This window comes from Panacibacter ginsenosidivorans (assembly GCF_007971225.1).
Classification (GTDB): Bacteria; Bacteroidota; Bacteroidia; order Chitinophagales; family Chitinophagaceae; genus Panacibacter; species Panacibacter ginsenosidivorans.
This window is the reverse complement of record NZ_CP042435.1, coordinates 1038084-1095754: the sequence shown is the minus strand read 5'-3', so window position 1 is coordinate 1095754 and position 57671 is coordinate 1038084. Positions and strand designations below refer to the sequence as shown.

Genomic DNA, 57671 nt, shown 5'->3' with positions numbered 1-57671 from the left:
AGAAAGATAAATGCTCAGGTCATTCGTTGGAAAATGAAAATTTACCAACATGCTGTATTAACCTTTTATTGCTATAGTAAATCTTTTGCCCCAAAAAAAATTTACAAACATTACAATCCAGAATACGATAAAAAATGAGAACAGTTGTTCAAATATACTGGTCTGTACAGGTATATCAAGTTTTAAAATAAGTGTATTTGGTTCTATAAAGAAAGCTATAATAATTAGCGCAACAGCTGCGGCAATAAATGTGGTGATTAGTGTACGTTGTAGTAAACGGCTTATTAAAGGTGTTATAGGTAACTGTATTTTTTTTGCGGCTGCTATACGTTGCATTACCATTTCTTCAAACCCTGTTGATGGCTCCTGCATTGCATATGTAGTAAGTAATGATCCTAATTTTTTATCCTCTTGCATTAATGTATTATATTAAGTTATTCATTTCTGTCTTTAGTAATTGTTCCAGTTGCCGGTACAAATTCTTGCGTCCTCTATAAAGCAGTACTTTAATATTGGCTGTCGAAATACCTGTTAGATCATGTATTTCACTTACCTGTAATTCATTAAGATAATACATGGTAATGCAGATACGTTCATCATCCTTAAGTTGTAGCATGGCAAGCTGCACAAACTTTTTTCGCTCTTTGATTTCATATTGATCAAGCAAAGGTTGTATGTTATCATCTGTTTCATTTTCAAAACTTTCCCCTATAGGTATTACATTAAATACTTTTATTTTCTTTTTATTCAACGCTGCATTAACAGCAATTCTGTATAGCCAGGTAGAAAACAACGCGCTGCCTTTGAAGGTTCTTAAGCCTGTATAGGCTTTTATAAAAACATCCTGCGCTATTTCTTCGGCATCTTCTCTGTTCAATATAATATTATTCACCAATGTAAAGATCATGTTCCTGTACCTGCTTACAAGTATATGATAGGCATTTGTATCACCTGCCAATACATCGCTTATAATTTCCTGCTCGGTTTTAATGTTCACATTATATGTCTGACAACTTTGTAGCTGCAGTGGTTACAAAATAATCATAATAAAAATTGTAACCATTTTCTTTATGCAACTGTCAAAATTTGAAAATACTTTTATGGATAATTCATTTTTAGGCTCGTTCTTTTTTATACTGCTGATTGTGCTGGTATTATTAACCATTTTCGGTATAGTATATATCTATATTTCGTCAAAAAGTAAGGAGCGGCTGGCCCTTATTGAAAAAGGTATGGATCCTAATCTTGCCAGTAGCGACTTCTGGTTACAAGTTGGCATTATTGGCGGTGGTGCTGCATTGGGTTTAATTACGGCGGGTATATTGGATAGCAACTATGGGCCGCTGGTTGCTATTTTATTTGCAGGTGGTGGATTGGTCATTTACAATATAATACGTAAGAACAAAGCAAGAAAAAACAAATAAGTGCATCTGTTTTATTAATGCATCTTTTCGAATATTATACAATTAATTCCTGAATACTATTTAATAAATGCTGTGGCTCGAATGGCTTGGTTAAAAATTTATCTGCGTTGCATTCTTTAGCCTTTTTTTCCAGGTCTATGTTTGCAGAAATAAGGATAACGGGAATGGTGCTGCTTTCTTCTTTTATCAGCCTGCAAAAATCGCAGCCATCTTTTCCAATTAAATTTATGTCAATAATGTAAAGATCTGGATAAGGCTTCCTGCTGACCATAATATTTTTACCGTTAAAATCTTTTATTACTTCGTAATCATTCTTCAAAAGCAAAGATTCCAGTACAAGAAGCATTACGTTGTCGTCTTCAATAACATAAATTCTTTTTTTCATACACCCGGCTACTTTTTTGATAAAGCGATAATGGATTTATTTTTTAGCGCCACAATGTACAGATTATTCCATCAATAGGTAAAACCAGCCGTAAGTATCATTTCACAAGCGGTAATAAAATTATTTAAACTAGCTGCAGATATCATTAGCCTGCATTGCAATATTTATGTTGCCGGCTTTTGAAATGCTATTAAGCTTTTGTTGTGTCACTCTCTTGTACGTTTATATCGTTGTTCATCAAATGTATGTACCCTATATTAAATGTATTGCTCACTTGCAGGAAACAAGGATATAGAAAAGGCGGCAATATTGCCGCCTTTTTACCTCGGGAAATTATTAGAAATTAGCCTCCTGTTTTAACCAGTCTGAGTGTTTTTCTCATACTCCCCTGTGTAATTTCTGCAATGTAAGTGCCCGGCTTATAATTGTTGCCTACCTGTAAAATGCCGCCGGGCGTAATATGACTTATTACTTCAATTTGTCTTCCATACATATCAAATATCCGCAAGCTGATCTGTTCTGTTGAATGATTGGAATTGACTTGTATACTGAAGTAAGTTGTGGCAGGATTTGGTGAGACCTTGATCTGAAGTAACTCAGCATTCAATGCCATTTTATTCTCAACAGATTCATTTATTTCACTTACGGTACCTGTACTTCCAAAAGAAGTGCATGGTCCCAACAGGTCTCCATGTTCCAGGTAATCGCGAACATTCCCGCGCTTAACACATAGTGTCTTCCACTGCTGTGTAGCACTATCCTTATGGCATACAAGAATCTTTTGTAAATCCTTACCACAGCGTACGTCTACTACATAAATAGTCACACTACAGGTTGACTGACATCCTGCATTATCAGTGATGGTAAGGTTATAAGTAGTTGTGATTGTAGGACTAACAGTAACGCAACGCCCTGTGTCAAAACCCCAGTCGTATTTATAGGGTTTATTACCTCCTTTAACAATGCCTGTAAGCGTTACACTTTGGGGGCCGATGCCTAAGTAAATAGTGTTGACTGCCAGGCCCGGGGCTACGGAGCTCGGTTTCACGAGAATGGTACAATTAGTATTTGAGCCAACCGGTATTACAAATGAGCCTGATGTTGTACAGCCGTTGCTGTCACTGGCAGAGTAGTTGTAAGTGCCAGCGTTTAAATCAGTAAAAATACCAGTACTATTGATACTTGTGTCTAATGTGTATTGATAAGGCGGCGTTCCCCCTTTAGCTGACACCTGTGCCGATCCCTTACTACCACCATCACAACCTGTACCGGTAATGACAGGCTGGTTAAGTGCAAGCACTGTTGGCTCATTAATTACAACAGGGCTCTTCAAAGTTGCAGTACAGCTTTTCTCATCCGTTACTGTTACATTATAAGAGCCTGGTGCGAGGTTACTGATATCTTCCGTAGTCGCCCCATTAGTCCAGGCAAATTGTGCTGTTCCGTTAGCGCCACTATAAAGTAAATTAATACTTCCATCATTTGCTCCGTTACAGGTAATATCTTTCTTAACGGCATGTAAATCCAATACACAGGAATCGCTGGTAATGCTGCCACCTTCTAAAAAAACTCCGGAGTCGTAAACAGCATCTTCAAAATCCTGGATTACCAGCGTGATGGTATATTTTGCACCCGGCACAACTGTAATCGCGGTTGTTGTAAGTACTGTAGTTAATCCATCATACTCCAGGTTTTGAAATTTAACCGGATCTACGAAGCCTGCAGAATCATTGTTGATGTAATATTGGGAGTTGAGCCCCAGGTTTACATTATTTATTGCAACAGGTGTATTTGTACCGGGAATTAAGGCAATATTTGTTCCTGCAGGAATACCCGGCCCGCTGATAAAAAATGCAAATTCGTCATTAAACGGAGATCCCACATATTCATTATACTCTTCTGATGCAAACACATATTTAAAAGATAGAAATGAGGTGGAAGATGTTACGTCAAAAGAAATAACAGCAGCATCATATCCTACAGTATCGCTAACAAGATAGCCGGGAAGTCCGTTATCCTGGCTTGTAAACTCTGAAATATTCGGCCCTAATGCATTGAAAACACTGCCGGTGGTCATGATTAATCCACTTTCCATTCCCAGCACACTGGTGCCACCGGAAAAAGAACCGTAAATATCCGATGTCTTTGGCAAGGTTGTTTGAATGTTGGATACGGTGATACCAGGCCCAACTAAAGATTGTATGATATTTAGTAATGGATTGGTAACAGAATCAGCCTGCTTAACTGATAAAAGCGTTGCAAGATTAGCATTGTTAATACCCGGCTGTTTGTTTTTTATTAGAGCTGCTTTATTAAAGCTGTTTTTTTGTCTTAATGTCTGCACATCAATAGCAGAGTGTTTAACTACCTGGGCCAGTAAAGAGCCGGAAAGAAATATTAGGAATAACGTGTAGGTCACCAACAAACGTAATCGTTTTGCTGTACCAACTGGCAGTAATGATAGGTATCTTTTTTTCATGGCATTTAATTTTGGGTAAAAATTTAATGCTTAAAATTAATTTCGGATGGGTTATCAACTGGTGACCTGTATTAGTTAAAGCGATGATGTTTATCATTAGCAATATTTTCTAAGTGAGGGGAAGTGAGTATCATAATGCACTAACAAAACAGTAGCCGGATAGTGAGGTTGTATAAAAAAGTTTTGTACAAGGCTGAAAAAATCTAAATGTACAAGTGTGCAACGCAACACCATGTACATACCATTTTAGCTGACTTTTAGTTTTATATTTACAAGCATAGACAATGCAGGAATAAAATAGATTCAATATTGTAATCGGAAACAAAATAATCAGATGATGAATGATCAAAATAAAAAAGTAGCCATTGTTACAGGGGGAGGCTCTGGAATCGGTTTTGCTATTGCAGAAAAATTTGCCAATGCCAATATCCAAACAATTATTGTGGGTAGAGATGAAAAGAAATTGCAATCAGCAAAAGAGAAAGCCGGGCCTAACTGTTTTATTATGCAATGTGATCTTAGCAACCTTACTGAAATACCAGTATTGATAGAGAACGTAGTAGCCGGCTTTGGCAGGATCGATATCCTCGTAAACAATGCCGGCATCAATATGAAAAAAGATTTTACAGAAGTAACAGATGCAGATTTTCAAAGTATTCTTACTACAAATCTTTGCTCGGTATTTGCAATAAGCCGTGAAGTAGTAAAGCAAATGTTGATACAGGGTGGCGGCAATATCATTAACATCAGTTCTATGGCTGCACAATATGGGTTGCCAAAGGTTATTGCATACAGTGCTACTAAAACTGCAATTGATGGCATGACAAGAGCTATGGCAACAGAACTATCTCCAAAGGGTATTCGTGTAAATGCTATTGCTCCTGGTTTTATTAAAACTGATATGACAGCAAAAGCGCTTGATTCAGATCCGGAACGTAAATCAAAAGTCTTTAGCCGCACACCAATGGGTTATATGGGCGAGCCTGCCGATATTGGTGATGCTGCTCTGTTTCTGGCAAGCGATGCAGCAAAATATATAACTGGTATAGTGCTGCCGGTAGATGGTGGTAACAGTATTGGTTTTTGATTTTTAGTGCACTACTCTTTTACATGAGTAACACATAGATTATTTTTTTGACAGCAGTACAAGTGTGCGACGCAACGGAAGCTTAATAGCAGCATTGCAGTTTGGCTCATAAAAATTACTTTCTTGCTGTATCAAAATAATGTTTCATATAGAGTAGCTGAAAGCTTATTGAGTTGGACCAGTAATCCCATGTATGAGCACCGGGGCGTACAATAAAATCATGCGGTATGCCATAATACAACAGCTTTTCGTGCAGAGCTACGTTTACTTTGTAAAAGAAATCATCGGTGCCGCAATCAAAGATTATTGCCAGAGAATTTGGTGTCAGCAAATGCACCAGATTGATATCTGCATTGGCTTCCCAGTTTTCAGGATGCTCTTTGTATGAACCTAATAATTTTGAAATTTCCCATTTAAGCGGGTAAGGGCGAATATCAACACCACCACTCATACTGCCTGCCACACCAAAAATATCCTGGTGTTTAAAAGCAAGATAAAATGCACCATGGCCACCCATACTTAAACCCGTAATACCACGACCTGCACGGTCTTTAATAGTTTTGTAATGTGCATCCATATAATTGACAAGTTCTTTACTTACAAAAGTCTCATAGCGCACCGTAGAATCCATAGGTGCATCAAAGTACCAGGAGTTGTAATTCCCGTCAGGGCAAACAATGATGATGCTATCCTGGTCTGCATATTGTTTTATGGCTGGTACTTCTGTGATCCAGTCTCTTTGGTTACCACTATATCCATGCAACAAGTACACTACAGGAACATCTTTTTTGCCATCATAAGAAGATGGTTTTATAACCACACATGCAATGTCTTTATGCATAACATCACTATGCGCAGCAATAGTATCAACGGTTGCTGCTTTGGTTATATAAGCGCCTGCACATAATAGAATGATGAACAATAGTTGCTTCATACTAAAATAAATTTTTGATAATGCTGCAAACCTATTAAAGCATTTTCAATGTTTACTAAAAACTATTTTGTTAAACTGATTTTGGTTGCCGGCTTTTGTATTACTACTAAGCTTTCGTTGTGTCACTCACTTGTACATTCTGTTCTTTTTGCAGCAGATAAGATTGAGCATACCGCATGTTTAGACTTGCGGTCTTTATATTTTGGCATAATTTGTAGGCTGATTAATGAAACCGGGATAGTCATGGATGTTACACTGTATATTTTTGTTTTTCTGGCATCGTTGCTTGTAGATGTTATTCCGCTAATTGGCCCGCCGGCATGGCTGGTGATGGTTTTTTTTCAGGTAAAATATGGGTTAAATATCTGGCTTGTATTAGTTGTTGGCGTTACTGGTTCTGCTATTGGCAGGTATTTATACAGTTGTTACGTTTTTTATTTTGCCAATCATTTTATCAAACCTCAAAAAAATGAGGATATGCAATTCATAGGTAAAAAGCTTACTGATAATGGATTAAAAGTTTATTTTTTTGTTTTTCTTTATACGCTTATGCCACTACCTTCCACTCCTTTATTTACAGCCGCAGGCATTGCACGAATGAAGATTGTATACCTGATACCTTCATTTTTTGCAGGTAAATTTATAAGTGATTCAATTATGGTTTTTGCCGGCGATTATGCCGCCCACAATGTTGGCCGCATAACACTGGGGCTTTTGTCATGGCAAAATATTGCAGGAGCAATTTTGGGATTGCTTATTATTTGTATTTTTTTATTTATAGACTGGCGTAAATTATTAGAAGAAAAAAAGTTCAGTTTGCATTTTAATATCTGGAAGTAATTTTATAGGCATGGTTTGTATTTGAAAAAAAGCAACATTACAGATAATAGAAAGAGCGTGTTTTCTAATGCAGCAGTTGTATTAAATCTGTTGGTCGCACTCATCATTCGCAGAGCCCTTTATAAAAGATTCTAAGCACACTGAACAAAAAATATTATTGTTTTTTATTTTACTTTACGAATTACATAGAAAAGAAAAATAACTGTTATCAAACAAGTAATTATCGGTATGAAAAAAATTTTACCAATCTTCCTGTTGTGCTTTTCATCGTTCATGTCATTTGCTTATATAACGCAAAGCAACTGGCGTTGGAAAAATAATAATGGTTCGGAATCTCTTGCTACATGGAGAGCAGGGCAAAATAAACCAATTACTCTTGGGTCAATTGATAGTGTATTACGGTTGCGCATTCAGTTCAATAACACTACAGGGGATGTTAAGAACATGAATACAAACCTTCAGTATGCATCGGCACCGGACGGGCCCTGGCACTATGTTACTTCATTAAAAGGAAATAACGCTTTTATGCTGGCAAATACCAATAATTATGTTCAGGACCTTACCGCAACAACACAACAAATATCGGGTTCAGCCAATGCGTTTATTGCGGGCAAGGTACTTGTAAGAACAACAACACTTAGTGTTTCCATGCCAAACTCTACCACCTCAGAACATGAATATTGCATAAAGCCTACAAATAATATTTCTGCCAATACTGTTTATTATTTTCGTGTTCCCAACAATGATTATCCCGTTGCTCTGCCATCATTAGCAACAACCGCAACTATAAACTCAAAACGAAAAAGTGTTACTAACGGAAGCTTTGAGAATAACCTGCAGGACTGGAGTTTTATGGTAAAGCCATCATCAACTGCTACTTACACCATTGTTGATTCTTTACAGAAAGATGGCATAAAAGCATTGTCAGTAAATGTAACAAAGGTTGGAGGTGCCACGGATGTAAGGCTTGCACATAAGGCACTTCCACTGAATATTGGCGCAACCTATATGGTGCGTTTCTGGGCGAAAGCAAAAAAGCGTTCTGCGGCTATGCAATTAGTGGTAAAAGGAAACAGAATACTTACCTATGATTATAAATTATATACCGGCTGGCAGGAATTTCAGTTCGCATTTAAAGCACAGTCAGCCTCAGTTAACTTAGGATTCTTATTTCAAACACCCACCCAGTATATTATTGATCACGTAGAAATATTGGATGAAAACAACACCGGCATTGATGTGCCCATGAATTATATGTGGCAAAATAAAAGAGCGGAAAACGAATATGCATGGCTTTCTGCTGACGGTGTATATTCAGAACCTCTCCCCGATGGAAGAACAGTTTGGACCTGCTCTGATGGATGGTATGGATATAATGATACTACCACTAATTCCATGAGTACCCACCAGTTGTTGAGAAATACATTGATAGTCCAGGATGCACCCAGGCCCGATGGAAATCTTGTTACGAACATTGGTGGAACAGTGAGTGAACCTATAGCTGTAATGAATCCACCCGACCCACAAGGTTGGGATGATTTTTTCTGGCCACGTGATATGACAGTTGAAAATGATTCGCTTAAAATACTCTTACCGGATACCCGTCAGCAAAATCAAAACGATCCTGTTACTTATGGTAACCGTGAAGCGATTGGCGTATTCTCACTCCCCGATCTTATGCTTCGCAGTATTGAATACATGCCCTATATTGATACAATTCAGTATGGCACATTGGTAAAAGCAGATGATGGCTATACTTACGCTTACAGTAAACATGAGATAAATCCCTATGAAGGCCGGGCAATAGTGGCACGTTTTCCTACCGGTCAGTTATCTGTGCATACCCCATGGCAATTCTTAACTGATACAGGATGGAGTTATGATTATCACAACAGTAAAGAGATTGCAGACGTAGAATTGTATTCCGTTTCAAGATTGGGGTCTAATCATTATGTCTCTGTATTTATGACTCCTGCAAGCGATAAGATGGAAGCCGAGTTTGCGCAGTCACCCATTGGTCCATGGGTTGGCCGCACTATCGTTGGTCAGATAGAAGGCCAGGATGATATCTTTACTTACTTTGGCGTCATCCATGAAGAAACTGCAAAGAACGGCGTGTACACTTTGTCTTATTCAAACATTGGAGACATTGGGCAAATGCTGGACGACAAAACAGTGTACTGGCCCACTTTTATAAAAGCTGATCTGAAAAGCCTTTCACCCTTTAATGATCTTCCGCAACCTGTACAACTGCAGGAATTTACGGCCAGTGCAGCAAAAGAAAAAGTACTGCTGAAATGGAAAACAGTTACTGAAACAAACAACGACCATTTTGAGATTGAACGCAGCAGTGACGGTAAAAATAACTGGGCAACAATAGCATCTGTAAAAAGTAAAGGCAATTCCCTGCAAAGGCAGAATTACAATACGTATGATGTAAGGCCATTAAATGGGCATAATTATTACAGGCTAAAGAAAGTAGATAAAAACAATAATGTAAGTTTCTCAAACGCACAATTGGTAATATTCGCTATTGCTAAACCAATCTTAAACGTTTTCCCTAATCCTGTTCAGGGTGGTATCATATTCCTGCAACTGGAAAACTATGCAGGTAATAAACTGAATATTCAGCTAAGCAACATGAGTGGTAAAGTAATCTTCAGCAAAGCAATAACTGTTCAATCAAATGGCCTGTATAAGCTGCCGCTTACTATAAAAATTGCAGCAGGTGTTTACACGCTGGTTGTTAATGGCGACGAACTTACAGAAACAACAAAATTGGTTATACAGTAATCAGTTCATTAGACATTTCTTTCCAGGCTTTATTGCTACTATTGAACCTTTGTTGTGTCACTCTCTTGTACGTTCTGAGCTTTATGCGGCAATGAGTTGCATACTTAAACGTTAAGTAATAAACATGATAATGGAGCATGAATGGATTGTTGGCAGGCTTGCCTGCTTACCTGCACCAATAATTTACATGTTTAGAACAACTGGACTTTTTTTGAAACATATATTTAGCACAATTAAACAGTACATTTTAAATTACTCATATGAAAAAGAAATTTAAGATCGGGGATCATGTAACCTGGAATTCAGAAGCAGGGCATGTAAGTGGCAGCATTATAAAAGTGCATACGAAAGATTTTAATTATAAAGGGTATACACATCATGCAACAGCAGATGATCCGCAATATGAAATTAAAAGCGATAAGACAGATCATATCGCCGCACATAAAGGTTCAGCACTTAGTTTGGTAAAGAAGTGATCACTTTTTTTGATGCGGATATCCTGCCTGTTTATGCGTTACCTGGTAGTAGCGGTCAGTTAATTGTAAAATCATTATTGAACCTTCTGACGTTTATTCGTGCGGTTTTATTTTCTAGAACAAATAAGCAGCAGTCACAAGCCGGAAAATCTGTATATGTACGGCAAGTATTAAATATTATAATGGGTGCACATATGCATGTATTAGGGTAAATTGTGCCCTGTAGGTACTGTGCCACTCGTTTATCGTTACCTATTCAGGAAGCGCCACAAAGCCAGCACACATAGTTATATGCTACTCGCCTGGGAACATAATTATATGGAGACTCGTGAAGAAAAGGAATCTTTTTAAAACTGATAACATTTTACAGTTCTTACCTCATACATTTGTTTTTAAAAAACTATAGCCATGGATCAGGTATCAGACTTTTTAAAAAGGCTCTTTGACTCAAATAATTGGCCTGCCAGATGGCACTGTGGAATCTGGACGCCCTTTCACGGTTGGCTTTATATAATTTCCAGTAGCCTTATTGCAATGGCCTACTTTTCAATTCCTGTAATATTATTCTATCTCATAAAAAAATCAAAAAATCATCTTCCGTTCCAGAAAATCTTTTGGTTGTTTATTTTATTTATCCTTTCATGTGGTGTAACCCATGTGTTCGATGCTTTAATGTTTTGGTTCCCTGTTTACAGAATGTCGGCGCTGGTACTTTTTGTTACTGCAATTACATCATGGATGGCTGTTTATGGATTATATAAAATTATTCCATCGGCCCTTGCATTAAAATCTCCTGCTGTACTGGAAAAAATAATACAGGAAAGAACCCTCGAATTACAAGTCTCAAATAACCACCTGCAGCAACTGAATAGCGAGCTAACTTTAGCTAAACTGGAAAGTGAAAAATTAATGAAACAAAAAGAAGAATTTTTGGGTATCGCCAGCCATGAATTGAAAACACCATTAACAATCTTAAAAGCCTACACGCAATTATTATCAGAAAAAACTGACGGCGAAAAAATTACTCAAACAGATATTCAAAATAAAATGCGTGTGCAAATAGACAGACTGGCCTTATTGATATATGATTTGTTGGATGTAACCAAAATCAAGGAAGGCATGCTGGTATATTACAAGAAAAGAGTTAATCTAAAACACATTATAACAGATGTAGTGCAGGATATACGTCATACCTCTTTATCAAATAATATTATTTTGGAAAATATAGTTGATATTGAAATAATAGCGGACAGGGAAAGAATTGCTCAGGTCTTTTTGAATTTACTTTCAAATGCCATGAAATATTCACCAGCAGGTTCACCGATCATAATCACAGTACAAAAAGAGGAGCATACTATAATATGTGCAGTAAAAGACCAGGGATTTGGAATACCACAGGATCAGCAGGATAAAATATTTGAAAAATTTTACAGGGCTACCGGGGGCCATCGTGACACTTACCCGGGGATGGGTCTTGGTCTTCATATTGCAGAGAATATTATTACCAATCACGAAGGAACAATATGGGTAGAAAGCGAAGAAGGTAAAGGCTCCACATTTTATTTTCAGTTGCCAATAGCTTCTGAAGATAGCTATTTAAATTAGTTCTGCTTCTTCTCCTCTGTCTCTATAGCGTGATTGCCACAAAACCAGCACACAAAGCTGTCTGATACTCTCGTGAGAACATAGTTATTTGTGAACTTGCCGGTTGAGCTATAACGTAGGAGAAAGTAATCTTGCCAATTTTTCGGGGAACTGCGTTAACAACGATCTTTCATACCAAAGCCTTGGATCTAATTTGGTAGCATATTTAATATCCTCAGCAAATACTTCTCTCATTTTTTTAGAAAAAGTTTCATCGTAAATAATGGCATTCACTTCAAAGTTTAATTCAAAACTGCGGTGATCCATATTAGCAGTTCCTATTATGGATAACTTACTATCTGTTACCAAAGTTTTTGCATGCACAAATCCCTTATTGTAAAGATATATTTCAACACCAGCCTGCAACAGCGGATCATAATTAGCTTTGGAAGCAGCATTTACTACCCTTGAGTCACATTTACCCGGAACCAGCAATTTTACCGTAACGCCGCCAAGTGCTGCTATCCTTAATGCATTTATGATACTGTCGCCGGGAATAAAATAGGGTGTTGTAATAAGTATCTCTTCTTTTGCAAGGCTGATGGCCTCGATTACTGAAAACATGATGGACGGCTCTGTTGAATCTGGCCCGCTGCTGGCTATCTGAATAAGTGTGCCATCTTTGATATCATCGCATTGTGCAAAAAAAACATCTTCAGGAATTAATTCTTTTCCGCAACAAAAATTCCAGTCAGTTATAAAAATATACTGCAGGTAATAGACGCCCGGCCCATCTATACGTAAATGTGTATCTCTCCAGTATAATTTTTGTTTTCCATTGTTTACGTACTTGTCACTTACGTTAATGCCACCAACAAAACCCGTGTGCCCATCTATTACTACTATTTTTCGATGATTGCGATAATTAATACGGTTTGCCAGTAAATAAAAGTGCACTTTGGAGAAAGGGAAAATCTCAATACCTGCATCCCGCATTTTTCTTTCTATTTTCTTTTTGATAGACGGGCTTCCAAAATCATCATAAATAAATTTTACCTGCACACCTTCTTTTGCTTTTGCTATCAGTAATTCAATTATGGCGATGCCTGTTTCATCCTGTTCAAAAATGTAATACTCTATATGTATATGATGTTTAGCCGATTGCAGGCACTTAATGAGTTCAGGGAATTTTTCTTCACCATTCAATAAAAGTTTTATCCTGTTATTGCGGGTAAGCGGGCTGCGCAGATCTTTCAATAACATAGAAACAAGCTCCGCATTATCATCTGAAATATCCTTAGGATCTACTGTGCAGTTCTTGTATTCGGGAATTTTTTTCTTTAACTGATCCAGCATTTTGTCATCCTCATTCATCTTTTTTGAATAGCGTTTCTTTTTCCAGTAGTTGATGCCGAATGCGAGATAAAAGAGTATGCCGAACACAGGAAAAAAAATGCAAACGAACAAGTATGCGATTGTTTTACTGCTGTTTTGTGTTTCATAAAGTATGCGCAGGCAAACAACAAGTAAAATAAGACAGTAAACAATTAATAAAATAAGTTTATAGTTCATTCCACGTTCCTGCTTTATTGGTTGAGGCAATATATTTGATAAAGCTACTTATAACATTTATATCATTTAAAAATTGCCATAAAGCAGGCGCTGGAATATTACTTTAATAAAAACAGAACGGTGGTTTCACATCCGTTCTGTTCCTTTAATTTGTGCTATTTCTTTTTACTATACACTTCTGCCACGAATAACTTGTAGAATTATTGAAATTACTGCTATAACAAGAAGTATATGTATAAGTCCGCCAGCCGCATATCCAAAAAAACCAATTGCCCAAATTATTACCAGGATTACAGCGACGATGTATAATATATTACTCATGATTATTTTTTTTGTTTTAATAAATACTTACATATAATTTTTTTCAATTGTCTCTTTTACAACGGGTACATATTCTTCGTATAATTTTTTACCCTTTTGCTTTAGGTTGTCGACTACATCTTTTTTTTCTTTTGGGCTTAATTTGCTATACCTATAATAGGCAAATGCAGCAAGGCCACCTACAATAAGAGCTCCGATTTTAATGTTCATAAAGTATGGTTTTAATTTGTAATAGAGTAGTTGATAATAAAACCATGCCAGATGTTGTGCACGTATACTTAGTTGTGCGTTGTTCTGTAGGCAGCAACAGGGAAGATCAAATTCCAAAAGTTAGTATCACATGCGCAACATTGTGTTCAGCGGACTCGCTGTGTTGTTATTATTATTTATGCGGCGAGTGCCAAAAACCAGCACATATAGCTGTCCGACACTTGTCTAAGAAATTAATTATTTGGAGACTGGCGGAGAAGGAAATTAATGCAATAAATCAATTGAATTTTTCAGCAATATATTCCAATAATTTTTCATCGCTGATCTTGTTGGAAGTGCTTTCTTCAGTCTTTGTGTTTTTAAACTGGGGTGTTTCTGCCATATAATGTATAAACTGTTCCTGTTCAGTTCCGGTACCTGTTATATGTACTTCTTCAGCATTCTGCATATGCGCAGTTATTTCTTTAAAGAATTTTTGCTGCAAGCCCTTCTGTGCATTGTGTGCTGTTTTCTCATTTGAGTTGCTGTCAGCACCATTATTTTCAACGTGCCCCATTACAATAAAATCTCCATTATCTACATTTGTTCTTCCTACTACGGTGGCATTACGTGAATCCATCCAAACGCCAAATTGTTTTTTGTTTTGCAGAGCCATAATTTATGTGTTTGCACCTATATGTCAAAAAGCATACCCTAAAAAATAATCAGGCAGAATGTAACAAATGATACCAGGATTAATATTTTAATCAAGCTGATATCTTTCATAGCGTCTTCGTTGTGTCACTCACTTGTACGCCTTGTTTTGTATGCAGCAGATGCACTATTATATCTATTGCTTTGTTGTAACTTTTGTTCTTTGAATACCGCAAAGTCCTCCGCCAACGCACAAGGCTATGGGAGAGACTGTGCGGAGAAAGAAGTAAGGAATGAACGATGAATTTATTTATTCCAATCTTTAATATCTAAACTTGTTTTGGTATACGTTACTATTTCATCAAAATAGCCCGTTGCTTTATCTGACTTTGTATTCTTATTGATCTTTGCCGGAAATTGTTCAATTATAAACATCTTTTCAAATGCTTCGTAAGCAACAGCTTTATTTTTTTCAGGTAAAAGTGCATATAATTCATAAAGTAAAGACGATAACTTTCTTTTTCTGAATTGTTCAAATACATAACAATTCTTGGAATTTACTTTTCTTATCGCATCTTCAATTTTTGACGGATAACTTTTTTTTGATGTATCTACTTTGGCTACTTCTGTAATCTCGCTATTAAAAATGAATAGCCTTCTGTTAATTTCTATTTCCAGGCTTTTAATTTCCTTATTCTTGTCTGTTTGTTCTTTATAAATCTGGCTAAAGTTCTGATAACTGAAAGTAATCAGCCCAATAAATATTGTTGAAAGAACCCAGATGCCAAGTGATGAGTTGCAGAATTCCCACAATCTTTTGCGTGTTTTCGATTTGGGTTTAGCTTTTGTGGTTTCAGTTATGTTTTCCATTTTGTTTTTTTAATGATGCTATAAGTATGTAACAGTTTACTTAAGAATATAATTACCATAATACAAAACAATAAAGCTTAGCATGCCCAAAAATAACCCACCAAAAAAAACTTTATAAGCTATAGACAGGTAAGTAAATTTCTTGGATAGAACTTTTCTAACATTGAAAGATTCTTTAAGAAGCTCTGCAAACACTTCTTTTTTTCTTCCTTTAAAGAATTGTTTCATATCATTGGAATACTTATCCCAGGAAACATTTTTAAAATTAGAGTCAAGCCGGTCAAAGCTTCCAAAGAAAAAAAATTCTTTATCCACTGCGTTTATATAGTTTAAATCATTTCTTCTTGGTTTACTTGCCAAAACACTAAAAAAAATAGTGATCAGCGATCCAACCATAATTATTGCCACAGGTAAATAATTTAAATAATTGTTTTCTGTTGTTTTAATAAAAAAGCCATACCCAATCGTAACGACTATCGAGTTAACCTGAATAAGCAAACCTGCCTTTTTATCTGCTACACTAACAAGGTCAATATAATTTCTAAAAGCAATTTTAAATAACTGCCCTCTTTGTTTTGATGATAAATTCTTCGGGTTTTTTACCTGAATTTTTCGCTCTGTTTCTTCCGGTAGTTCTTCGTCCATTAAACTGTAAATTTATTAGCATTGAAAGTTTTTGTGTTTGATCCGGTATATTTTTAGACTGGCAGCAAAGAATCTTATACACTTTAAATATAATTATCTTGTTTGTCATTTGCAAGACCTAATTTAAAGTAGTTAAAAACTAATTGCCAACAACTCACTGGATGATAATTGTTTATTTTTCCGCAACAAAGAAAGCCTCTCGGAGAAAGCAGGCAATTGTGTCAGGTAGAATATTTGTAGCGACAGATTTCTCCGCATTGCCTCTCCAAAGATTTGTGCATTAGCCGAGGATATTGCGGTATTGTTGGTAAAGATTATGCAGATAGTAACTACGGCAACCGAACCGCAACATCCCATAAACTACGCACAAAGTCACGCATGGAGACGTTCGCGGCGAAAGAGCATACCCTAAAACAGGTACTGATTTTTAGCCCACTTAATTGTTTTGCCAGGTGGTTATTTAACCGGCAGTTGTTGTACAATTAAGCTTTTGTTGTGTCACTCACTTGTACGTTTTTTTCTTTATGCAGCAATGAAAAGCATGTGTAGTACTAAGTAAAACGATAATGGCGCATAAACAGAGTTGGTAATGTGTATCGTTTCTCAGGCGAGTCTCATGTGTATAGAATCGTGTGCAGCGGACTCTCCTTGTTGTTATTGTTATCTATACGGCAAGTGCCACAAAGCCAGTACACATAGCTGTAGACACTCGCCTGAGAAGGTAGTTATTTGGAGACTCGTGGAGTAAAGAGACTCGCAGAGTAAGAAAGAAAAAATAAATAAAAATTTAAGGGCGTTATTTATCTTCGGGTATCAAATCAAGAAACTATTTAACCCTACATTTAGTTATGAAGAAAATTGTTGTTGTTTTCACCCTTTCACTCTGCTCATTATCTATTTTTTTTTCCTGTTCAAAAGCAAAAGATTCAATTACTCCACAAGACCCTGACCCAACAGATTCAGTACCTGTTATACACAAAGATACTCCCTTTGTAAGAGCAAATTTTTCTATTCAGGGACACTGCAATGCATCTTCCGTTACAGATACCTTGCAATACTATGATACACCAATGGATTTTATAAATAATTCTGATACTGGTAAAAAAGTAAGCTATTACTGGACGTTCGGAGATAACAATTTTAGTGCTGAAACTAACCCTTCTCATTCATATCACCTTGCGGGCACTTATAAAGTAACACTTACCACTTTTTACGACAGTATTCCACGGGATACACTTACAAGGTATGTTCGTGTTATTATTGGTCAGAAAGGTTATAATTTTTCTCATACTACCATTGATGTTATGGGTGCCGATAATGCAGTTAATGATGGTGCAATGGTCTTATTTAGCAATTTTAGCCAGAATACATATTCATATACGCTGTTGCAAACAGATAGCTTGTTAAACACTGTTTATAGTAACACACTAACAGGAAATATCAGATTAGCCAGTCTTCAAAAAACAAATTCCGGTAACTATATACTTTCCGGTAATTACAATGATGGAAACACCTCACAATATGCTTTATCCCTTATTGATCAGTCAGGTAATCTGTTATGGGAAAAATACCTGGGCGTGCAGGGTAAAAACTATTTTTCAATGCAAACCAGTGACAATGGTTTCATTACGATAGGAGATAGTTATGTTTCTGATGGTGGTTACACTACCGCAGTTAAATGTGATGCCAATGGCCAGGAGGAGTGGAGAATATCACTTGGCAGCAAGCCCTACATTAGCAATGCAGGTAACATTATCGAAACCAGTACAGGCTATTTATTTTCTGCTCTTAGAAATCAATATATACTTCCTTCTGCACCTGAACTTATAGTAACACAAGTTGATTTTAACGGCAACATTACGCAACAAAAAATTTTACCCATCGACTTAAAAGCCAAAATTGGTGCTCCTGCAATGATTGCGGCAGCAGATGGTACCTATTGGGCCTACATAAAAACCGGTGGTGATGTTTACAGTTTTAATAGCAACCTTGATTATCTTCAACCCATTAATTTTGGAAATGATTACCATATCAACTCTATTGTTGGTTATGGAAATAATTATTATTTGGCTTCCGGCTTATCTCATGAACATGGAAGCGCTGATAAAACTGATAAAAATGGAAGCTGGAACTGGGGAGCACAGATTCCCGGAACGATAGTAACCTGTACATCCACATACGGATCATTCACAAGATCATGTCAAAATATCATCCGCAGCAGTAATGATTTTATTGCTGTAAGTTATGGCGATGATATTAATGTAACTGACTTTGGCATTTTTATCACACGCATTGCATCAGATGGCCAATTAAGATAAGTGGTTATATCTTGCTACTATGTTATCAATATCTCTGCTCCAAAAGGAACTTTAGAAAGCTGTATAATTTTTTGCATTTGTAATATTATGTAGCTTTCGTTGTGTCACTCACTTGTACGTTCTGAACTATATGCAGCAATATGCAGATTCGTTTATGTTTTTTCCGCATTGTCTCCCCAAAGGTTTGTGTGTTAGCCGGGGACGTTGCGGTATCGTTGGTAAAGATTATGCGGATAGTAATTGCGGTAACCGAACCGCAATGTCCCATAAGCTGCGCACAAAACCTGCATGGAGACATTGCGGAGAAAGGACAACATAATAGTTATTGATACTTTTTATTTAATAAAAAGAGGAAGATCAGGTGTTGTAGCAGATCATCCTGGTACAGTATATGAATATGTGATATGTAATTTCAAAGGAAAATTTATTTTAATTTTCCCAGCAATAAGAGATGAACAAGTAAGCATCAAGGACTATTTAAAATCTCTTCTAGGCGACTTGACTACTAAACAAAATGAATATCAACAGTCTGATACAAATATAAAAAATGGAAAGTTCTGGACTTTTTCGCAAATGGTTTCGTATACAACTACATTTAGTGATATGAAGCCAATAAGCAGAGCAGCAAATTGGATTTATTGGTTTCATAATTTCATTGTGGCGGGCTTTTTTATCTCTTTTCTATCAAGTTTGTTCAGACCTGATGTTCCCAAAAGCAATTAGCATTTTGGTTTCTAAAGTGCTTGTATCGCCGTTTGCATCCTCTCGGCTTTTGCAAAATTAATACAGATATTATTTGGAATTAGAGACAGTATCTTAGACCATTTGGAGAAATTATTTAGGATTTCAAACATTACCTTAGATTAATTGGGAGTAAGTGTGAGTAATTAAATGTTATGCATCTCAATTATTTTTTTATCTTTTCGTTTTAAAATAACGATTTGCCCTTAAAAGAGTATGCCATTTCACGTTCTAATAGATTACGATAATTTATCTTACCAAGACACATCTCGTCAATTAATTGATCTAAGTGGAAAGCTAATAAGTAAATTTTCACCTACTGAGATAAAGGATAAAAATATTACCATAAGGTTATACGGCGGGTGGTATGAGAATAACAATATAACTAGAAAGGCTCAAAATTTGAATGCAGAAATTATGCGAGATTTTCCTCGAACAGAAATGCTTTCTGACAACAAAACAACTGTTATTGTAAATATTGAGCTTGCGACTAGTTTAACTTCAGCCCCGAGAATTGAACTGTTTAATACGTTTCGGCGAAGAGGATTTCCTTCTGGTGTACAATCACATAATCCTCGATTAAAAGGCTGTTTAATCACAAATTGTCCAATTGTGGAAGTATATAATTTTTTTCAATTAAACAAGTGTAATACCTGTAATACTATTCGACCGGAACATATTATTTTTCGACAAGAACAAAAATTAGTTGATACAATGTTAACTTCTGATTTAATTAATATTTGTCAGAGTAATAGAATAGTCAGTGTCGTGTCTTCTGATGATGATTTATGGCCTGGTATTTTAGCAGGGGTCATGGGTGGCGCTAAAGTATATCATATGCAAACAAAACCAAGAGCAACGCCAACGCATTATTCCAGAACAGTTACTGCAAATTATTTTCAAAAAAATCTTTAAATGAATATACAGGACTTGAAGCGAATTCTTGTATCCTTCGCTGATAACGCATCGGATGTTGAAATAACAAAAGGTAAACTTACGGCCATAATAAGAGGCGATATTATTTCGGCAGATGTTTTAATAAAAGATGGTGAATTATATATAAAAGAAGATGAGAATGAATTAAAAGCCCTTATATGGATTTCAATAAGAATAGCTCAGCTAGAAATACTCGCTGATAGGATTAAAGAATATATAAGACCGATTGGTGATTTCATAAACCCTACGGGGCTTCTCTTAGATGACATAGATACAGATCCTTCTGAAATTGAAAAACCCACTTCAAATGTTATAAATTGTCTTCAGGAAAAATTAAGTAGAAAAATACCTGGTACAACTGATGTTATTTATCTTACTTCTGATGCGGGTGAAGGCAAAACGACAATTATTAATCATCTGGCTTCCACACAAGCTAACTTATTTAAAAAGAAAGAAATTAACTGGTTATTAGTTCCCATTCCACTTGGGGGGAGACCATTCCTTAGATTTGATGATATCGTGATTGCCTCTTTGGTCAATAGATTGAGATTTAGATCATTTTATTATGAATCATTTATTGAGTTGGTAAAATTGGGTTTAATAGTCCCCGCTTTTGATGGATTTGAAGAAATGTTTATGGAAAACTCTTCAGGCGAAGCCTTGTCTGCAACGGGTCAGCTAATGAGTAAGCTTGAATCAAATGGTAATATTCTAATTGCAGCTCGTAAAGCCTACTTTGACTATAAAAGTTTTAGCTCACAAGCAAGGCTTTTTGATACTATTGGGTCGAATTCTGTTTCATTTTCTAAAATTTCAATTGATAGATGGAGTAAAGACCAATTTATTGAATACGCTTTTTCAAGAAATGTTGAAGATGCTGAAACGATTTATGAAATTGTATCTGAAAGATTAGGAGCAAACCATCCTTTATTAACTAGACCTGTATTAGTAAATCGACTTTTGGATGTTGTTCCTTCAACAAGTGAATTACAAAAGATAACATCGGTGTTCGAAAGTTCTTCAGAATATTTCCCAAATTTTGTTGATGCAATAATAACTAGAGAAGCAGATACAAAATGGATCGACACTTCGGGAGAACCCTTTAAGCCTTTATTGACAGTTGAGCAACACTACGATTTATTAGGAATCATTTCAGAAGAAATGTGGTTTAATAGTACGGACTCATTATCTCTAAATATTATTGATTTATTGGCAGACTTATATTCCGAGTCTCAGCAATTTAATGTTAGAACAAGCAGGCAAGTTAAAGAAAGACTAAGGCAACATGCCTTATTAATTAAATCAGATCAAAATTTAAATCATTTGAAATTTGATCATGAAGAATTTCAACAATTCTTTTTGGGAATTGCTTTTTTTAATGCTCTGAAAAAAGATGATATTTCAAATTTCAAAAACCTGATGAGAAAGGGATTAATTTTTAATCCAACTGTTGATACGATAATAGTCCGATGTAAGCAACAAAAAATTGAGATTAAAGATGTTGTTAGAATCTTAAATATTATTCAATTAAATGAAGGCCCAACATCCTTTGTAAAAGAGAATTGTGGTAATTTAATCCTTAAAATTTTATCTTCAGAAAATTCAAATGGAATCATTTTAGATAATTATTCATTTCCTTCAAACAGTTTAGTCGGAGTTAATTTAGATCAATTATCATTTACAAATTCTTATTTTCAAATAACTGCAATTTCCGCTTCAGTTATTAAGAATTGTATATTTGACTCATGTACATTTGATGGGATTGAGATAGATTCTGATCATGTTGAAATTAAAAATGTTGTAATCAAAAATTCGGAAATATTTTCAGTACAAAATAGAACAACGGATTTAAGTTTCTATGATCCTCTACACATTGAAAAAGAACTTACAGAAATAGGTTTTATTTTTCCAGATATAGAAGATGTTCAAGAACAAATTGATCAAGTGACTCAAGAAAGTGTAATTGATGACGACCTTGAAATTGTTCAAAAAATTTTAAGAAGATTTATAAGAGGCTCGCATCTTAATGATAATGTGTTTAAAATTCGGCTTGGAAATAAAGCAACTTATTTTATCGAAAAGTTACTGCCTGTTTTATTAAATTCAGGAATAATAGAAGAGGTTGAGTATATAGGGTCTGGTCAGAAACGTAGATTTAAATTAGCTATGGCTTTTGATAAAATAAATCAGGCGTTAAAAGAAAGTAAAGGAGGATTCGAAAATTTTGTAAACATAATTAAACAGATGAACTCTTAAGAATACAGAATTTTTATATAGTTTTTTGAAGAATAGCAGCTTTGAGATTCAACTGCACAAGTGAGTGACACAACAGGCGATGCCATGAAATACTAAAGCTGGCTACATAATTATTCCTTCTTTAACCCCACCAAAAATCCTCCACCCGGTGCAAGATGTATTTGCAACGCATCATTAGCGGTTAATGTTTTTTCTTCTATTGCATAATCCATTGCATTGCGGTTTGCGTTGATGCCGTCTTTGCAAATAGTGGCGGTGTAATTGCCTGCAGAGAGAAAAGAAAGCGGAACGGTTAGATCTCTTGCAGTGGTATCTGTAATGCCGGCGATGAACCAGGAGTTGCCGTGTTTGCGTGCAGTAATGATGTATGCACCTACACGGGCATCGGTGATGATAGTAGTATCCCAGGTGGTAGGCACGGAGCCGAGCAGTTGCATGAATGCGGGTTCCATTAAACCCTGCGAGGGATTGCCGGAGAAGATCTGCAAAGGGTTATCGTACACCACAAACATGGCGAGTTGCTGGCAGCGTGTGGTCTGGCTCATGACCTTGCCCCAGATGGGTTTAAACTGTTGCGGTGTGGCATTGTCGAGCAAGCCAGGTTCGTAATCCAGCGGACCGGCAAGCATGCGTGTAAAAGGAATGATGCAGTTGTGTGATGAGGTGGGTTTATCGCTCCATGCATTGTATTCGCTGCCGAGTACGGCTTCACGGGTTATGTTGTTGGGGTAAGTGCGGTTGAAACCTTTGGGTGGATAAGCGCCATGAAACATGATCATGATATGTGCTTTGGCGCAGGCTTCGGTAATACGTTTATAAAAGTTTACAGTCTTTTGATCGTCGCGGTCTATGAAGTCTGTCATGATAAAATCTACGCCCCATTGCTGAAATTGTTTAAGGGCGCTGTCGAGTTGTTTATCGAGTGTCATGGCGAGTGTCCACATGCTGAGCTTTATGCCTTGTTGTTGTGCAAAAGCAGCCAATGTATCCATGTTGAGATGGGGATTGATGTCGAAGAGGTCTTTGGTGTTACTCCAGCCTGCATCCATCATGATACGGTCTAAGCCAAAGCGTTTGGCAAAATCGATATAGTATTTGTAAGTAGCAGTGTTGATGCCGCTTTTGAAAGGAACGTTGAAAAGATTGATATCGATGATCCATTCATCAGTGCATTTGCCGGGATGGATCCATGATGCATTTTCAATCTTTGTTGGTGATGCAAGACGATAGACAAGATCGTTGGTGGGCAGTTCTTTATCTTCTCTTGCAATAAGCATTACACGCCAGGGAAAATTGCGTGTGCCTTTTGTTTTGGCAATATAGTCTGCACGTTTGGTGACAACCTTTTGCGGGTAATCGCCTTCTACAACTTTTTCTTCTAATGGATAAGGTGCAAAGGTTCCGCTGAAACCATTGCCGGCAGTGCCTTGCAGGAACATGCCGGGATAATCATCCAAATCAGATTCTGTTATGGCGACTTTGATATTGTCTGCTGTTTCTGTGAGCACCGGTGTGAACATGTAATCGTTGGCGGAGAAGCTATCTATTGATTTGTGTGTATAGAGTTCTTCGAAGCTGGTGTGGAAGACATCCTCATCTGGTCTTTTTGTTACGACTGGTGCATAGGCATGTGCGCCGTTTACAAAATTGAATGCTGCTGTTTCGTTTACAACGGTGATGGAGTCTTTGAAGTTGGTGGCTATCCTGTAAGCAACGCCATCGTTGTATGCCCTGAAGATAACTGCGAAATTATTTTTGAATGTAATGGTAAGTTCGTTGTAATGGTCGGGTATGTTTTTTCTGCTTACTGGTATTTGTGCAATGATGGTCTCATTAACGTTTTTTGTTTTGGTGGATTTTACCGACAGAATATATGACAAGAATATTTCCTTTGAAAGTTGCATGTCTATTGTGCCGTTGCTGATCATCATGTTACTGTCTACCATAACATCGTAATTCAGTTGACTGCTTAGGGAAATGTTTACTGTTATTTTTTGATCGGGGGAGGAGAGGCTTAGTTCCTGGCTGAATACTTCTATTGTTATTAGTGAGATAAGAAAGAGTAAGATTATTCTTTTCATGATGGCGGCTTGTTGATGGAAGATACTGAGATATTTTAATTTTTGTTACTGACTTTATTTCTTTACTTCTTTTGCCTTGATGCAAAAGAAGTAACAAGAAAAAATCAAGGACAACATGATCGCTCCGCGCATTTGTCCGTGCCAGCGCCACACATCTCGCTCTTAATTAAAACCTTTAGTGGTTTTGAAAATTCAGGTCTTATGTATAAAGTGGGAAGATTGATTTGGAAAATTAGAATAGTATTGGAATGATTATTATTAATAACGTGCTTCATCAAGGCTTAATAGCTGAAGCTACAGTGGTAATACAGCTAAATCAGGGCGAATGAACGGATGCGCTGTATATCATCCGTTCTTGAACTTTTTGTTACTTTTTCTTTCAAGAGAAAAAGTAAAGAAATAAAATTGTGTCAAGACAAAAGAACAGGAAGAAAGCTTTCGGGAGAAAAAGTACATTTGCATCCCTATGCGTGTGTTCATAACAGCAGCAACAATAGAAGAATGGATGCCGGCTTTTCTGGAGATAGATACACTCTATACTTCAGAAAGCAACAGGCTGAAAGTAATGTTTCACCAGGGTGGTGTGGGCATGCTGGCGAATGCGGTTGCACTTACAAAACTGGTATATGAAGAAAAGCCTGATTTGATCTTACAAGTAGGCATAGCAGGTTGTTTTGATAAAAATACAGCACTGGGAAATGTTGTTGTGATCAAAGAAGAAGTGTTGGGAAACACAGGCGTGGAAGAAGATGGCAAATGGAAGGATATTTTTGATTTGAAGTTGGAGAAGCCCGGCTATCCGCCATTTGAAAAGAAACGGTTACCTAACCATCATTTGGAAAAATATAATTTGTTGAAGCTGGATGAAGTAAGTGCTATTACGGTGAATGAGGTTTCTACAAAAGAAGAACGCATACAACAACTGGTAAAAAAATATAACCCGGTAATTGAAAGCATGGAAGGTGCAGCGTTGCATTATGTATGCAGGGAAATGAATGTGCCTTTTATGCAAATGCGTTCGGTCAGCAATTATATTGGCGAACGTGATAAAACAAAATGGGAAATTAAACTTGCCATTGATAACCTGAACAAAGGCATATTGAATTACGTTGATAAATTGTATAAAATCGGCTGAACAACGATTTGGGGGGATTGAAAAGATTATGAAATTATTTTATAAGGCAAGCTTTTGAATATCTATTTAACTATGCTTGCGTCGCACACTTGTACTAAAGAATAGACAGCAGCATATTAAACTCGAAACTTGAAACATGCAACTTACTTTAGGTTTTTCCCCTTGTCCAAATGATACTTTTATTTTTGATGCACTGGTCAATCATAAGATCGATACAGAAGGTTTGCAATTTGATGTGCACTTGGAAGATGTGCAAACACTTAATAATTGGGCAAAGAATGGCAGACTTGATTTTTCCAAGATCAGTTATGGTGTTTTGCCGCTTATATTAGATGAATACTTTGTTTTGAATAGTGGCGGCGCATTGGGAAAAGGAGTGGGGCCCTTACTGATTTCGGATGTCGTATTTCAGATTTCGGATTTGTCCGAAGCGAAGATTGCTATACCGGGAGAGAATACAACTGCACATATGTTATTCTCACTTGCATTTCCCCATGCAAAAAATAAAGTATTCAAAGTATTTAATGAAATTGAGGATGCGGTACTTGATCATGAAGTTGATGCCGGTGTTATTATTCATGAGAACAGGTTCACCTATCATTTAAAAGGCTTGCGTAAACTGATGGATCTTGGTGAGCATTGGGAGCAGGTTACTGGTGCGCCGGTTCCTTTGGGCGGTATCGTTGCTAAGAGAAGCTTACCTGTTGAATTGATTACTAAAGTTGACAAGCTGATTAGGGAGAGTGTTGAGTATGCATTTGCAAATAATCATGAACAACTGACAGATTATGTAAAAATACATTCACAGGAAATGAGCGAAGATGTAATGCGGCAGCACATTGGCTTATATGTAAATAATTATTCTATGGCGCTTGGTGAAGATGGAAAGAAGGCTGTGATGAAAATGCTGGAAGTGTACCAGCAGCTACATCCGGAAACGATAATTGAATATAATGATGTTTTTATTTAAGTAATCGTGCCGGCGTCTTTGTATTTATTGATGCCATTTTGCAGGAACGATGTAGTGATTGCCCACATAATCTTTTATTTTATTTTGGCAAACCTCATTCGTCGGTTTGCGACGTAACAGCGGATGCTATAAAAACAGATGCCGGTATCTTAAAAATATTTTTGATTCAGATAAAATAAATTGCAATATTGCGTCATCAAAAAATTAGTTTTTATCCTTAAAAACAGCAGTATGAAATTTTTCTCCCTATTCCTGGTTGTTACCAGTTTATTGTTTGCCTCCTGCCAAAAAGAAGATACATATCCGCCGCTTGGTAATAATACGGGCACACTGCTTATAAAATCTGTTGCTGTACAAAACGGCGAGACTTCTACTACTACTTATTCTTACACGTCGGATAATAAAATAGATGTAATAAGCACTGTTGGTACTTCTGGTGGTATTGATATTGGTGATTACCGAAAATTTTACAGGGATGCAAGTGGCAGAATTGTAAAGATCGCTCACAAAATACCGCCTCAAAGCGGCGTGGAGGTGGATACTGCTTTTACTTATGTGTATTATCCAAATGCAACTACTTTGAATTATAATAATACTGTAATGAAATTATCTGTGTCTGGCTTTGATGTTAACGATAGCACACTATATACTTATAACGGCAATAACCAAATAACAGAAGGATATACTTACGAATCTAGCCCGTTATTTGGGCCTGTACAGGAAATAAGATTTGTGTACACATACGATGCTGCAGGTAATGTTACAAAGATCGAGGGTTATAATAATGCAACAGGAACGATGCAGTTGTCTGTAACTTTTGACCTGGAATATGATGATAAAAACAATCCTTTAGCTTTTGACCAGGAAGTGCTTTTGATAACAGGTGGTGCCCCGGGTTCATCAAAGAATAATGTTACCGTTGCAAAATTCAAAGATGTTAATAATACAGATACGCAAACAATAACCAACACTTATACATATGGCGCCAACGGTCTGCCTGAAAAAATGGTATCTGTTGATGACTCTGATAATTCCACTACCACTACTACTTTTTATTACCAGTAGGTAAATTATTTTTTACCGGGCTTTTTTACTGTAATGATGCTTCTCTTGCGTCGCACTCTTGTGCTCCAGTACTTATGGCGTCAATAAAACGATTATGATTTTTTCACGGCATTGCTATACACTTCTATAGCTCTCTTCCTTGCCATATCCTGATCCACGATTGGCTTTACATAATCAAAGCCTTCAAACTCGGGCACCCATTTTCGAATGTACTTTAAATCGGCATCAAACTTCTGTGTTTGTAGTGTAGGATTAAACACACGAAAGTATGGCGCTGCATCACAGCCACTGCCAGCGGCCCATTGCCAGCCACCATTGTTGGCTGCATAATCATAGTCTAATAATTTCTTTGCAAAGTAAGCTTCGCCCCAGCGCCAGTCTATGAGTAAATGTTTGGTAAGAAAGGAAGCAACGATCATGCGCACACGGTTGTGCATATAACCAGTTGCATTCAGTTCACGCATGCCTGCATCAACAATAGGATAGCCTGTTTGTCCATTGCACCAGGCGTTGAATTCTTTTTCATTATTGCGCCAATGTATATGATCATATTCCGGTTTGAATGCTTTCTCTTTTCGCACATGTGGAAAGTGCCAAAGTATCATATGGTAAAAATCACGCCAGATAAGTTCATTCAAATAAGTCTCACTGATTTTTTTTACTTTACCAGCAAGTTCACGAATGCTAATGGTACCAAATCTTAAATGCACGCCCAGTTTGGTAGTGCCGTGTATGCCGGGATAATTTCTTTGTTCTTTATAATGTTTTATTATTTCGGCACGCACTGCTGCCGGTGGAAATGGTTCACCCACTTTTATAAAACCCATACTTTCTAAAGATGGTATTTTGTGTGGCTCGCTGTTAAAGAAATTCTTAGAGTATTTTTCTGTTGGGTAAGGTTTTAGATGAAAGCCCGTGAGTATAGCTTTCCATTTTTTGCTGTAAGGTGTAAACACTGTATAGGGTTTGCCATCATCTTTTAATACTTCTTCTTTGGCAAGTATAACATGGTCTTTGTACGTCTTTAATTCAGCGTTGTGTTGGTTTAGTAATTTATTGATTGCATCATCACGGTCCATGGCATATTGCTCGTAATCTTCATTGGCAAAAACAGTTTTAATGGTATATTTTTTTACCAGTTTTTTATAAACATCAAGTGGCGTATCATAATAAACTTCAAGACTGCTATTATGCTTCTTTAAAATTTCCTGCATTTCCAGTAATGCTTCACGAATGAATTCTACACGCCTGTCTTTCTTTTCTTCAAGATCATCTAAGATGTTTTTATCAAAAATAAAAACAGGTATAACAGGATGTTCACTTTTTAATGCATGGTATAACGCTGCATTGTCGTGTAATCTCAGATCTCTCCTGAACCACATGATATTTACCGTCATTATTTTCTTCGTTTGGGATGCTTAAACAAAGATGTTTATAAAAGGTTGAGTAATGAGGATAAATTAGGATTGCAAAAGCAGAATAATGTAAAAGTCGCTGAAGAGTACGACGCAACGATGTTTAATAATATTACATCAGCCGGGTACATAAATAAAAAAGGCCGCTTATTACTAAACGGCCGGTTAGGTTGGATCAAGGGTGGGTGTTTAATTCAGTGAAAGCTTTTGCAAAACATTGAGCCTGCACTTTGAAGATATTTTTACAGCCATTAATGCTTTGCCTTGCATCACACCTGCGTAGTAATAAATATTTCCTTTTGTGTTTATAAAAAGCATTACACTGGTTATGTTGCATTCATTAAACCTGCGGCGGATCTTTTTAATTATAGTAGCCGGAAGATCAATTGCGGCAAGGGTTTTACCAAAGCCTATCAGGTTTTCTGTGTCGCTGTAATAGGCTTCTACTTTGCTGCCTTTGTATTGCAGTTGTGTATGTTTATAACTTTGGTTTAGGGCCCACAGCACTTCGCCAGGTGCTGTTGTTTTTATCGTAAAGGGCTCTTGTATAAGAGTATCGTTGTTTGCGCGACTGTACGATACAACTAAACATCCTGCTATTATTGACATTATAAGGAGTATCATTTTCATTAGTTTTTTGTTTAGGAGAGATGTTTAGTGTATAGCATTTTTTACATGTGGCTGAAGATGCTTATTCTGTCGTCGTTTACCTTCAGTGCAAGATTTTTGTTACCCTTTTTTACCTGTACAAAGTTGCTGGCATAACCATTATTGTCTATGAACATAATTGTTTCAATAATCTCCCAGCCTGGGTATTTTTTTGCAATAGCATCCTGTGATGTTTTTGAAAGATCGTCTGATCCAAGGTGGATGCTGTATCCAACAAGTGCATTGTCTTCACGGTCATAATAAGCCATTACAGTTTTGCCATTAAAATCAAAAGCGGCGCGGTTATGTGTATCTGTTGCGGTCCAGCTTACCTGCTTTGAATTTTTAAGTGCATTGTTAAGGTCTGTTGCAAGTTGTTTGTCTTTTCCACCTGCAAAAGCTGCGAATGATAGTGCAACGAATAAAATTGTTGCTGTGATGATCTTTTTCATTGTTAAAAGTGTTTTCCGGGTTACCGGGATTAGGAAATGTGTTTGTTAAAATTTGTTTTTTTGTTCATGAACTTTCTGACACAAAGATGCTATCAATGAAGACCTGGAAACAAGAGAAGAACAACGTGATTTTAAAATAGCGTATTGCTGCTGGTAAAGCGTATTAACTGCAGTTTGCAGTGCGTAGAAATACGTGGGAAAAAAATGTGATAGTTCACAGGAATTTGTTTGTTGGCTACAATTCTTTGGGCATCGGTTGTTGTGTCACTCACTTCTACATTCTCTTGTTATAGCGGCTTGAGATAATTATAACATGCTTATATGTTTTGAACAAGCGTATAAATACGCAAAATCATGAAATGAAATAAAGGTGAAAATGCGCAATGTTACCATGAAAAATACGTAAAATTATTTTGTTAAAATCGATGAAATGCTTTGCTGTAAAGGGTTTTAATTGTTTTGCCTGATTGATGTTTTTGCAGCGCTAAACTATGTTTGTTACTTACGATATAATGTGTGCGTAATTTTAATCCTGTAAATATTAATTATTTAATTCTTTAAATTAAAAACAATGACAACTTTAGGCAACATAAGTCTCCAGGATGCAAGAGACCTTGCAAAGCGATACAGGGATGCACACAGTACCCCACCGCACACTCCTTTTTATTTTTTATCTAAGAAATTTCTTGATATAATTTCAGGCGTTCCGGGTGTAGATGGATTAAAATTATATCAGGGACTTACAGCAGATCAAAAAGAAGTATTATTAATGGTACCTGCTCATATTAATGATCCTGGCTCAAGTAAAGAAAACTGGGTAGATATAGTTGAGTACAGTTATACAATTAACGAAGATAAAAAAACTGCCTATAGCCAGGATTTCAACAATACTATTTTTTTACTGTCTGGCCCATGCCCACCGCCGCCTTCAGGTTATACAAGCGGCAAGCTTGATTAACGGCTTTTATTCAACCCGTGAAAATTGATACCTCTGAAAACCATTTTATAATGCTGCCTTATGAGTATAATATTTCCAGTTATCGAAACCTTTTCTCCTTTAATTCCCTTGATTACATATGTAATAATAAAACCTAAAAGACGAAAATGGTTAACAACGCTTATTGCATATTCAGTTGTTTACATTCCATTCATTGCGTATGCCAATTACCTTCAATTAATGGTGACCCCAAACATTATTATTTTTGTTTTCATCACCATCATGACGTTTTGTTGTTTCGGTTTGATCATTAGTTTTTTATTAAATAGTAAACTATTTTCTTTTATAAATTATATAGCCATTGGTATAGTTACGATTTTCTCCATTACCAACGCATTGTGGTGGGAAAAGCTTAAACTGTATAACAGCTACAGCTCTTCTTTATCCTGTATTATTCTTATTTGTTATTGTCTTTATTATTACTGGTATCAAATCCAGAATCCAAAGGATCTTTTTATCTACAGGCAGCCATCCTTTTGGATGATTACCGGCATCTTTATTTATTGTGGTGGCAATTTTTTTGTTTTTTCCAATTATGGTGAACTTTGCCGGCAAGCCCAATCTTTAACTAATGCCGGACTGCGGGAACAGGCAAATAAATTATGGGGTTTTGCCGGTTTAATCTGGATAGTAGCAGACTTTCTGATTCTATTTACAAATATTTTTTTTGCAAAAGCTATCCTATGTTCGCGTTACAAATAAATATTACATCTCTTATTGTATATGGCACTGCAGTAGTGTTATTACTGTTGCTTACTATTGTTCTATTTGTAATTATTCATCAAAGAAAGGTTATCAATTATCAATTAAAGTTAAAAGAGATAACCGAAGATCAGCAAAACAAATTAACCCTCGCTGCAATTGAAACCGAAGAGGCAGAACGTAAACGGATCTCTTCAGAGCTCCATGATGAAGTAGGCGCTTTGCTCTCTGCAGTAAAATTATATCTGAACCAGATAGAACCTGTGCATCTCAGTAATGAGAAAAAAATAGATGCGCTTAATCAATCCAAAGGCCTGCTGGATGAAGCTGTAAAAACAGTAAGAAATATTTCTTCCAACCTGCAGCCTGTTATTATAGCAGACTTTGGCCTGGAAAGTACCATCCAGCATTTCTGCAATAAGATCAATCAGCCTGGCGTACTCTCTATTTCATTAACCGCGCAGGATGCATTGGTAAGATTATCACCTGAAAAAGATCTTGCCATATTCCGCATTATACAGGAGCTTACCAATAATATCATTAAACATGCCCATTCATCCGGTATACATTTCTCTTTGGTGCAAAAAACTGATACTATTGAGATATACATCGAGTATGACGGTAATGGCATGGATCAGCAAGAATATGAAAACAAACTTTACCAGGTGCAGGGGCTTGGATTGAAAAATATTCAAAACCGCCTCAACATTCTGAAAGGTTATGTATTCTACGAAAAAAGCGATAACTTAACAAACACTATCACCGTTCGTTTGCCCATAACCGAACAAAAGCCGTAGCCATGCAAAAAACAATCAGATACGCCATTGCAGATGATCATAAACTTTTCAGGAAAGGCATTATCGCAGCCCTGGAAGATATGCCTGCCTTAAAACTGGTGCTCGAAGCTGAGAACGGAAGAGACTTGCTTAATAATCTCAATAAAGCAAAACCAGATATTATTTTGCTCGATCTTAAAATGCCTGAAATGGATGGCATTGAAACTACTATCGAAATAAGAAAGCTCGATACTGACGTTAAGATCATCGTTATTACCATGCTGGATGATGAGAAATATGTGATCCATCTTATGGAGATCGGCGCTAATGGTTACCTGCTTAAAAATGCTGAGCCCGAAGAAATAAAAGAAGCCATATTAACCGCTTATGAAAATGGTTACTACTTCAACGATTTTGTAAATAAAGCGCTTTTAAGAAAGCTGGTGCATAAGACACAATTAAAACCTGTGTTCAATAATAACATTGAGTTAACCAGCCGCGAATTAGAAGTGCTTAAACTTATTTGCCAGGAACAAACGGCCAATGAAATTTCAAAACTTATTTTTCTTAGTCCACGCACTGTAGAAGGTATTCGCACCAAGTTGCTTGAAAAGATCGGTGTAAAAAATACTGCAGGTCTTGTAATGTATGCAGTAAAAAACAGGATCGTAGAGTAATTTTTTGTGAGCCTAATTATAGTATATTAATTAGGCTTTTGTTGCGTCGCACTCTTGTACGCTTTTATCTTTATTCAGCAACTACGATAGTGTAGTTACAAACTTTTTGTGAAAGAGTGCAGCTAATGTATTTGTATAATTACTGTTACCGCAACTTTTTATCCATCGTATTCCATACACACCATTGCTTAAAAAAACTTCTGAAGCCTGCAATAATTCTTCAGGTTCGATTTTTGCTTCTTCTACAGGAATGTTTTCTTCATGCAGGCATTTTAATAAATGCCTTCTCATAACACCGCTTATACAGCCTTCACTTAATGCCGGTGTTTTTACAATGCCGTCTTTTATGATAAAAATATTTGCAATAGTTGCGTCTGTAATACGATCATAACTATTCAGCAGCAATGCATCATTCAACTGTTTTTTCTTAGCCCATAATGCGGCCATTGCATAAGACAGGTAATTGTTGCTTTTTACATGACTGTAATTGTCGCAGGCTTTACGTGCATCTTTAAAAATATTAACCACCAAACCATTTTCATTTAAAATATTGTTGGAAGGATTAAGCTCCCATGTTTGTATCAGGTGGTTGGGGAAATGATTTTCAGGATCGTATAAACCACCATCCCCGCGAAAGATCATTAAACGCACCCTTGCAAGTTTTGAATGATAATTTTTTTTGGCCAGTTCTTCTATTTGTGTTTTAAGATAATTTGGAGAAAAATAATTCGGCTTTTCAAACTGCAATAACTCAAGCGAAGTAAATAACCTTTCGAAATGATAATCTGCCAGGATGATCTTCCCGTTAATCATTTTCATGGTTTCAAAAAAGCCATCCCCATAACGAAATGAGCGGTTATTGGGAGAGATCAATAATTTATCGGCTTTATAAATTTTACCATTATGATGTAAATATTGATTTGCCTGCATAGAACAAAAATATGTTAACGCAGTTATACAATGGAAATAAAAGCTATGATACAGGCAGCCTTTTCAACTGTTGCATGTAGCGATGTTGTACAAGAGTGCGACGCAGGGAACGACGCCATTGTTTCAAAAGCCGGGCTTATAAAAATATATGTTAATCTTAACGCATACATTTATACGAGGTATAAATTGTAATTTATACTTTCGTTTCAGCTTCATATTTATGCATAAAATTCTAACTGTTTTATTTGTTCTGTTATTTGTCAATTATTCTTTTGCAGGAAAGATCAGCGGAACCGTATCTGATGAAAAAGGCAGCCCGCTTGCTTATGCATCGATACTTATCAAAGAGAACGGACATGGTACTACTGCTAACCAGGAAGGCCGTTATTCGCTTGAATTAAATACCGGTGATTATACTATAGTAGTGCAGTATGTTGGTTATGCAAAACAGGAGAAAAAAATTCATGTAGAAACAAAATCCTTACAGCTCGATTTTCAATTGTTGCCGCAGCAGTTGAACTTAAATGATGTTGTGGTAAAATCAGGTGCAGAAGATCCTGCTTATGCAATCATTCGTCATGCGATAAAAAAACGCGAAGAGTATCGTACAGCAGTTGATTCTTTTACCTGTGAGGCTTATATAAAAACATTGCTGAAGACACGAACATTGCCAAGAAAAATATTGGGTAAAACAATGGACAGCGCTACATGGAAACAAATGGGTGTTGATTCCAATGGCAAAGGAGTAATTTATCTTTCCGAATCAATGACCAAAATTGCTTTTAAGAAACCTGATAAAATAAAGCTTGAAGTTATATCCGGGAGGGAGAGTGGTACCGCGGGGTATGGTTTTAGCTTTCCCACTTTTATAGATTTCTATAATAACAATATCGAGATGATGGGAGGCCAGGTGGCGCCACGTGGTTATGTTTCTCCAATTGCAGATGGCGCATTGGGTTTTTATAAATATCATTTTCTTGGTTCATTCTTTGAAGACGGTAAAGAGATCAACAGGATAGAAGTAATACCACGGAGAAAATATGAGCCTTTATTTTCCGGAACGATTGAAATAACAGAGGGTGACTGGCGCATTTACAGTCTTGACCTGATGCTTACAAAAGAATCGCAGCTTGAGTTGTTGGACACCGTGAAAATAAAGCAGATCCATTATCCTGTTACACCAACCATTTGGCGCACCAAGGACCAGGTAATGTATTTTACTTTTAAAAAATTTGGTATTGATGCGGTAGGTAATTTCCTGAATGTTTTCAATAACTATAATGTTACGCCTGCATTTAAGAAGAAATTTTTCAACAATATAGTTGTAAGGTTTGATACCGGTGTGAACAAAAAACCAATTACATATTGGGATTCTGTAAGGCCCGTACCGCTTGAACCGGAAGAAGTGAAAGACTATAAAGTAAAAGACAGCATCTTTAGTTACCAGCGTGATTCTTCTTTTACAAAACGCTACAGAGATTCATTAAGGCGCATGCAGGGAAAGATCAGTTTGAAGAATGTACTGTGGAATGGCTTTACACGTTCTAACTATAATCCAAAAAAATGGACCAGTATTCAATGGCAACCGTTATTGAAACAGGTACAGTATAATACAGTAGAAGGCCTTGTACTAAATACAGAGGCTACGCTTAGCCGTGCTTATCCTAAAGTGAAAAGAGAATTAAGTTTTACTCCGCATCTGCGTTATGGATTTAGTAACGGGCATTTCAATGCATGGGGAACATTGAACTATAATAAGCGTTCTTTCTGGTGGGACAACAGCAATGCGGGAGATGAAAGTGCCGAATCTTTCCGGCAAAATAATTTTTCTATAAGTGGTGGTAAAAGAGTAAATCAATTTAATAAAGATGAACCCATTTCTCCGTTATATAATAGTGTGGTCACCTTGTTCTTCAATCACAATTATCTGAAGATATATGAAAATTATTTTGCGCAGTTCAATTATCATGGATCATCGCAGGCAGGATTGAAATACAGCGTTAGTTTCTTATATGAAGACAGGGTGCCTCTGGAAAATACAACTGATTTTGCTATTATTAAATACGACCCGCAAAAATTTACACCTAACTATCCTTTCGAAAAAATTTATCAGCAATTTATAAGGCACCAGGCCTTTATTGCAGAGGTTTCTTTGGAGTACCAACCGGGACAACAGTTTGCGCAGTTTCCACGTTATCGCGTACCATTGGGTTCAAAGTATCCAACATTTTCTTTGGATTACCAGAAAGGTATTGATAATATTTTCGGCAGTGATGTAAATTTTGATAAGTGGACTTTTGCTGTTACTGATGATATTAATTTAAAGCTTGCAGGGCAGTTCAGTTATCGTTTTGATATAGGTGGGTTCATTAATGACAAATCAGTTTTTATACAGGATTACCGCCACTTCAACGGCAATCAAATTATTATTGCCAGCAAATATCTTAATAGTTTTCAAACAGCGCCTTATTATGCAAACAGTACCACTGCATCCTTTTATGCAACCGGGCATGTGGAGCATCATTTCAACGGGTTGCTTACCAATAAAATTCCTTTCTTTAAAAGGCTTAACTGGAACCTTGTTGCCGGCAGCAATGCTTTTTACGTAAATAAAAATAATAACTACGCAGAGATATTTGCCGGTCTTGAAAACATACTCAAACTTTTTCGTGTAGATGTGGTGGGTTCTTATCTTAATGGCAATAATGGCCAGGTAGCTGTGCGCATTGGTTTTGGTGGATTGCTTGGTGGAAAGGTCAGATCTAATTAATTTTTTGTACCCGGCAATGGATCTTTTATCATCTCCTGTTGCGTCGCACTCTTGTGCCGGTGAATCGTGAATGGTCAATGGAGAATAGAATGATGTTAAAAATTTATTGACCGGTTACGATTCCCCATTGACGATTAACGGCAAGAACGTACAAGTGAGTGACACAACAGGCGATGCCATGGTATACAAATGCCCGTAATAAAATAATATCCTGTGATCAGTAAAAAAGCAATTATCATTTAAACACTTTTTCTTATAAGCTTTGAATTGATAAATTAAAAATATGCCTGAAGAAAATATCTTATTCGGTGGTAATGTTCCTGCAAATTATGACCGCTATCTTGGTCCATTTTTATTTGAACCATATGCTCGTGATATGGTAAACCGTATAGATGCAACAGTTATCAAGGATGTTTTGGAAATTGCCTGTGGTACCGGCCGCGTAACAAGGCAGCTGAGCAACCTGTTTCGGAAATCTGCAAATATTACGGCATCAGATTTTAGTATTGAAATGGTTAAGGTTGCTGAGCGATTTATAGATAATGATCATGTTCGTTTTGTGCAGGCGGATGCACAATCTCTTCCATTTGAAGATAATAGTTTTGATCTTGTTGTTTGCCAGTTTGGTTTCATGTTTGTGCCAGATAAACCGAAAGGGTTTAGTGAAGCTTTTCGTGTATTACGGAAAGGGGGAACACTTTTGTTCAACACATGGGATAGCCTGGAAAATAATCCTGCGACTGAGATTGTAAATAAAGTGATTATTGATTTTTTTAAAGGAGATGGTCCTCTCTTTTTTAAAATACCACATGGCCTGTATAATGCTTCAGAACTACAGCAATTGTTGCAGGGGGCTGGGTTTAGCAATGTGCATGTGCAACAAATTTCAATTGAAGGCACAAGCCCATCTGCACTTGATATTGCAAAAGGGTTTGTTACCGGTACGCCCATGTTTGGTGAGCTTACTACACTTGACCCGGCTTTACTGGAAAAAATTATTAATAAAGCAAGTGAAAATGTTGCAGCAGTATTTGGTGATAATCCTGTAAGAACTCCACTGAGTGCATGGGTATCTTCTGCTCAGAAATAATGGTAGTAATTTTTATATAAGCAATGCGTCATTCTCTTACCAGCATTGCATGACCGTCAGGATCTCTAACTATAAAAGCTTTATACATATCTCCGTCCTTATCTTTCATTTCTACAACACCTTTTGATACAAAAGAATAGTTCAACTTTTTTAATTTATTATAGAGCGATGTTACATCATCTGCTATCAAAGTAGTTTGCCAGTGCCATATATCATCTGCACGTGTATCTGCAGGAAAAGGCTTACCGGGCCCGGGTTTAAGGTATTGTAAAAATTCAATGCCGACACCGGATAAAGCATGCAGACCGGTAATATGTAAACTTGCACCTTCAATATTATTTAAATGCGCCTGCTCCATTCCCATATTCCAGCTATCGCCTTTACGATCAAGTCCTAAAATATTTTTATAAAAGTATAAGCTGCTATCTGTATTACTTATACCAAGTGCAGTATGATCTATTCCTAAAAATAATTTACCATTGGTGTTTTGCCATTTTGCCTGTCCTTTTCCTTTTGGAAAATAGATGAGTTCAAGATCATGCATATCCGGGTCATGAAAATAAAATGCCTTTACACCCGCTGCTGCAACATTGTTAGCGGGAATTGTTTGCGGTGCAGTGGATACGTGCATCACCATGTATTTCCGTAAGTGCCGGTATGCGTTCTCCATATCACTTACTACAATGGCGATATGTTCAAAATAGAGATCGTTGCTTCGCATATCTTCCGGAATACTTCTGCCACCGCTTGTTAAATAATCAGTCAATTCAATTACTTCATCGCCCAGTTGCATACGCACTATGCGCATACGCAGGCCAAAGATGCCTTCTAGTTGCTCGTATTGACTGCCATAAACTTCTTTGTCACTTATTTTTTTAAAGCCAAGCACTTCACTGTAAAACTTTACAGAAGTATTCATATCCTTTACCGTAATGCCAATAGGTCCCACTTCTTTTACCTGCGCCTCAATATTTGTAATATTTATTGTAAACAACAATAACAAACCTGTAAGTCTTATTATACTTTTCATATTATAATATTTTGATCTTTTTTTTTGATAAATAATCAGAAATAATAGTTCTGTCTTCTTTTATTTTCTTCTTCTTTTGTACATACAGGTATAACTCTGCGGCAGATAGCATTCCGGCAAATGGGATGATCATGTATATCCAGAATGCTGTGTAATTATGTGCAGGAAATGCTGATGCCAAACTTCTTGCCGGGTTCATTCCGAAACCAGATATTGGGCCTGCGAAAATTACATTCAGGCATACGAAGCAACCTGAAATAATGCGTGTGTACTTTTTAAATTTTTCAGAAGAAGATGTAAACAATACCATTGTCATCATTATCATGGCGATGATATATTCCGTAATTGCTGCTGCAACCACACCAGCTTTTCCGGGAATAGTAACAGCATAATTTACTGGCGCAGTAGTTAAAACATTCCCCAATAACGTTGCCATTATATATACTGCAAGCGTGCCGCCAATACACTGGAAAATGATATAAAACACAGCATCGTAACGGCACATTTTTTTTAATCGCAAAAATGTAATGGTTACTGCCGGATTGATATGCGAACCTGATGGAGCGGTGAAAGGCGAATAGAAAATAAATAAGGCTGTGCTGCCCATCAATATTCCAGTAATAACATTTCTTAATGTTTCATTGGTAATAGTAAAATGAAATGATGCGTCATTGCCCCATAGCAATGCACCAAAGAAACAGGCTGAGATCATAAAGATGGCGAGACCAAATGCTTCCTGTACATAATGTATCCAGTTCTTTTTAAAAGAAGCAGTCATTTGTATTAAGCCACGTTTGCCTGTAATAACGCGTATGAGCATTGCTCTCATGATACAAAGAAAGCAATTGTTGAAAATTTATATTGTCAGCTATATGACCATCGTTTGGAAAGAAAAGTCAAGAACAGGAATCTTCGAATAAGCGTTAAATTATTATTTGAGAAAATAACATTATTATTTTCAATGGCCCGAATGCATCAATTTCTCAATGGTTTCCGGGTTCATGTACCGTTCATGTGTTTGATCGTTGTGATAAACATTATCTACACCGCGCCAGTCATGTACATGCATTTTAGTGCGTACATAAGTGCTGTATTCTTCCAATTGCTTACCAAGCCCATGTTGTATGCAGATCATATCAGTGTGGTATTCCATCCTGTCGATATATTTTGAAGAAAGATGTCCTATTGCAGATCGTGCGGATTGCAACATATTTTTGTTGCTAAAATCTACTACATGGCCTAGCTCATGCCCCATAATACCTACCTGCTCATCATAAGTAAGATGCTTGTATAACAGGTGTTCCAATGTATCTATTGTTTTATCGCTGATGGTAATAATGTAGGAGCGTTTACTTTTTGCTTTAAATAAACTGGCAAAGGAAGGTCGTGTAGTTAAAGGAGTATAAGCATGTTTGATGCGCCAGGTGATCTTTGTATTTTTTAATTCAGGGTAATGTGCAAGTGCTTTATTAATGGGAGCAGCAAATGAAGCGGGTATTATCTTGTTAACAAGCGTATCTTTTACCTGCTTATTAACCTTAGGTGTATTTGCATAACTATATTCTGCCATTACAAAAATAAACAGAACGCATAAGTAATATTTTTTCCTCATCGGGATAACACTAAAAGTTTCATGCCGAATTTAATACTCTTCAAGTATACCAATTAAAGCATAACTTTCTGTTAACAGCTATTTCAGAAATGAAGAAGGCAGTTTGATTGTAAGATATGAGACATGTTATCACTTTTGATATAATTAATTTCATGCTACAATGATAAATAAATCTGAATATGATAAAATGCTTGCAGGCGAGCTTTATGATGCCAGCGATAATGAATTGGTGCAAATGCGTAAAAAAGCAAGAGTGTGGATGGAGGAATATAATAACTCGGCTTATGATAGGCAGCAAAGAGAAATGATGTTGAAAAACCTATTCGGCAAAATAGGGCGCAATATAGATATACAAACGCCTTTTTATGTTGATTATGGTTGCCATATAGAAGTGGGCGATAATTTTTTTGCCAACTTCAATTGTGTGTTCCTTGATTGTAATTATATAAAAACAGGTGATAATGTTTTTCTAGGCCCTAATGTACAACTATATGCAGCACATCACCCTGTTATTGCCGCTGAACGTATTAAAGGCCCCGAACTTGCCTCACCCATAATCATTGCAGATAATGTATGGATTGGAGGAGGCAGTATTGTTTGCGCAGGTGTTACCATCGGTGCAAATACAACCATTGGTGCAGGAAGTGTGGTGGTGAAAGATATCCCCGCTAATGTGTTGGCGGTAGGGAATCCATGCAGAGTAGTAAGGAATTTATGAGATGGATATTATTATGAGTCACAGATGCCATAAGTAATGGAGACAAAGTGCTTGCGACGCAACGAAGACGCTATGAAATACAGTAGCTGGTATTTTAATTATCAAAATTATTCTGCCAGCCTTCTGTTTTTAATTTGTCAACCTTTTTTAAAACCTCTGCTTCGAGATTATTTTTATAAGCTTTCACTTTGGTTCCAACAGTTTCATCAAATGCGCCTATGATTGTGGCAGCAAGTATACCCGCATTCTTTGCCGCGTTTAACGCAACCGTTGCAACAGGAATGCCATTGGGCATTTGAAGAATAGATAAAACAGAATCCCATCCATCAATAGAGTTAGAAGATTTTATAGGAACGCCGATAACAGGCAAAGAAGTAATTGATGCAACCATACCAGGCAAATGTGCAGCGCCACCGGCACCGGCAATAATAACCTTCAGGCCTCTTTCAGATGCTTTGGTAGCATACGCAACCATACGTAGTGGTGTGCGGTGCGCAGAGACAACTGTAAGTTCGAATGCGATGCCAAATTCTTTTAAAATTTCAGCAGCGCCCTGCATTATATTCAGATCACTATCGCTGCCCATTATTATTCCAACAAGCGGTTGATTGGTTGACATGTTTCTTTATTGATTTATCCTAAATAGATAAGTGATAAATTATCAACTTATAACTTTCAAAGTATTTTTTATTTTATGTGCTTTAAAAGTTAATTCATTATACTCTTTGCTGATGATGGTTACATGTCCCATCTTTCTGCCAGGCTTTGTTTGTGTTTTGCCATAAAGATGTACAAACACATTATCCATTTTCAATACTTCATCAAGTCCATCATATTTAGCTTCTCCCGTATATCCTTCTGAGCCAAGAATATTTACAATGGAAGAAGGAAGTATGGGATCTGTATTACCGAGCGGATACCCAAGCATAATGCGCCACAACATATCGTACTGACTGCAATAATTTCCTTCAATGGTATGATGCCCGCTGTTGTGCACACGTGGTGCAGTTTCGTTAACCAGCACTTCACTGTTATTTTTATCCACAAATATTTCTACTGCAAATAAACCCGGACTATTCAATGCTTTTACAAGTTTTATAGCAATGGCTTCTGCTTTCCATAATACACTATCTGGTAATTGTGCAGGGCTTAACTGGTAATCCAAAAGATTCAGCACCTGGTCAAAGATCATTTCAGAAGGAGGAAAGAAAGCGGTTTCTCCTTTATCGTTCATAGCAACAATAATGGCTATCTCTTTGTAGATATTCACCATTTTTTCTAATACAGCAGGCTCATCAAAAGCTTTCTTAAAATCTTTGTCTGTTTTCAGGATCTGCACACCTTTACCATCATAGCCACCTTCGCCAAGCTTATGCACGGCAGGTAAAAAGCTGGCGTGATAATTTAATTCGCCAAGATTATTGGTGATCCTGAAATCGGGGGAAGGAATTTCATTTGCTCTATAAAATTCTTTCTGTGTTATTTTATTCTTGATGATCTTAATAGCAGAAGGTTTCGGGTAAATTTTTACACCTTCACTTTCCAGTTTTTCCAATGCTTCAACATTTACAGCTTCAATTTCTATGGTTATTGCATCCAGACCTTTTCCAAAATTGTACACAGCATCAAAATCTTTTATATCACCTTTTACAAAATGATGGCACAAATGCGCAGCGGGACAATGCTCATCATTCTCCATTACAAAAGTTTCCACCACATAATTGGCTGCTGCCTGCAATAACATTCTTCCTAACTGACCTCCACCGAGAATTCCAACTTTCATAATTAAGTAATAAGTAAAAAAAAATTTTTATACCAGCTATAGTTTTTTATGGCATCGTTCCTTGCGTCGCATTCCGTTCATCGGCAGTGCAAGAATTGTGCTACATGGCGAAGATAATTTGAGTTATGGACTTACAAGGGTATTTTTATAACTTTGCGGCAACGATGCTGCCAGATTATCCACATAAAATCTTTTGCGACAAGCGTTTCAACTATTCTTTGTTAATGGAAGCGCTTGCCATGGACTCATTTCTTTATTCCTGCTAAAAGGAATTTCAATTGCTGAATAGGTAGCCTGCTCAGCAATGTTCTCAATGTACAAGAGTGCGACGCAATAAAAGCTTAATTCTTACTTTATTGCCGGGCTCATACATTACTTTATATACCTTATTTACATTAAACACATTTTATGGATACAATGATTGCATCGTCGAAAACTGTGGCAACAAACAATGATTTTCTTCCTTTACAGGGAACTGATTACGTAGAATTTTATGTAGGCAATGCCAAACAGGCTGCACATTTTTATAAAACGGCTTTTGGTTTTCAGAGTCTTGCTTATGCCGGTCCGGAAACAGGCGTTAAAGACAAATCAAGTTATGCTGTGCGACAGAACAAACTCACATTTGTGCTTACTACGGCATTGAGAAGCGGCAACGCCATTGCAGATCACGTATATAAACATGGAGATGCTGTAAAGATTTTAGCGTTGCGTGTTGATGATGCAACAGATGCATGGCACCAGACAACATTGCGTGGTGCGAGAAGTTATATGGAACCTCAAACATTGAAAGATGATGAAGGTGAAGTTGTATTAAGCGGTATACATACTTATGGAGAGACTGTACATGTTTTTGTTGAAAGAAAAAATTACAAGGGCGCATTTATGCCGGGTTTCAGGGAATGGAAAACAAATTACAATCCTTCTTCTACAGGATTGTTATATGTTGATCATTGCGTTGGCAATGTAGGTTGGAATCAAATGACACCATGGGTTAAATTTTATGAAGAGGTTATGGGTTTCAGAAATATTTTAAGTTTTGATGATAAAGATATTTCTACTGAATATTCTGCATTGATGAGTAAAGTAATGAGTAATGGAAATGGGTTTGTAAAATTTCCTATCAATGAGCCCGCGGAAGGAAAAAAGAAATCGCAGGTAGAAGAATATCTTGATTATTTTGACGGGGAAGGTTGCCAGCATGTAGCGCTTGCTACAAATAATATTGTTGAAACGGTTGCTGAATTACAGAATCGCGGAGTGGAATTTTTAAAAGTTCCTTCTACTTATTACGATGACCTTCTGGATAGGGTAGGGCATATTGATGAAGACCTGCAGCCATTAAAAGAACTGGGTATTCTGGTCGACAGAGATAACGAAGGATATCTTCTTCAGATATTTACAAAGCCTGTAGAAGACAGGCCCACATTGTTTTTCGAGATCATACAGCGCAAAGGCGCACAGAGTTTTGGTAAGGGAAATTTTAAGGCATTGTTCGAAGCAATAGAAAGAGAGCAGGAATTGCGTGGAAACTTATAAATAGCAATACTAATTAATAAGATTTTAAAGGCCCTTTTGTAACAGCAAAAGGGCCTTTCTACTATTTCAAGGAATTCTCAGGCAATAAATTACTCTTAAAGGCGTTTCCGAATTGACATGATATTAACTTTAAGCTTTTAAAGTGATATCAAAAACCCTTTAATCCCTAATTTTACCCTTATGAAAGCCTTTTCATTAATTTTATTTTTCTCTTTTCTATTTTTTGCCGTAGTGGCACAACCATCTTTTTTTCAATCACAAAAGAGTTTTCCAAAAGTTGCTGTTGCAGTAAAAACCAAACAGGATACATTAATAAAACAATTTGAAAAAGCCGGCCTGCAATGGCCTCCAAAGGAAATTTATATCCGTTCTTTTAAATACGACAGCCAGATGGAGGTTTGGGTACGTAATAATGAAAATGAGGCTTTCAAATTATTTAAAACCTATAAGGTTTGTGCGCTTGCAGGCACACTCGGCCCCAAAAGAATGGAAGGTGATTACCAGGTGCCGGAAGGTTTTTATTATATAACGGAATTCAATCCACGCAGCGATTTTCATTTATCACTTAAGCTGAATTACCCAAATCAATCAGATAAGAAGCTAAGTGATTCATTGAGACCCGGTGGCGGTATTTATATACATGGTAGTTGCGTTACGGTTGGTTGCATTCCTATTAATGACATGCAAATAGAGGAATTATATCTGCTTGCGGCTTCTGCAAAAAATAATGGGCAGGATTTTATACCAGTGCATATTTTCCCTGTTCGTTACAATAATCCTCAGAGCATTGAATACCTTAACCGTTTTACAAAAGATAACCCTACTATCGGAAGTTTTTCCGTAAAGCTTAAAGAAGCGTATGATTATTTTGATAAGGAAAAACAATTGCCTGTTATTACTATTAATCATAAAGGAGAATATTCAATTATGTAGCCAGCTCCATTGCTACATAGCATCACCTGTTGTGTCACTCACTTGTACTTTTTTACATTTGTCTGCATTTTAATATCTTAATTTATCTGCTTTTGCTTGTTAAGTACTAAGGCTTTTTCAATTACTATAATTCCACAATAATAATTTGATTTTTGGATTGCAGAAATTTTGTATTTCAATACAAATATGTTTCTGAAGTAAATGGGTAATTAATTTCTAAGATAAACAGACGAAAAATACAAGGCAAGGGATTTTGCCATAGAAAGCTTAAGTTGGTTTCATAGAAAAAAGAAACGTCTTATAAATCGCATTTTAGTGAACCGGTAAATGAAATTATGAAGTATAATTTTCATTTGCCTAAATTGAGAATACTACAGACTGATTAATAAGGTTTTAATAACTTGAAACGATGTTTTGGTAAATTCCACTTATAAATTGGTAAAAAGGTGTTAAAAAAAATACATGAGATTTTTACTTTGGTATTTGGGAAATTCCTAAATTGTGCACACGATTGCACAAAGTTTGTCTCATAGAATAACCATACACGATATAGCCAGGGAATTGAACCTAACGACTGCAACTGTTTCAAGGGCATTGAATGATCATCCCCGTATTAGCACAGAAACGAAGCGTCTCGTTCAGGAGAAAGCAAGGCAGATGAAGTATAGGAGAAATAAGCTTGCCTCATCATTGCGGTCAGGCAAATCTCATACTATAGGTGTAATTATACCAAGTGCACAAATGAATTTTTTTGGATCTGTTGTACATGGTATTGAAAATGTTGCAAGCAATAACGGATATAGTATAATTCTTTATCAATCAGAAGAGACATCGGCGCTAGAAAAAAAAGCAATAGAAACATTTTTAAGTGCAAGAGTTGACGGGATACTTGCTTCCATTGCAAAGGAAACTGTAGACTTCACACACTATGTTGAGTTGAAGAAAAGAAATATTCCGCTTGTATTTTTTGATCGTACGAATGAGGATTTAAAAGTCCCTGCGGTAGTGGTTGACGATTATAAGGGTGCATACCTTGCTACTGAGCATCTTTTGAAAAATGGATATAAACGGATAGCACATGTCGCCGGCCCGCAGCATATCAAAGGTTTCAGGGATCGTTTAAATGGTTATAAAGATGCTTTAAAGGCAAATCAAAAAAAGGCAGAGAAAAATTATATATACCAGGGTAACGTATCAATTGAATCGGGGAAAGAAGCCGTGGATTATTTTTTAAAACTTGTAGAGCCGCCTGATGCTTTTTTTGCTGTTGAAGATTATACCGCGCTTGGCGTAATTAAATGTTTAAAAGAACGAAAATTTAAAATACCAGATGAATTTGGAGTTATCGGTTTTGCCAATGAAAGTTTTGATGAACACATTACTCCGGCCTTGTCCTCTGTTGATCAGCAAACAGTGCAGATGGGGAAGGAAGCATTTAATTTATTAATGGAGATGATTAAAATAAACGATAGTAAAAGTACTGTAAAAGAAAAAGAGAAAATTGTATTAGAACCTATCCTTTGTTATCGTGAATCATCGGCAGGAAAAAAGGCTTAGAAAACACCGTTATTAATTTAAAAACTAACTAGTTTTTCTTTACAAACCTCAAAAATTAAAAATTAGATGAAACAAATTATTTGGAATGATAGTTAGCATGTGTTTTGTGCAAACGTTTACGCATTTTATTTTTTAACCACTTCCAATTTGCTTGTTATGAGAAAAAAAATATGTAAAGATATTTTACTAAAAAAAGGGTTATGTTATTTACTGCCGGTATTATTCTCAAGTGGCATATTATTAGTGCCACAAAATTCTCTGGCAAAAAATTTTTATAAAACGGCTCCTGATAAAAGTGTATCAGGAAAAATAACAGACGATAAGGGGGCACCCCTTTCAAATGTATCTGTTCTATTAAAGGGAACGAAAAAAGGCACTACCACTAATTTAAATGGTGAATTTTCTATTTCAGTGCCTGATGATAATGCGGTATTAATAATTTCGTATGTTGGTTATCAGAACAAAGAAATCACAATTGGCAATCAAACAAATATAACTGTTGCATTAACCATAGCTTCAGAAAATTTAACAGACGTAGTAGTAGTGGGTTATGGTACTCAAAAGAAAGTAACTGTGACCGGCGCTGTAAGTGCTATTAAAGGAGATGCAGTAGTGAAATCCCCTGCCGTCGATTTATCAAACTCTTTGGCCGGAAGATTACCAGGCTTAGTTGTAGTTCAAACCAGTGGTGAACCTGGTTATGATGGTGCATCTCTGAACATCCGCGGCGTAAACACTATTGGGAATAATTCACCACTTATAGTTATTGACGGAGTTCCGGAAAGAGATGGAGGGCTTGGTCGTTTAAATCCAAGAGATATCGACAATATTTCAGTATTAAAAGATGCCTCTGCGGCTATTTATGGATCGCGTGCTGCTAATGGTGTAATTCTTATTACAACAAAAAAAGGTAGTACAGGTAAGCCTAAAATTACTTATGATTTTAATCAAGGGTATACACAACCTGGCACTATACCAAAAATGTCCAATGCGGTCGAATATGCAAATATTATGAACGAGATACCGATTTACAAAAGTATTCCGGTAAATGAATGGCAGGCGGCATGGACCGCAATTCAACAAACAGGGAGTTATGATTCACCCACAGAAGGCGTGCAGACATTGAATGCAAACTATAGCCCTGATGCGGTAAAAAAATATGCAGACGGTAGTGATCCATGGGGGTATCCAAATACAGACTGGTTTGGAGATGCGTTTAGAACCTGGGCGCCCCAATCAAGACATAATATTCAAATAAGTGGTGGATCAGAAAATATCAGGTATTTTACTTCGATTGGATATGTAAATCAAGATGCGATTTATAATAATTCTGCAACAAGATACCAGCAATATAATTTTAGAACCAATGTTACTGCTAAAATTAGTAATTACATTAATACTACAATTGGTATTTTGGCTCGTCGGGAAGACAGGCACTTTCCCACTGAAAGTGCCGGTTCAATTTTTCGTATGCTAATGCGCGGAAGACCTACTGAACCAGAAGTTTGGCCAAACGGGATGCCAGGACCCGATATTGAAAACGGCCAGAATCCTTATGTTATTACAACAAATGCTACCGGTTATCAAAAAGACCCAACTGACTATCTTCAAGCCAATGGCGCAATAGATATTAGCAACCCCTGGATTAAAGGTTTAAAACTTACTTTGTCTGGTGCAATTGATAAAAACAGTGAGCTAAATAAAGTCTGGCAAACACCCTGGATGCTTTATTATTGGGACAGGATTACATACGAAGATGATGGTGTAACTCCAAAACTAGTTGGTGCTATAAGATCAAATTATACTGATCCGAGATTAACAGAAACTTATTACTCCGTATTAAATACCAATCTAACGGCATTGTTGAATTATGACGCTAAAATAGGGAATCATAGTGTAGCTATATTAGCAGGTGTCACTAAAGAAACATTTAAAGGAGATAATTTCCAGGCATTTCGCAGGAACTTCATTTCTCCGGCACTTGACCAGCTTTTTGTTGGCGGTCTAACGCAAACTGCATCAAATGACACTTATTTTACAAGGCTATTTGACAGAGCTAAACTCGGTTATTACGGAAGGGTTCAGTATAATTATAAAGAAAAATATCTGGCAGAATTTCTTTGGAGATATGATGGTTCATATATACTTCCACCAGATAAACGATTTGGCTTCTTCCCTGGAATACTTCTTGGTTGGAATCTCACAAATGAGAAATTTTTCAAGGTACCGGGTATAAACTATTTAAAACTCAGAGGTTCTTATGGGCAAATGGGTAATGATCAGCCTTATAAAAATGGACTTTTAAAAGAATACCAATATCTCTCAATCTACCAATTTGGAAGCTATCCGATAAATAGTCAGGTAGCAACAACACTCGGCGAATTTGTGCTGGCAAACAATGATTTTACATGGGAGGTGGCGAATAATTACAATGTTGGTTTAGATGCAACTGTACTAAATAACCACCTTGATGTAACATTGGAGTATTTCTATAACAAAAGAAGTGGTATGCTGGTTGACTACCAAGGTGTTGTTCCAGCGTCAGCAGGTATTGGACCTTTTTTGCCCCCGGTAAACGGAGGTCGAATTGACAATAAAGGATTTGAATTTACACTTGCTTATAAAGCAAATATAAATAAGGATTTTTATTTTAGGGCTGGCATAAATGGTGGCTATGCGAAAAATAAAGTAATAGATGCAGCAGAAAGCCATTCAACACCTCAATACCAGTGGCAGGAAGGAAAGCCATATAACGCATTTTTGGTGTATCAATCAGATGGGGCATTTTTAGACCAGGCAGATATCGATAAAACCACCCTTGATTACAGCGGAATTACCGGACAATTATTACCTGGTGATATGAAATTTAAGGATGTAAATGGCGATGGAAAAATTACGCCTGATGATGCAGTTAGAATCGAAAAAAGCGATTTCCCCAATTTTAACTATGGTGCCACTATAGAAGCAAGGTATAAATCTTTCGATTTGAATTTGCTTTTCCAGGGCGCAGCAGGTGCAGCAATACGTGTTCAAACCGAATCTGGAGATATTGGCAATTATCTGCAATACTCTTATGATCATCGTTGGTCTATAGATCACCCAAGCAGCACAGACCCAAGGCTTGCGATTCGCGGAGATACTTATTATACGGGCGGCCTCTACGGTAATAATACTTATTACCTTTTTAGTAAAAACTATATCCGCTTAAAGAATATAGAACTGGGTTACACATTACCAGCTAAATTGTTAGATAAAGCGAAAATCAGCAGTTTTAGAATCTTCGTTAATGCGCTTAATTTATTTACAGTTTCTAAAATGAAGATTTTTGATCCTGAAGCAACAGCGGGTAGTGGTGTGTATTATCCACAATCAAGGGTGCTCAACGCAGGGTTTAGTTTAACCTTCTAAAAAAATTATGTATGAAAAAATTATCAATTATTATTGGTTCCTTAGGCGCGCTGATATTTATACATTCCTGTAATACAGATTTTCTTAATACTACTCCACAGAATGCTATATCCAGTAGCGCTACCTGGGCCGATGGGTCTTTATCTACAGCTTTCGTGTTAAACGTTTATTCTTATCTTGGTTACGGTGGTTTTGAAGAGCAGGCGCTTGCAGATTATACAGATGAAGCAATGTTTACGCATGCAGGCAGAAACATTAATACGTTTACAGAAGGTAACGAAGAGCCTGGAGCTTTGGCATGGATGAGTGGTACATATTATTGGGATAACATGTACACAGCAATAAGAGAAGCAAATGTCGCATTAGAAAACCTTCCTAACGCAACTTTTAGTGATGCTTCATTAAAAGATCAATTATTAGGCGAATCTCATTTCTTAAGAGCCTATTACTATCAACAGCTTTTAAGATTTTACGGTGGTGTGCCTATCATTGATCATAGTTATGGGCTCAATGAAGATTACACCATAGCCAGAAATACTTACGAAGAATGTGTAAATTTTATCGTGAGTGATTTGGATCAGGCGGCTACTTTACTTGATGGCAAAACAACCGTTGATGGTCGTGCATCTAAAATATCTGCTATGGCATTAAAGTCAAGAGTACTTTTATATGCAGCGAGTGATTTGCACGATGCTACCAAAGCCAAGGCAAATTCGAGCTTATTAGCAAGTTATAGCAATATAGAATTTCTTTGCTACACTTCAGGAGACCAGGCTACAAGATGGCAGGCCGCTAAAGATGCTGCGAAAGCTGTAATCGATGCAGCTCAGGGGTATAAATTGGATCTAACGGAACCCGCATCCACTGATGAGGGAAAGATGAACTATATCTCAATAGCCATGGGAGGTAAAAGTGGTGCGCCAGGTGTTGATGCAGCTGCATCAGTGGAACTTCTTTTCCAAAGAACTTCCACTACATTATACACCCAGGAAGACAACTGGCCTTTAGGCGGTATTCACTATGGTATCAATAATGGTCCTAATGGTTATCATAACTGGGCCGGTAACACTCCTATTCAGCAATTAGTAGATGATTATGAAATGATGGATGGATCTAAATTTGACTGGAATAATACAGAAGAAAAAGCTCATCCATATACTAATCGCGATCCAAGGTTTTATGGTACTGTAATGTATGATGGTGCAGACTGGAAGCCAAGACCATCTGATGTTTCAGGAAGAGACCCTGTCAATCAAATCCAAACTGGTTACTATACTGACGGAGCCGGCGGTTTTATAAATGGAATTGACACACGTGAATCTCCGGTTGAAAACTGGAACGGAAGCCGTACACACTATTACACACGTAAATTCATCGATCCAAATCCTGCATTGCCAGATAATCAATCAAACGGACAGGTTATTCCCTGGCCATTTATACGTTATACAGAAATGGTATTGAATTATGCAGAAGCATGTATAGAATTAGGCCAGGAAGATGAAGCAAGAACATGGCTCAATAAGATCAGGTTCCGCGCTGGTATGCCTGCAATCACAGATGCAGGAACAACGCTTAGAGATCGTTATCGCAATGAACGCAGAGTAGAACTTGTTTATGAAGAACATCGCTATCACGATGCAAGAAGATGGATGATTCCTGCAACTACCGTAGGTCGGGGTGTAAAAGCTATAAATGTAAAAGCCACTTTAAAACCAGGTAAATCCATTCTTGTTCCTTATAAACATGATGAAACGGTGTATGATTATACTTATACAGTTTATGACAATACTGAAAATGAAACAAGGGTATGGAAAGACAAAATGTATTTCAGACCTATCAGTAGAGATGAGATGAGTAAGAATGATAAGTTAATTCAAAACCCAGGATACCAACAATAGCAGGTAGTTTGGTTTTTTCAAAATCTATCCCGGCAACGGGATAGATTTTTTCTTTAACGAAGTATAGAAACATATAATTTATTTTTTTGAAGTGTTCACCATCTCTTTCATCAGGGCTTGTTGCGTCGCACACTTCAGGTTTCTGTTATATATGCTACAAAAAATTACCCGCTAAGCTATTGACCGTTGCTTAATGCTTAACAAAGAATAAAGCGTTGAAGAGTGCGACGCAACAAAGTTTAATAGTGGCAAAGAAGTTTGGTGCATAATAAAAACTTTCGTCTTAAATTACCTGCACATTAATATCGAATATTTCAATGAACCTCTTTATAAGAATTAACTCTTTTGTGGTTTGCTTTTTTTTGTTATGTGCCTGTAATGAACAGACCACAGAAAATAAAAATGAAGAGAAAAAAGAAACAGGCAAAGAATTGTTTTCACTGCTCGATGCTTCAGTAACAAATATCAATTTTCAAAACACACTTACTGAAGGGTTGAATACGAATATTCTGATGTATGAGTATTTCTACAACGGAGGTGGCGTTGCCGCCGGAGACTTTAATAATGACGGACTTATTGATCTTTATTTCACTTCCAACATGGGTGATAATAAACTATACCTCAATAAAGGCGATATGAAGTTTGAAGATATCACTTCATTTTGTGGAGCAGGAGGCAGGCCCGGCCCATGGAAAACAGGCGTTAATGTTGTTGATATAAACGGTGATGGTAAGCTTGATATTTATTTATGTTACTCAGGTGCATTGCCACCAGAGAAAAGAGTAAACCAACTGTTTATAAATAAGGGCAATAACAGCAGGGGAGTGCCCATGTTTGAAGAACAGGCTGTGGCGTATGGCCTGGCCAGTGCAGGTTACAGCAATCAGTCTTATTTTTTTGATTACGATAAAGATGGTGATCTTGATATGTTGCTGCTGAATCATAATCCGAAAAACTTACCAATACTCAATGTAGAAGCTACCGCAAAACTTTTTAAAGAAGATAATAATGAAAAAGGTCTTCGCTTATACAAACAGACCAACGGGAAATTTGAAGATGTAACAATCAAAGCAGGCATTAACGGCTCTGAATTGAGTTATGGATTAGGGCTTGGTATCTCTGATTTTAATGAAGATGGGTGGCCTGATTTTTATGTGTCTAATGATTATGCAGTACCCGATTATCTATACATTAATAATAAGAACGGAACTTTTTCAAATAAGATGCAAAGCAGTATCGGGCATACAAGCCAGTTCTCGATGGGTAATGATGTCGCTGATATTAACAATGACGACCTGCCGGATATTTTTACACTTGACATGTTGCCTGAAGATAATCACCGGCAGAAATTGTTGCTTGCACCTGATAACTATGACAAGTTTAATTTGAATGTGCGTAGTGGTTTTTATTACCAGTACATGCGTAATATGTTGCAATTAAATAATGGCAATAATACGTTTAGTGAAACAGGGCAAATAGCAGGCATTTCAAACACAGACTGGAGTTGGTCTGCACTCTTTGCCGATTATGATAATGATGGATGGAAAGACCTGTATGTTACCAATGGCTATTACAGGGACTATACGAATCTTGATTTTATTAATTACATGAATGAGTATGTTGCTTCAAAAGGAAGACTGCAGCGTGAAGATGTAATGGATATTATAAAACAAATGCCCTCTTCCAATGTGGTGAATTACATGTTTCAAAATAAACAAGGCAGCACATTTGAAAATAAAACTATTGATTGGGGAGTCAATAAACATTCAAACAGTAATGGCGCTGTTTATGCGGACCTGGATAATGATGGAGACCTTGATCTCGTAGTAAATAATATTAATCAGCCTGCATTTATTTACAGGAATGAATCGCAGAAATTAAACAGCAATCATTTTTTGAATGTACAGCTTACAGGCAATGAAGGAAACACTCAAGGCCTTGGGGCAACGATAAAAATTTTTTATAACGGACAAACGCAGCGATTAGAACAAAACCCTGCAAGAGGTTATCTTTCCAGTGTTTCATCCATACTTCATTTTGGTTTGGGTAATATTGAAAAAGTTGATTCGCTTATTGTAACATGGCCAAATGGCAAAGCGCAGAAAATGTTTGATGTAAAAGCAAACCAGTTTTTAAAACTTGCAGAAAGAGATGCGCATGATAAATCCTTACAGGCAAAACAAATTCAGTCATGGTTTACTGAAACTGCTTCCCCAATAAAGTATAAGGAGACTATTGACACCAGTGTAAATGATTTCAATCGTCAATTGTTATTGATCAATCAATTTTCATATAGTGGCCCATGTATTACAAAAGACGACGTTAATAAAGATGGTTTAGTTGACATGATCATTGGAGGTGCAGCAGGCGAATCAACAAAAATATTTTTGCAGCAAAAGAGCGGATCATTCACTCAAAAAAATATTCCCGCGTTTGAACAGGATAAAGCTTGTGCTGATGCAGCTATTGCTGTCTTTGATGCAAATGCAGATGATCATCCTGATATTTACATAGCCAGTGATGGATACAATGACCTCAACGATACAGATGCATTACTACAGGATCGTTTGTATCTAAATGATGGGAACAACAACTTCACAAAAAGCAAAGGCTTGCCAAATATTAGTGGCAGCAAATCGTGTGTTCGGGTGCAGGATATAAATGGAGATGGCGCTCCTGATATTTTTGTTGGTGGCAGAGCTGTTCCGGGTCGTTATCCTGAAACACCTAGGAGTTATATTCTGATCAATGATGGCAAAGGAAATTTTTCTGATCAAACACAAACTGTTTGTCCCGAGCTTTTTAAACCTGGAATGGTAACAGATGCAGTCTGGGTTGATCTTGATCTCGATCAAAAAAATGAATTGGTAATTGTAGGAGAATGGATGCCCGTAACTGTTTTTAAAATAGAGAATGGAAAATTAATAAACAGCACAAACAAATTTTTTGATAAACAATATTCTGGTTGGTGGAATACCATTTCTGTTGGTGATCTAAACGGAGATAAGCATCCTGATCTTATCATCGGCAATATGGGTTTAAATACGCAATTTAAAGCTACAGAGAAAGAACCGCTAGAAATGTATTACAAGGATTTTGATAAGAATGGTTCTGTAGATCCAATATTTAGTTTTTATATACAAGGCGAAAAATATCCTTATATAACACGTGATGAATTGGTAGGTCAGTTGCCTATATTACGAAAACGCTTTGCAGATTTTAAAAGTTATGCAGACATAACAATGGATGAATTATTTGAAGAGAAAGATATTAAAGATGCTGGTCATCTTGTTGCAGATCACATGGCTACAACTTGTTTTATAAGTAATGCATCCGGAAAGTTTGAGATAAAAGAATTACCGGTGCAAGTTCAGTATTCACCAGTATATACAATTGATACATTAGATTTCAATAACGATGGAAAAACTGACCTCTTGCTTTGCGGTAACAACAGTTACACAAAGATCAGGCTTGGTAAATTTGATGCTAATTATGGCGTATTGCTTGCCGGTGATGGCAAAGGGAATTTTACATACGTTAAACAAAATGAATCCGGCTTTAATATACACGGCGATGTAAGAAGCTGTCTTAAGATCAACGATAAAATTTACTTTGGTATTTGTGGAAAAAATTTAATTGCTTACACTTTGTTGAAACAAAAAAAATGAAACAGGTAAGATTTTGTTTAAAGGCGTTTATATCCTGTTGGTTGTTATTGATTTTCATTTCATCATGCAAACAGGAAAAAGAAAAATTACCCCAGGATTTTGAATTGGCAACTGCGTGGGCAGATATGACCAATTATATTACTAAAAATACACCTGCCAATTCGCCAACTTTTGCATCCCGGTGTTTTGGATACATTGGTCTTACAATGTATGAATCGGTTGTTAATGGTTATCCGGAATATCAATCTGTTGCGCCACAACTAAATGGCTTGGGCAATTTGCCGGTTCCTGAAAAAAATCTTGCCTGCAATTGGCAATTGTCTTTAAACGCAGCACAGGCTGAGATACTGCGCAATATTTACATTCAAACTTCTGATGTAAATAAAACAAAAATTGATTCACTTGAACAACATTTTGTAGCACTCTACAAAGATGCGATCAATAACGATAGCATTGTAAACAGGTCAATTGCATATGGAAAAAAAATTGCACAATCAATTTTTGAATGGTCAAAAACAGATGGCGGGCATCGTGGCTATCTAAATAATTTCGATAAGCAATTAGTATTTGAACAAAAGCCCGGATGCTGGCAGCCCCCACTTTATGCGCAATCATTCACACACTTTCCATTGCATCCGCATTGGGGGCAAAACAGAACATTTCTTTCAGTTGATTCTGCAATCCAGGCGCCTGCATTTATTTCTTACGACTCAACAAAGGGCTCTCCATATTACAACCAGTTCATGCAGGTATATGAAAAAGAAAAAAATTTAACACAACAGGAAAAAGAAGCCGCCATATGGTGGGCCGATGATCCGGAAGTAACGCCAACACCGCCGGGGCATTCTTATTACCTTGCTACTGCTGCTATTAGAAAAATAAAGCCTGATCTTATAAAATGCGCTGAAACCTATGCCAGGCTTGGTATGGCGCTGGCAGATGCATTTCGAAGTTGCTGGAAGTGGAAGTATCAGTTCTTTACAGAACGTGCCAATACATTTGTGCCGCAACATATAGATCAGCGCTGGGAATCGTTCTGGCCAGATCCGCCATTCCCTGCATTTCCTTCGGGGCATGCGATACAGGCAGGCGCAATGGCTACAGTGCTCACCGATCTATACGGAGATAATTTTGAATTCACAGATAGCCTGCATGTTGGAAGACCAAGAGACGATATAAGAAATACAGATTTTAAAGCCCGGCACTTTAATTCATTCTGGCAGGCAGCAGAAGAAACTGCTAATTCAAGATTTTATGGCGGCATACATACACCCCAGGATAATGCAAGAGGGTTAGATAAAGGAAAAGAAATT

The 57671-nt window shown here is 36.8% G+C and carries 48 protein-coding genes (1 of these 48 only partly in view); 27 read left to right on the top strand and 21 right to left on the bottom strand.

Annotated features, from left to right (window positions below):
* Nucleotides 1-57 precede the first annotated feature (57 nt).
* Together FRZ67_RS04590 and FRZ67_RS04585 are read right to left on the bottom strand one after the other, a co-directional pair.
* A complete protein-coding gene (locus tag FRZ67_RS04590) occupies nucleotides 58-417 on the bottom strand; it encodes a hypothetical protein (protein ID WP_147188410.1) in 360 nt (119 codons plus the stop codon).
* Between the two features lie 7 nt (nucleotides 418-424).
* Nucleotides 425-997 carry an RNA polymerase sigma factor gene (locus FRZ67_RS04585; protein WP_147188409.1) on the bottom strand — a complete coding sequence of 191 codons (573 nt, stop codon included), beginning with the start codon at nucleotides 995-997 and terminating at the stop codon, nucleotides 425-427.
* 73 nt (nucleotides 998-1070) lie between these two features.
* Here FRZ67_RS04585 and FRZ67_RS04580 point away from each other — a divergent pair, with 73 nt between their 5' ends.
* On the top strand, nucleotides 1071-1424 hold the full coding sequence (locus FRZ67_RS04580) for a hypothetical protein (protein WP_147188408.1): 354 nt from the start codon (nucleotides 1071-1073) through the stop codon (nucleotides 1422-1424).
* Nucleotides 1425-1458: 34 nt separating this feature from the next.
* Here the strand turns inward: FRZ67_RS04580 and FRZ67_RS04575 are convergent, their stop codons facing one another.
* Together FRZ67_RS04575 and FRZ67_RS04570 are read right to left on the bottom strand one after the other, a co-directional pair.
* Entirely contained in the window at nucleotides 1459-1809 is a 351-nt protein-coding gene (locus FRZ67_RS04575; RefSeq protein WP_147188407.1) for a response regulator transcription factor, read from the bottom strand.
* Nucleotides 1810-2152: 343 nt separating this feature from the next.
* Nucleotides 2153-4288, bottom strand: coding sequence for a choice-of-anchor L domain-containing protein (locus tag FRZ67_RS04570; protein WP_147188406.1), 2136 nt, complete (start codon nucleotides 4286-4288; stop codon nucleotides 2153-2155).
* A 334-nt stretch (nucleotides 4289-4622) separates the two neighbouring features.
* On the opposite strand from FRZ67_RS04570, the gene FRZ67_RS04565 reads away from it, so the two are divergent.
* Nucleotides 4623-5375 (top strand): SDR family NAD(P)-dependent oxidoreductase, encoded by a 753-nt coding sequence (locus FRZ67_RS04565; protein ID WP_147188405.1) that lies wholly within the window; start codon nucleotides 4623-4625, stop codon nucleotides 5373-5375.
* 115 nt (nucleotides 5376-5490) lie between these two features.
* Here FRZ67_RS04565 and FRZ67_RS04560 read toward each other — a convergent pair whose 3' ends face one another.
* Complete coding sequence (locus FRZ67_RS04560) at nucleotides 5491-6309, bottom strand: alpha/beta hydrolase (protein WP_147188404.1); 819 nt, start codon at nucleotides 6307-6309, stop codon at nucleotides 5491-5493.
* Between the two features lie 243 nt (nucleotides 6310-6552).
* Here FRZ67_RS04560 and FRZ67_RS04555 point away from each other — a divergent pair, with 243 nt between their 5' ends.
* The 4 genes from FRZ67_RS04555 to FRZ67_RS04540 all read left to right on the top strand — a co-directional run bounded on the left by FRZ67_RS04555 (nucleotide 6553) and on the right by FRZ67_RS04540 (nucleotide 12023).
* Nucleotides 6553-7149, top strand: coding sequence for an SNARE-associated domain-containing protein (locus tag FRZ67_RS04555; RefSeq protein WP_147188403.1), 597 nt, complete (start codon nucleotides 6553-6555; stop codon nucleotides 7147-7149).
* Nucleotides 7150-7377: 228 nt separating this feature from the next.
* A complete protein-coding gene (locus FRZ67_RS04550) occupies nucleotides 7378-9942 on the top strand; it encodes a DUF5005 domain-containing protein (RefSeq protein WP_147188402.1) in 2565 nt (854 codons plus the stop codon).
* 260 nt (nucleotides 9943-10202) lie between these two features.
* Entirely contained in the window at nucleotides 10203-10418 is a 216-nt protein-coding gene (locus FRZ67_RS04545; protein WP_147188401.1) for a hypervirulence associated TUDOR domain-containing protein, read from the top strand.
* 408 nt (nucleotides 10419-10826) lie between these two features.
* A complete protein-coding gene (locus tag FRZ67_RS04540; RefSeq protein ID WP_147188400.1) occupies nucleotides 10827-12023 on the top strand; it encodes a sensor histidine kinase in 1197 nt (398 codons plus the stop codon).
* A gap of 108 nt (nucleotides 12024-12131) precedes the next feature.
* On the opposite strand, the gene cls is transcribed toward FRZ67_RS04540, so the two are convergent.
* The 6 genes from cls to FRZ67_RS04510 form a co-directional block, all read right to left on the bottom strand.
* The gene (cls, locus tag FRZ67_RS04535; RefSeq protein WP_147188399.1) at nucleotides 12132-13574 is read right to left on the bottom strand and encodes a cardiolipin synthase; all 1443 of its coding nucleotides are present in this window, start codon (nucleotides 13572-13574) and stop codon (nucleotides 12132-12134) included.
* A gap of 168 nt (nucleotides 13575-13742) precedes the next feature.
* Nucleotides 13743-13895 carry a lmo0937 family membrane protein gene (locus FRZ67_RS04530; RefSeq protein WP_147188398.1) on the bottom strand — a complete coding sequence of 51 codons (153 nt, stop codon included), beginning with the start codon at nucleotides 13893-13895 and terminating at the stop codon, nucleotides 13743-13745.
* Between the two features lie 27 nt (nucleotides 13896-13922).
* Entirely contained in the window at nucleotides 13923-14105 is a 183-nt protein-coding gene (locus FRZ67_RS04525) for a hypothetical protein (protein ID WP_147188397.1), read from the bottom strand.
* 277 nt (nucleotides 14106-14382) lie between these two features.
* Complete coding sequence (locus FRZ67_RS04520; RefSeq protein ID WP_147188396.1) at nucleotides 14383-14760, bottom strand: hypothetical protein; 378 nt, start codon at nucleotides 14758-14760, stop codon at nucleotides 14383-14385.
* 284 nt (nucleotides 14761-15044) lie between these two features.
* Nucleotides 15045-15608, bottom strand: a complete 564-nt coding sequence (locus FRZ67_RS04515) for a hypothetical protein (protein ID WP_147188395.1) — start codon at nucleotides 15606-15608, stop codon at nucleotides 15045-15047.
* Between the two features lie 36 nt (nucleotides 15609-15644).
* On the bottom strand, nucleotides 15645-16253 hold the full coding sequence (locus tag FRZ67_RS04510; protein ID WP_147188394.1) for a Pycsar system effector family protein: 609 nt from the start codon (nucleotides 16251-16253) through the stop codon (nucleotides 15645-15647).
* An 848-nt stretch (nucleotides 16254-17101) separates the two neighbouring features.
* Here FRZ67_RS04510 and FRZ67_RS04505 point away from each other — a divergent pair.
* The 4 genes from FRZ67_RS04505 to FRZ67_RS04490 all read left to right on the top strand — a co-directional run bounded on the left by FRZ67_RS04505 (nucleotide 17102) and on the right by FRZ67_RS04490 (nucleotide 22504).
* The gene (locus FRZ67_RS04505; protein WP_147188393.1) at nucleotides 17102-18571 is read left to right on the top strand and encodes a PKD domain-containing protein; all 1470 of its coding nucleotides are present in this window, start codon (nucleotides 17102-17104) and stop codon (nucleotides 18569-18571) included.
* A 288-nt stretch (nucleotides 18572-18859) separates the two neighbouring features.
* Nucleotides 18860-19294: a hypothetical protein gene (locus tag FRZ67_RS04500; protein WP_147188392.1), complete on the top strand. Its 435-nt coding sequence runs from the start codon at nucleotides 18860-18862 to the stop codon at nucleotides 19292-19294.
* 234 nt (nucleotides 19295-19528) lie between these two features.
* The gene (locus FRZ67_RS04495; protein ID WP_147188391.1) at nucleotides 19529-20227 is read left to right on the top strand and encodes a hypothetical protein; all 699 of its coding nucleotides are present in this window, start codon (nucleotides 19529-19531) and stop codon (nucleotides 20225-20227) included.
* Nucleotides 20228-22504 (top strand): NACHT domain-containing protein, encoded by a 2277-nt coding sequence (locus FRZ67_RS04490; protein WP_147188390.1) that lies wholly within the window; start codon nucleotides 20228-20230, stop codon nucleotides 22502-22504.
* Nucleotides 22505-22614: 110 nt separating this feature from the next.
* Here FRZ67_RS04490 and FRZ67_RS04485 read toward each other — a convergent pair whose 3' ends face one another.
* Entirely contained in the window at nucleotides 22615-24585 is a 1971-nt protein-coding gene (locus tag FRZ67_RS04485) for a glycoside hydrolase family 97 protein (protein WP_147188389.1), read from the bottom strand.
* Nucleotides 24586-25051: 466 nt separating this feature from the next.
* On the opposite strand from FRZ67_RS04485, the gene mqnB reads away from it, so the two are divergent.
* From mqnB to FRZ67_RS04470, 3 genes are all read left to right on the top strand, one after another.
* Entirely contained in the window at nucleotides 25052-25720 is a 669-nt protein-coding gene (gene mqnB / locus FRZ67_RS04480; RefSeq protein ID WP_147188388.1) for a futalosine hydrolase, read from the top strand.
* A 136-nt stretch (nucleotides 25721-25856) separates the two neighbouring features.
* Nucleotides 25857-26690 carry a 1,4-dihydroxy-6-naphtoate synthase gene (locus FRZ67_RS04475; RefSeq protein ID WP_147188387.1) on the top strand — a complete coding sequence of 278 codons (834 nt, stop codon included), beginning with the start codon at nucleotides 25857-25859 and terminating at the stop codon, nucleotides 26688-26690.
* Between the two features lie 231 nt (nucleotides 26691-26921).
* Nucleotides 26922-27755 carry a hypothetical protein gene (locus tag FRZ67_RS04470; RefSeq protein ID WP_147188386.1) on the top strand — a complete coding sequence of 278 codons (834 nt, stop codon included), beginning with the start codon at nucleotides 26922-26924 and terminating at the stop codon, nucleotides 27753-27755.
* A 92-nt stretch (nucleotides 27756-27847) separates the two neighbouring features.
* On the opposite strand, the gene FRZ67_RS04465 is transcribed toward FRZ67_RS04470, so the two are convergent.
* The 3 genes from FRZ67_RS04465 to FRZ67_RS04455 form a co-directional block, all read right to left on the bottom strand.
* Entirely contained in the window at nucleotides 27848-29152 is a 1305-nt protein-coding gene (locus tag FRZ67_RS04465; RefSeq protein ID WP_147188385.1) for a cryptochrome/photolyase family protein, read from the bottom strand.
* Nucleotides 29153-29359: 207 nt separating this feature from the next.
* Nucleotides 29360-29794 carry a hypothetical protein gene (locus tag FRZ67_RS04460; protein WP_147188384.1) on the bottom strand — a complete coding sequence of 145 codons (435 nt, stop codon included), beginning with the start codon at nucleotides 29792-29794 and terminating at the stop codon, nucleotides 29360-29362.
* Nucleotides 29795-29841: 47 nt separating this feature from the next.
* Entirely contained in the window at nucleotides 29842-30270 is a 429-nt protein-coding gene (locus FRZ67_RS04455) for a hypothetical protein (protein ID WP_147188383.1), read from the bottom strand.
* A gap of 571 nt (nucleotides 30271-30841) precedes the next feature.
* Between FRZ67_RS04455 and FRZ67_RS04450 the strand changes: the two genes are divergently transcribed.
* Genes FRZ67_RS04450 through FRZ67_RS04440 form a run of 4 tightly spaced genes read left to right on the top strand, consistent with a single transcriptional unit; the run spans nucleotide 30842 to nucleotide 33422 of the window.
* Nucleotides 30842-31228, top strand: coding sequence for a hypothetical protein (locus FRZ67_RS04450; RefSeq protein ID WP_147188382.1), 387 nt, complete (start codon nucleotides 30842-30844; stop codon nucleotides 31226-31228).
* Nucleotides 31229-31288: 60 nt separating this feature from the next.
* A complete protein-coding gene (locus tag FRZ67_RS23350; RefSeq protein ID WP_158638300.1) occupies nucleotides 31289-31969 on the top strand; it encodes a hypothetical protein in 681 nt (226 codons plus the stop codon).
* Nucleotides 31951-32766 (top strand): sensor histidine kinase, encoded by an 816-nt coding sequence (locus FRZ67_RS04445; protein WP_158638299.1) that lies wholly within the window; start codon nucleotides 31951-31953, stop codon nucleotides 32764-32766. The genes FRZ67_RS23350 and FRZ67_RS04445 overlap by 19 nt, the downstream gene beginning before the upstream one ends.
* 2 nt (nucleotides 32767-32768) lie before the next feature.
* Nucleotides 32769-33422 carry a response regulator transcription factor gene (locus FRZ67_RS04440; RefSeq protein ID WP_147188380.1) on the top strand — a complete coding sequence of 218 codons (654 nt, stop codon included), beginning with the start codon at nucleotides 32769-32771 and terminating at the stop codon, nucleotides 33420-33422.
* A gap of 81 nt (nucleotides 33423-33503) precedes the next feature.
* On the opposite strand, the gene FRZ67_RS04435 is transcribed toward FRZ67_RS04440, so the two are convergent.
* Nucleotides 33504-34352, bottom strand: a complete 849-nt coding sequence (locus tag FRZ67_RS04435; RefSeq protein ID WP_147188379.1) for an aminotransferase class IV — start codon at nucleotides 34350-34352, stop codon at nucleotides 33504-33506.
* Nucleotides 34353-34572: 220 nt separating this feature from the next.
* On the opposite strand from FRZ67_RS04435, the gene FRZ67_RS04430 reads away from it, so the two are divergent.
* Both FRZ67_RS04430 and FRZ67_RS04425 read left to right on the top strand, forming a co-directional pair.
* A complete protein-coding gene (locus FRZ67_RS04430) occupies nucleotides 34573-37122 on the top strand; it encodes a DUF5686 and carboxypeptidase regulatory-like domain-containing protein (RefSeq protein ID WP_158638298.1) in 2550 nt (849 codons plus the stop codon).
* Between the two features lie 283 nt (nucleotides 37123-37405).
* Nucleotides 37406-38212, top strand: a complete 807-nt coding sequence (locus tag FRZ67_RS04425) for a class I SAM-dependent methyltransferase (protein ID WP_147188377.1) — start codon at nucleotides 37406-37408, stop codon at nucleotides 38210-38212.
* A 28-nt stretch (nucleotides 38213-38240) separates the two neighbouring features.
* On the opposite strand, the gene FRZ67_RS04420 is transcribed toward FRZ67_RS04425, so the two are convergent.
* The 3 genes from FRZ67_RS04420 to FRZ67_RS04410 all read right to left on the bottom strand — a co-directional run bounded on the left by FRZ67_RS04420 (nucleotide 38241) and on the right by FRZ67_RS04410 (nucleotide 40812).
* Nucleotides 38241-39242, bottom strand: coding sequence for a VOC family protein (locus FRZ67_RS04420; protein WP_147188376.1), 1002 nt, complete (start codon nucleotides 39240-39242; stop codon nucleotides 38241-38243).
* Nucleotide 39243: 1 nt separating this feature from the next.
* The gene (locus FRZ67_RS04415) at nucleotides 39244-40071 is read right to left on the bottom strand and encodes an aquaporin (RefSeq protein WP_147188375.1); all 828 of its coding nucleotides are present in this window, start codon (nucleotides 40069-40071) and stop codon (nucleotides 39244-39246) included.
* Nucleotides 40072-40200: 129 nt separating this feature from the next.
* Nucleotides 40201-40812, bottom strand: a complete 612-nt coding sequence (locus tag FRZ67_RS04410) for a hypothetical protein (RefSeq protein ID WP_147188374.1) — start codon at nucleotides 40810-40812, stop codon at nucleotides 40201-40203.
* A 202-nt stretch (nucleotides 40813-41014) separates the two neighbouring features.
* Here FRZ67_RS04410 and FRZ67_RS23850 point away from each other — a divergent pair, with 202 nt between their 5' ends.
* The gene (locus FRZ67_RS23850) at nucleotides 41015-41572 is read left to right on the top strand and encodes a sugar O-acetyltransferase (RefSeq protein ID WP_147188373.1); all 558 of its coding nucleotides are present in this window, start codon (nucleotides 41015-41017) and stop codon (nucleotides 41570-41572) included.
* Nucleotides 41573-41666: 94 nt separating this feature from the next.
* On the opposite strand, the gene purE is transcribed toward FRZ67_RS23850, so the two are convergent.
* A complete protein-coding gene (gene purE / locus FRZ67_RS04400; RefSeq protein WP_147188372.1) occupies nucleotides 41667-42191 on the bottom strand; it encodes a 5-(carboxyamino)imidazole ribonucleotide mutase in 525 nt (174 codons plus the stop codon).
* 42 nt (nucleotides 42192-42233) lie between these two features.
* Nucleotides 42234-43355, bottom strand: a complete 1122-nt coding sequence (locus FRZ67_RS04395; RefSeq protein WP_147188371.1) for a 5-(carboxyamino)imidazole ribonucleotide synthase — start codon at nucleotides 43353-43355, stop codon at nucleotides 42234-42236.
* A gap of 408 nt (nucleotides 43356-43763) precedes the next feature.
* Here FRZ67_RS04395 and hppD point away from each other — a divergent pair, with 408 nt between their 5' ends.
* From hppD to FRZ67_RS04360, 7 genes are all read left to right on the top strand, one after another.
* A complete protein-coding gene (hppD, locus tag FRZ67_RS04390; RefSeq protein WP_225975508.1) occupies nucleotides 43764-44894 on the top strand; it encodes a 4-hydroxyphenylpyruvate dioxygenase in 1131 nt (376 codons plus the stop codon).
* Nucleotides 44895-45074: 180 nt separating this feature from the next.
* Nucleotides 45075-45827, top strand: a complete 753-nt coding sequence (locus tag FRZ67_RS04385) for a L,D-transpeptidase family protein (RefSeq protein ID WP_147188370.1) — start codon at nucleotides 45075-45077, stop codon at nucleotides 45825-45827.
* A gap of 501 nt (nucleotides 45828-46328) precedes the next feature.
* The gene (locus tag FRZ67_RS04380; RefSeq protein WP_225975507.1) at nucleotides 46329-47384 is read left to right on the top strand and encodes a LacI family DNA-binding transcriptional regulator; all 1056 of its coding nucleotides are present in this window, start codon (nucleotides 46329-46331) and stop codon (nucleotides 47382-47384) included.
* Nucleotides 47385-47540: 156 nt separating this feature from the next.
* Complete coding sequence (locus FRZ67_RS04375) at nucleotides 47541-50792, top strand: SusC/RagA family TonB-linked outer membrane protein (protein ID WP_147188369.1); 3252 nt, start codon at nucleotides 47541-47543, stop codon at nucleotides 50790-50792.
* Between the two features lie 11 nt (nucleotides 50793-50803).
* Complete coding sequence (locus FRZ67_RS04370; RefSeq protein WP_147188368.1) at nucleotides 50804-52690, top strand: RagB/SusD family nutrient uptake outer membrane protein; 1887 nt, start codon at nucleotides 50804-50806, stop codon at nucleotides 52688-52690.
* 317 nt (nucleotides 52691-53007) lie between these two features.
* Nucleotides 53008-56358 (top strand): VCBS repeat-containing protein, encoded by a 3351-nt coding sequence (locus FRZ67_RS04365; RefSeq protein WP_147188367.1) that lies wholly within the window; start codon nucleotides 53008-53010, stop codon nucleotides 56356-56358.
* On the top strand, nucleotides 56355-57671 hold the 5' portion of the coding sequence (locus FRZ67_RS04360) for a vanadium-dependent haloperoxidase (RefSeq protein WP_147188366.1). The gene runs 42 nt beyond the window's last position; only the first 1317 of its 1359 coding nucleotides appear in the window; its start codon is at nucleotides 56355-56357; the stop codon falls past the right edge of the window. The genes FRZ67_RS04365 and FRZ67_RS04360 overlap by 4 nt, the downstream gene beginning before the upstream one ends.

Bases quoted from the DNA above. Each gene is read 5' to 3' on its own strand.
- FRZ67_RS04555 (WP_147188403.1), top strand. From the start codon at position 6,553: ATGGATGTTACACTGTATATTTTTGTTTTTCTGGCATCGTTGCTTGTA.
- FRZ67_RS04425 (WP_147188377.1), top strand. From the start codon at position 37,406: ATGCCTGAAGAAAATATCTTATTCGGTGGTAATGTTCCTGCAAATTAT.
- FRZ67_RS04420 (WP_147188376.1), bottom strand. From the start codon at position 39,242: ATGAAAAGTATAATAAGACTTACAGGTTTGTTATTGTTGTTTACAATA.
- FRZ67_RS04490 (WP_147188390.1), top strand. From the start codon at position 20,228: ATGAATATACAGGACTTGAAGCGAATTCTTGTATCCTTCGCTGATAAC.
- cls (WP_147188399.1), bottom strand. From the start codon at position 13,574: ATGAACTATAAACTTATTTTATTAATTGTTTACTGTCTTATTTTACTT.
- FRZ67_RS04515 (WP_147188395.1), bottom strand. From the start codon at position 15,608: ATGGAAAACATAACTGAAACCACAAAAGCTAAACCCAAATCGAAAACA.
- FRZ67_RS04445 (WP_158638299.1), top strand. From the start codon at position 31,951: ATGTTCGCGTTACAAATAAATATTACATCTCTTATTGTATATGGCACT.
- FRZ67_RS04510 (WP_147188394.1), bottom strand. From the start codon at position 16,253: ATGGACGAAGAACTACCGGAAGAAACAGAGCGAAAAATTCAGGTAAAA.
- FRZ67_RS04525 (WP_147188397.1), bottom strand. From the start codon at position 14,105: ATGAACATTAAAATCGGAGCTCTTATTGTAGGTGGCCTTGCTGCATTT.
- FRZ67_RS04395 (WP_147188371.1), bottom strand. From the start codon at position 43,355: ATGAAAGTTGGAATTCTCGGTGGAGGTCAGTTAGGAAGAATGTTATTG.
- purE (WP_147188372.1), bottom strand. From the start codon at position 42,191: ATGTCAACCAATCAACCGCTTGTTGGAATAATAATGGGCAGCGATAGT.
- FRZ67_RS04460 (WP_147188384.1), bottom strand. From the start codon at position 29,794: ATGATACTCCTTATAATGTCAATAATAGCAGGATGTTTAGTTGTATCG.
- FRZ67_RS04465 (WP_147188385.1), bottom strand. From the start codon at position 29,152: ATGACGGTAAATATCATGTGGTTCAGGAGAGATCTGAGATTACACGAC.
- FRZ67_RS04430 (WP_158638298.1), top strand. From the start codon at position 34,573: ATGCATAAAATTCTAACTGTTTTATTTGTTCTGTTATTTGTCAATTAT.
- FRZ67_RS04455 (WP_147188383.1), bottom strand. From the start codon at position 30,270: ATGAAAAAGATCATCACAGCAACAATTTTATTCGTTGCACTATCATTC.
- FRZ67_RS04470 (WP_147188386.1), top strand. From the start codon at position 26,922: ATGAAATTTTTCTCCCTATTCCTGGTTGTTACCAGTTTATTGTTTGCC.
- FRZ67_RS04365 (WP_147188367.1), top strand. From the start codon at position 53,008: ATGAACCTCTTTATAAGAATTAACTCTTTTGTGGTTTGCTTTTTTTTG.
- FRZ67_RS04485 (WP_147188389.1), bottom strand. From the start codon at position 24,585: ATGAAAAGAATAATCTTACTCTTTCTTATCTCACTAATAACAATAGAA.
- FRZ67_RS04565 (WP_147188405.1), top strand. From the start codon at position 4,623: ATGATGAATGATCAAAATAAAAAAGTAGCCATTGTTACAGGGGGAGGC.
- FRZ67_RS04505 (WP_147188393.1), top strand. From the start codon at position 17,102: ATGAAGAAAATTGTTGTTGTTTTCACCCTTTCACTCTGCTCATTATCT.
- FRZ67_RS04530 (WP_147188398.1), bottom strand. From the start codon at position 13,895: ATGAGTAATATATTATACATCGTCGCTGTAATCCTGGTAATAATTTGG.
- FRZ67_RS04545 (WP_147188401.1), top strand. From the start codon at position 10,203: ATGAAAAAGAAATTTAAGATCGGGGATCATGTAACCTGGAATTCAGAA.
- hppD (WP_225975508.1), top strand. From the start codon at position 43,764: ATGGATACAATGATTGCATCGTCGAAAACTGTGGCAACAAACAATGAT.
- FRZ67_RS04520 (WP_147188396.1), bottom strand. From the start codon at position 14,760: ATGGCTCTGCAAAACAAAAAACAATTTGGCGTTTGGATGGATTCACGT.
- FRZ67_RS04375 (WP_147188369.1), top strand. From the start codon at position 47,541: ATGAGAAAAAAAATATGTAAAGATATTTTACTAAAAAAAGGGTTATGT.
- FRZ67_RS04410 (WP_147188374.1), bottom strand. From the start codon at position 40,812: ATGGCAGAATATAGTTATGCAAATACACCTAAGGTTAATAAGCAGGTA.
- FRZ67_RS04495 (WP_147188391.1), top strand. From the start codon at position 19,529: ATGCCATTTCACGTTCTAATAGATTACGATAATTTATCTTACCAAGAC.
- FRZ67_RS04590 (WP_147188410.1), bottom strand. From the start codon at position 417: ATGCAAGAGGATAAAAAATTAGGATCATTACTTACTACATATGCAATG.
- FRZ67_RS04440 (WP_147188380.1), top strand. From the start codon at position 32,769: ATGCAAAAAACAATCAGATACGCCATTGCAGATGATCATAAACTTTTC.
- mqnB (WP_147188388.1), top strand. From the start codon at position 25,052: ATGCGTGTGTTCATAACAGCAGCAACAATAGAAGAATGGATGCCGGCT.
- FRZ67_RS04415 (WP_147188375.1), bottom strand. From the start codon at position 40,071: ATGAGAGCAATGCTCATACGCGTTATTACAGGCAAACGTGGCTTAATA.
- FRZ67_RS04550 (WP_147188402.1), top strand. From the start codon at position 7,378: ATGAAAAAAATTTTACCAATCTTCCTGTTGTGCTTTTCATCGTTCATG.
- FRZ67_RS04580 (WP_147188408.1), top strand. From the start codon at position 1,071: ATGCAACTGTCAAAATTTGAAAATACTTTTATGGATAATTCATTTTTA.
- FRZ67_RS04370 (WP_147188368.1), top strand. From the start codon at position 50,804: ATGAAAAAATTATCAATTATTATTGGTTCCTTAGGCGCGCTGATATTT.
- FRZ67_RS04540 (WP_147188400.1), top strand. From the start codon at position 10,827: ATGGATCAGGTATCAGACTTTTTAAAAAGGCTCTTTGACTCAAATAAT.
- FRZ67_RS04385 (WP_147188370.1), top strand. From the start codon at position 45,075: ATGAAAGCCTTTTCATTAATTTTATTTTTCTCTTTTCTATTTTTTGCC.
- FRZ67_RS04435 (WP_147188379.1), bottom strand. From the start codon at position 34,352: ATGCAGGCAAATCAATATTTACATCATAATGGTAAAATTTATAAAGCC.
- FRZ67_RS04500 (WP_147188392.1), top strand. From the start codon at position 18,860: ATGGAGACATTGCGGAGAAAGGACAACATAATAGTTATTGATACTTTT.
- FRZ67_RS04475 (WP_147188387.1), top strand. From the start codon at position 25,857: ATGCAACTTACTTTAGGTTTTTCCCCTTGTCCAAATGATACTTTTATT.
- FRZ67_RS04560 (WP_147188404.1), bottom strand. From the start codon at position 6,309: ATGAAGCAACTATTGTTCATCATTCTATTATGTGCAGGCGCTTATATA.
- FRZ67_RS23350 (WP_158638300.1), top strand. From the start codon at position 31,289: ATGAGTATAATATTTCCAGTTATCGAAACCTTTTCTCCTTTAATTCCC.
- FRZ67_RS04450 (WP_147188382.1), top strand. From the start codon at position 30,842: ATGACAACTTTAGGCAACATAAGTCTCCAGGATGCAAGAGACCTTGCA.
- FRZ67_RS04575 (WP_147188407.1), bottom strand. From the start codon at position 1,809: ATGAAAAAAAGAATTTATGTTATTGAAGACGACAACGTAATGCTTCTT.
- FRZ67_RS23850 (WP_147188373.1), top strand. From the start codon at position 41,015: ATGATAAATAAATCTGAATATGATAAAATGCTTGCAGGCGAGCTTTAT.
- FRZ67_RS04570 (WP_147188406.1), bottom strand. From the start codon at position 4,288: ATGAAAAAAAGATACCTATCATTACTGCCAGTTGGTACAGCAAAACGA.